The organism is Dactylosporangium sp. NPDC050688, assembly GCF_040654515.1.
Lineage (GTDB): Bacteria > Actinomycetota > Actinomycetes > Mycobacteriales > Micromonosporaceae > Dactylosporangium.
This window is the reverse complement of sequence record NZ_JBFAIC010000065.1, coordinates 1-57,035: the sequence shown is the minus strand read 5'-3', so window position 1 is coordinate 57,035 and position 57,035 is coordinate 1. Positions and strand designations below refer to the sequence as shown.

The following is a 57,035-nucleotide window of genomic DNA, read 5'->3' as shown; positions in this document are numbered from 1 at the left end:
GGTCAACGACCCGGGTCTCCTCGGCGGTGAGCTCGCCGTCGCGGACCGACCAGGTGGCGATCGCGACGGTGCCGCCCAGCTTCAGCACCCGCCGGACCTCGGCGAAGAACGCCTCCCGGTCCGCGATGTGCATGAGACTTTCAACGGCCCAGACCACGTCGAACGACCCGTCCGGGTAGTCGTTGGCCATGAAGTCGCACTGGCGGAAGTTGGTCCGCTCGCCGAGGCCCAGCTCCGCGGCCTTCTCGTTGGCCCGGGCGGCCTGCGCGGCGCTGAGGGTGACGCCCTCGACGGTGCAGCCGAGCGGCCCGGCCAGGTACATCGCCGGCCCGCCGATGCCGCAGCCCACGTCGAGGACCCGCGCACCGGCCGGAAGTCCGGCGAAGGCGACCAGCTCACGCACGAGGCGGTCGGTCGCGGCGTGCCGGTCGTCGTCGTTGCCCGGGCGCTCGCCGGCGTCCCAGAAGCCGTGGTGCACGTGCTGGCCCCACAGGTCCTCGTACAGGTCCAGGGTGGTGTCGTAATACCGCTCGACGGCGGCGTTCAGTCCGGGCCCGGCCGGTGCGGACGGGTATGCGGAACTGGCATTTGCTTTCACAGTCGCAAATCTCCGAATGGGATCACCAGCTATGGGCGCGTCCCGGTTACGGACGCACGGAGCCCGGCCATTGTATGGGCGGCGCGCCGACGCTTGTCAATGCACGTTACATGGCCCGTCAACGGCCCCGGCCTGCAGTGTCGGAGATCGCGCAGGCCGACGCTCATCATGCCGCCATACATGGGGAAACGGTATATCGGCCCGAGCTGGCGTCGACCGGGGTCAATCGTGGCGGTTGCGCACCGTAGAACCATGCAATGGGCGTGAGGAGAGCGTTCTCAGGGTACGCACCGGTTGCGGCCGATGCGTCGGCTACCGCCCTGTATCGTCCCATTTGAGGGTCATCCGATGTCCCCCGAACCGCGCGTGACCTCGGGGTTTCGTAAATCGACCGGGAATGCAGAACGTATCGAAGCAAACGATTCTTAGCGGGCGTAGGGGTGGCAGAACGGACAAACAGCTGCACAGTCGGGTTGTGCACTCTTGTAAAACGGCTTTGATTGCGTAAGGTCTATGGCTAGTCGGGCCGACTATTTCCTGTGCATTGTGTCCGGGCGTGATTCGCACCGGTAGCCGCAGGCCGCCCGACGTTCGCAGTGTGTTCATTCGGGGGTTGCACACGCTGATCGCCGGCCAACGAGGGCCGTCCGGTCGGCGGAGCAGCCGCGCGCGTAGGAAGGGGTTCCGGGTGGCCGACGCCGCGCTCGAGACCCAGCCGACCCAGGCGATCGACCCCTCGTGGGTCGACGAGGTGCTGTTGTCCGGCCCCGCCGACCAGGTCGCCCTGGTCTTCGAGGCCCCTGTCACCCGTGCCGAGCTGCGCCGGATGATCGCCGCCAAGCAGTCCGTGCTCGCCGCCGCGGGCCTCGGCCCCGGCGGGTCCGTCGCCCTCTGCCTCGCCCCGTCGCTCGCGTTCGTGACCAACCTGCTCGCCGCCTGGCGGCTCGGCGCCCGCGCGGCCCTGCTGGACCACCGCCTCACCGCCTATGAGGTCGACAACGCCCTGCAGCGGCTGGCGCCGCAGGTCGTCGTCTCGGCCAAGCACGTCACCGGCGGGCCGCTGCGCGGCTTCGTCGAGATCGAGGAGCGCGTCGCGACCTACCCCGGACGGCCCGCCGACACCGCGCACGCGCTCATCCAGCTCAGCTCCGGCTCGACCGGCCCGTCGAAGGTCATCGCCCGCACTGCGGCGAACCTCGTCGAGGAGATCGAGCGGTACGTGAAGATCGGCGCCGGTGTGCCGCAGGGCGGCGAGCGGATCGTCTCGCTCGCGTCCATGGTGCACGTGCTCGGTCTGGTCGGCGGCCTGCTCTACGGCCTGCACGCCGGCGCTCAGCTCGTGGTGCCGGCGCGGATGACCGCCGACGGCATCCTGTCCACCGTCGCCGCCGGACCCGAGCCGACCACGCTGCTCGGCGTCCCCTTCCACATCGAGCTGCTCTCCTCGGTGCAGACCCCGCCCAAGCTGCCCCAGCTGACCGGCATGACCACCGGCGGCGAGCTCGTCCGCGCCGAGGTCTACGGCGGTTTCGTCGACCGGTACGGCATCCGGCTCGGCAACATGTACGGGATGACCGAGGTCGGGGTCATCGCCACCGACCTGTTCGGCGAACACCGCCCTTCCCTCACCCCCGCACCCGGTCTCACCGTCCGCGAGGAAGCCGGCGAGCTGCTCGTGTCGCTGCCCGCGTCGCCGTACCTCGGCCTCGTCGACCCGGCCCGCTGGGCCGACGGCTGGCTGCACACCAAGGACGCCGGCAGCGTCGATGAGGCCACCGGCCGCGTGCGCATCCACGGCCGGCGCGACTCGCAGGTCTCCGTCGGCGGCCTGAAGGTCGACCTGACCGAGGTCGAGCACACGCTCGCCGCGCTGCCCGGTGTCGCCAGCGCCGTCGTGACCTTCGACAAGGCCATCGAGGCGTACGTGATGCTGCGCGACGGCGCCACCGCGGCGCAGATCCAGGACCGCCTCGCCGAACGGCTCGCCGGGTTCAAGCGGCCCCGCGTGCTGAAGGTCGTGGATCAGCTGCCACGCACCGCCACCGGCAAGCTCGTCCGGGACCGCACCGCGCTGCTCGCCGCGGCGCCGGCGTCCGCGCCCCCGGTGACGACCCAGGTGGCGATCCCGGGCCAGCGTGCGGGACATGACGTGACCGATGGCGCGACCGACCCGGTCGCGCCGGCACCCGTGAAGGAAGGGAACCACTCGCGATGAACGACACGACGAATCAGGAAGTTCGCCAGTTCCTGCTGGACTCGTTGACCGAGATGAACTACAGCGTCGAGGACATCGACGACGACACCGCCCTCGGCCCGGCCGGCGCCGACCTCGAGTCGCTGTCGCTCGCCGAGCTCGCCGTGCGCGTCGAGGACCGCTTCGGCGTCCGCTTCGACGACGACGAGGCCGAGAAGCTGGCGGGCATGACCGTCGGCGAGTTCATCGCCGCGGTCGCCGAGCGCCGCTCCGCCGCGGCCACGGCGGGCAGCTGAACGTGGCCACGGCACCAACCCGCGACGACGTCCTGGCCATGCTCGCCACGTACGGCGACCGCACGCCGGCCGACGTCGCCGAGGGGATCGACTCACTGGAGCTCGCCTGGCTCGTCCATCAGCTCGAGCAGCACTACGGAGTGCCGCTCGACCTCGACGACGAAGCCCTCGCCCGGATGTCGACGGTGAGCGGGACGCTCGAGGTCCTCCAGGAACTGAAGGTCGAGACGGGTTCACGATGACCGCCACCATGGCCGTTCGGCGCGGTCCGGGTGAGGTGGTGCTGACCGGGGCGGCCGTGCTCAGCGCGTTCGGCCGGGGCATGACCGCCCTGGCCGACGGCCTGGACGCGGGCGTGCCGGCCTTCCAGCCGGTGGACCGCTTCGACGTCACGGCACGGCGGGTCGGGGTGGCCGCGGCCATGCCCGGCTCCCCCGCCCTCACCGACGAGCTCGTGCGCGTGGTGGACGAGGCCTGCGACGAGGCCAAGCTCAGCACCGCCGAACGGGCCGGCGCGCCGCTCTTCCTCGCCCTGCACGGCGACCCGGCGCTCGCCCGCGTCGCCGAGGCCGACCGCCGCCGGCACAGCGCCACCGCGTTCACCGCCGCGCTCGCCACGACCACCGGGCTCGCCGGGGACCTGCCGCTGGGAGCGGGGATCCGGGCGTACACCTCGGCGTGCGTCGCGGCGAGCACCGCGGTCGCCGACGCCGCCGCGGCGATCGCCCGCGGCGAGCTCGACCGGGTGGTCGTGGCCGGTGGTTACCTCGTGGACGCTGATCAGTTCTCCCTCTTCGACGCGGGCCGGGCACTGTCCACTGACGGACAGGTCCGCCCGTTCAGCGAGGGGCGGCGCGGGCTGCTGCTCGGCGACGGGATCGGCGCGGTCGTCGTGGAGTCCGCGGCCGCGGCCCGCGACCGGGGCGGGCCGGTGCTCGCCCGGCTGGCCGGCTGGGGCCGCGCCGGCGACGCCTACCACCCGTGCCAGCCGCACCCGGCAGGCGTCGGGCTCACCCGGGCGGTCACCGCCGCCCTGCAGCGGGCGGGGATCGGTCCGGAGGCGCTCGGGTACGTCAACGCGCACGGCTCTGGCACCGCGCAGAGCGACGTCGCGGAGGCCGCGGCGCTGCGTGTCGCGCTCGGCGAGCACGCCGCCACGGTGCCGGTCTCCTCGACGAAGTCGCTGCACGGCCAGGCTCTGGAGGCCTCCGGGGTCCTGGAGCTCATCGTCACCCTGCACGCGCTGCGCACCGGCCGGCTGCCGGTCAACGCCGGGTTCCTCGCCGCGGACGAGCACTGCCCGCTGAACCTGGTGCTGGACGGCTTCGCCGCCGCCACGCCCGCCTACGCGCTGACCCTCAACGCCGCGTTCGGCGGCGCCAACACCGCCCTGCTGGTGGGATCAGCATGAGCGGATTAGTCGTGGAACCGAACGAGCAACAAGGGCTCGGCACCGCGGAGCTGTTCGTCGAGGACATCCCCCCGCTGACCGCGCTCGCCACGCGGGCCGGCCTGGAGGTCCTCGCCGCCGCCGACTGGCCCGAGCCCGGCGACGAGGAGCTGCCGAAGCTCGCCGGGTTCGTACACTCGTCGTTCAACCCGCTCGTCGCCGCCACCGCCGGCCGCTGCCTCCAGCGCCGCGCGGAGAGCGCTCCACCGGCGGTCACCGCGATCGTGCTCGTCACCGCCCTCGGCGACGTGGCCAGCGCGACGCACGTCGCCGAGGCCGTCGACACCGGCGGCCGGGTCGGGCCGCTGTTCTTCTTCCAGTCGGTGCCCAACGCCGTCGCCGGGCACGTCGCGGCCAAATGGCAGCTCACCGGCCCGGTCGTGTGCGTCGACAGCACCGACGCCGGGCTCGGCATCGCCCGGCTGCTGCTCGCCGACGGCGACGCCGGCGAGGTCCTCGTCGTCCTGCTCGAACAGGCCACCGTGCCGGAGGCCATCACCGGAACCAGTCACGACACCGCCGCCGCCGTGCTCGTGACCGAAAGAGGGGCATCATGACCAGGTCCGTCGCCATCACCGGGATCGGGCTCGTCACCCCGGTCGGCAGCACCGGCGCCGAGGTCTTCGACGCCATGTGCGACGGCCGGTCCGGGCTGGTCCGGCCCGGCGCCGACCACCCTCTCGCCGGGTCGGTGGACGTGGCCGCGTTCGCCCCGCCGATCGACCCGACGTCGGTCCTGCCGGCGCCGGAGACACGGGTCGTCGACCGGTACATCGTCATGGCGATGACCGCCGCCGAGCAGGCCCTCGCCGACGCCGGCATCGAGGTCGGCCGCGACGTGGACCCGTACCGCATCGCCATCATCCTGTCCGGCACCGGCGGCCTGGCGACCCTGGACGCGCAGGCGGTGCTGCGCTCGCAGAAGGGCCGCCTCGGCGTCAGCCCCTACCTGCTGCCCGGCATGCTGCCGAACATGGGCGCGGCCCGGGTCGCGATGCGCCACGGGATCCAGGGGTACAGCTCCTCCATCGGCACCGCCTGCGCCGCCGGCTCCCAGTCGATCGGCGAGGCGGTGCGGCTGCTGCGCGCCGGCGAGGCCGACGTGGTCGTGGCCGGGTGCAGCGAGGCCCCGCTGTTCCCGACGCTCGCCGACACGTTCGGCAACGCCCGGGCGCTCGCCCGCGGCTGGGACGACCCGACCGAGGCCAGCCGCCCGTTCGACCGCCGCCGCAACGGGCTCGTCCTCGGCGAGGGCGCCGGGGTGTTCGTCGTCGAGCGCGCCGAGCACGCCGAGGCCCGCCGCGCCCGCCGCTACGCCGACCTCGTCGGCTGGGGCGCGACGAACGACGCCCACCACCCGACCACCCCGCGCCCCGACGGGTCGGCCGCCGCCGCCTGCATGAGCCGGGCCATCACCGACGCCGGGATCGAACCCGGCGACGTCGGTTACGTCAACGCGCACGGGACCAGTACCAAGCTCGGCGACGTGGCCGAGTCGACCGCGATCCGTGCGGTGTTCGGTGCCGGGGCCCCGCCGGTCAGCTCCACCAAGGGCGTGACCGGCCACATGCTCGGCGCCTCGGGCGTGGTGGAGGCCGCGGTGTCGGTCCACGCCATGCTCCGCGGGCTGCTCCCGCCGACACACAACCTGGACGAGCCCGATCCCGCCTGCGACCTGGACCACCTCCGCAAACCCCGTCCCGCGGAGGTGACCCATGTCCTGTCCAACTCCTTCGGCTTCGGCGGCCACAACGTGAGCCTGATCTTCGGCTGGCCGGAGTCCGCGTGGACACGCACGGCGTGACGCCCGCTCGTCGCAGCCACCTGGGAACGACCGATCAGTACCCGAAAGGGAAGCAGGCAATGGAGATCCTCGACACCGACCACATCGAAATGTTCGTCGGCGACGCGCGCCAGGCGGCGCACCAGCTGTGCGCCACGTACGGCTTCCACGTCTACGGGCACGGCGGCCCGGAGACCGGCCTCACGGGTCAGCGCAGCGTGCTGCTGGGGCAGCGCGACATCCGGATCCTGCTCACCTCCGGCCTCAGCGGCGGGCACCGCGCGAGCCGCTACGTCGCCCAGCACGGCGATGGGGTCGCGGTCATCGCGTTCGGCTGCGCCGACGTGCAGGTCGCGTTCGACGAGGCGGTCGCCGCCGGTGCCACCGCGCTCCAGCCGCCGCAGCGCTTCTCGCACGAGGGCGCCACGGTCATCACCGCCGAGGTGTCCGGCTTCGGCGACGTGACCCACCGCCTGGTCCAGCGCACCCCCGGCGACGCGCGGTTCCTGCCCGGGGCGATCGACGAGCCCGCACGGCCGGCGCCGACCGACGCGGACCTGCTGCACACCATCGACCACGCCGCGATCTGCCTGCAGGCCGGCGAGCTCGACCCGACGGTGCAGTACTACGAGCGGGTCTTCGGGTTCGGCATGATCTTCCAGGAGTACATCGAGGTCGGCGAGCAGGGCATGCAGTCGAAGGTGGTGCAGAGCCCGTCGGGCGGCGTCACGTTCACGCTGATCCAGCCGGACCTGAGCCGCCGCGCCGGCCAGATCGACGACTTCCTGTCCTGGCACGAGGGCGCCGGCGTGCAGCACATCGCCTACAGCACCCACGACATCGTGACCGCGGTGCGCGCCTACAGCGCCAAGGGTGTCGAGTTCGCGCAGACCCCGGCCAGCTACTACGACATGCTCGAGCCGCGGCTGGGCGAGGTCGACGTGCCCGTGGACCAGCTGCGGCCGCTGGGCATCCTCGTCGACCGGGACCACTGGGGCCAGATGTACCAGATCTTCGCCAAGTCGACGCACATCCGCCGGACGTATTTCCTCGAGCTCATCGACCGGCACGGCGCCCGCACGTTCGGCACCAGCAACATCCCGGCGCTGTACGCCGCGAAGGAACGCGAGCTCGCCGCGGTGCGCGACACCACCGACGGCCTGCGCAGCTGAACCCTCTCACCACGACTGCTGAAAGGACATGATCCTTGACCATCTCAGTGACCGAGACCTTCTCGTTGACCGACGAAGAGCAGGCCCTGCTGCCGTCTGACGACGATGTCGAGCACTACGCCCGGCACGGCTGGTACCTGACGCAGAAGCTGTTCACCGACGACGAGGTCGACCAGCTCGTCGAGGCCAGCGAACGCTTCTACGCCGGTGAGCGCTCCCGCACGCTGCCGTTGCGCCCGCCTCGGCTGGCGTACTGGGAGCCGGCGCACGGCGCCGTGCAACGCCACAACGACTACGTGCACTACGAGAGCGACCCGATCGCGCGGATCCTGCGCAAGCCGCTCATCGGCGCGGTCGCCGCGCGGCTGGCGAAGGCCGACGAGATCCGGGTGTTCCAGTCCACGCTCATCTACAAGCCGCCGATCGTCGGCGAGCCCAGCAACGTGGTGCCGTGGCACTTCGACCGGCACTACTGGTCGTCCTGCACCTCGGAGAACATGCTCACGGCGTTCATCCCCTTCCACGACTGCGACGAGGAGATGGGCACCATCACGATGGTCGACGGATCCCACCTGTGGGAGGAGATCCTCGCCGACGACACCACGACGAAGCACTTCGCCGAGCGCGACCGCGACGACCTGGAGGTCATGCTCGCGGAGAACGCCGCGTACAACAACGTCGAGGTCGTCAAGATCCCGATGATCATCCCCAAGGGGCACATGAGCTTCCACCACTGCCGCACGTACCACGGCAGCGGGGCCAACCGCAGCGGGAGCCCCCGCCGCGCGGTCTCCTTCCACCTCCAGGACGGTGCGAACGAGTACCGCCGCTTCGAACTCAGCACGGGTGACGTCGTGACGTACAACCACGACGTGCTGGTCCGGCGCACCGACGACGGCCGTCCCGACTACTCAGATCCCGAGTACTGCCCCGTGTTGTGGCGTACGCCCTAACCCGAACCCCTCAGGAGGCTCACATGTCCCGTTACGACTGGGGTCAGCGACACCCGGGCATCGACCGGCTGGAGGCGCTGATCGCCGACGCCCGCAGCGACGTCGTGTCCCACCCCATCTACGCCCGTCTGGACAGCCTGCCGGCGATCCAGACGTTCCTGGAGCACCACGTCTTCGCGGTGTGGGACTTCATGTCGCTGCTGAAGTCGCTGCAGCGCAACCTCACCTGCGTCGAGGTGCCGTGGATCCCGACCGGGCCGACCGGCAGCCGGCGGCTCATCAACGACATCGTGCTGGTCGAGGAGAGCGACGAGCTGCGCGGCGGCTTCATCAGCCACTTCGAGCTCTACCTGCTCGGCATGCAGGAGGCCGGCGCCGACACCACCGTCATCGACACGTTCATCTCGCTGCTGCGCGACAAGACCCCGGTGCCGGCCGCGATGGCCGCCGCGGGCGTGCCCGAGGCGTCCGCCGAGTTCGTCGGGCTCACCTGGCACCTCATCGACACCGCGCCGATCCACTGCCAGGCGGCCGCCTTCGCCTTCGGCCGGGAGGACCTGATCCCGGACATGTTCCAGCAGGTCGTGAAGGTCAACGAGCAGGGCGGGCAGCTCAGCACGTTCGTCGACTACCTGGAGCGGCACATCGAGGTCGACGGCGAGTTCCACACGCCGATGGCTATGCAGATGGTCACCGACCTGTGCGGCGACGACGAGAGCAAGTGGAACGAGTGCGTGGAGACCATCAACCTCGCCCTCACCGCCCGGGCGAAGCTCTGGAGCGGGATCCTCGCCAAGATCGATGAGAAGGTCCTCGCCGCCTGACCGGCTGTTCCTAGCTCCGTGCGCTTCGCCAGCGGTTCCGTGGGGGGTTCCCACCCCACCCCCCCCCATGCTCCGCTGCGCTGCGCACTCAAGCCCTCGTAAGGAGTTGTACGGTGACTGACGCCGCCGGGCTGTACCGGACGGTCCGCCTCATCCGCCGGTTCGAGGAACGCGCGATCGAACTGGTCCGCGACGGCACGATCGTCGGTGGGATCCACCCGTACCTCGGGCAGGAGGCGATCGCGGCCGGGACCTGCGGCGCGCTGCGCCCTGGCGACGTCATCACCAGCACGCACCGCGGCCACGGGCACGTCCTGGCCAAGGGCGCCGACCCGGCCCGGATGCTCGCCGAACTCACGGGCCGGGCGACCGGCCTCAACGCCGGCCGCGGCGGCTCGATGCACGCCGCCGACTTCAGCCTCGGCATCCTCGGCGCCAACGCCATCGTCGGCGCCGCGGTGCCGATCGCCACCGGCGCCGCGTGGGCGGCCCGCCGGGCCGGCAAGGACACGGTCGCCGTCACCTACTTCGGTGACGGCGCCGTCAGCCAGGGCGTGGTGCTGGAGACGATGAACCTCGCGTCGCTGTGGAAGGTGCCGGTCGTCCTCGTCTGCGAGAACAACGGCTTCGCCACCACCACCCGGGTCGAGCAGGCGGTGGCCGGCTCGATCACCGGCCGCGCCGAGGCCTTCGGCATCCCGGCGTCCACTGTGGACGGCAGCGACCCCGAGGCGGTCCTCGCCGCCGCGCAGGAGGCCGTCGCACGGGCCCGCGACGGTGGCGGCCCGTCGTTCATCGAGTGCGTCGCCTACCGGTTCGACGCCCACCACACCTGGGAGCACGCCGCGCGGCCGCGGTACCGCACCGACGAGGAGGTCGCGCTCGGCATGCGGCGCGACCCGGTGGAGCTGCAGGGCTCCCGCATCCCGGCCGCGGACCGCGAGCGCATCGACGCCGAGATCGAGGCGCTGCTCGACGAGGCGGTCCGGTTCGCCGTCGACAGCCCGCTGCCCGACCCGGCCGGCGCGCTGGATCATCTGTACGCGGACGGCCTGCGGGCCAGGGCGGGGGTCTCCTGATGCCGATCCTGTCGTATCTCAAGGCGCTGAACCGGGCCCTGAGCACCGAAATGGACGCCGACCCGAGCGTGTGCGTCTTCGGCGAGGACGTCGGCGTCGCGGTCAGCAACGTCACCACCGGCCTGCTCAAGAAGTTCGGCCCCGAACGGGTCGTCGACATGCCGATCTCGGAGCAGGCGTTCACCAGCTTCGCCACCGGCGCCGCGATGGCCGGGCAGCGCCCTGTCATCGAGTTCCAGATCCCGGCGCTGCTGTTCCTGGCCTTCGAGCAGATCGCCAACCAGGCGCACAAGTTCTCGCTGATGACCGGCGGGCAGGTCAACGTCCCGGTCACCTACCTGCTGCCGAGCTCCGGCTCCCGCGGCGGCTGGGCCGGGCAGCACTCCGACCACCCGTACAGCCTCTTCGCCCACGTCGGCGTGAAGACCGTCGTGCCCGCGACCCCCGCCGACGCCTACGGCCTGCTGCTGACCGCGATCCGCGACGACGACCCCGTCATCGTGTTCGCGCCGGCGGGCGCGATCGGCGTGCGCGACAACGTCGACTTCGCCACCCTCGCCCCGGTGCCGCTCGGCGTCGGCCGGGTGCACCGCCCCGGCGACGACGTGACGGTCGTCGCCGTCGGCCACCTCGTGCACGACGCCCTCGCCGTCGCCGAGGAGCTCGCCGGGACGGTGTCGGTCGAGGTGTTCGACCCGCGCACCCTGTACCCCTTCGACTGGACCGGGCTCGCCGCCTCGCTGGAGCGCACCGGCCGGCTGGTCGTCGTCGACGACTCCAACCGCTCCTGCGGCATCGGCGGGGAGATCCTGGCCACCGCCGCCGAGCAGATGCGGCTGGTCGCGCCGCCGAAGCGGATCACCCGCCCCGACGGCGCGGTGCTGCCGTTCGCCCGCGAGCTGGACCTGGCCCTGCAGCCGACCCGTGCGCAGATCCGCACCGCGATCGAGCAGGTCGCGAAGACCTCATTTTCAACGCAGACCGAGGAGTAGACCCATGGCGTCCACGAGCATCCGGGCGGCGCTCGCCGCCGACCCCGACGTCGGTGCGGGCAACGTCCTGCACAAGCTCATCGAGCACGGCGCGGACCTGTCCGGGCCGGGCATCGCCTTCGACGTCGCCGTCGACGGCTTCCCCGCCTGGCAGGGCCTCACCCTCGGCGAGCTGCGCGAGCGGGCCGCGGCCCGGGCGGCGTGGCTGCACGCGTACGGCATCACCCGCCGCGACCCGGTCGCCATCTACGTGACCAGCTCCGCGGACTGCTTCCTCAACTGGATGGGTCTGGTCTGGCTCGGCGCGATCCCGGCGCTGATGAACCCGAACATCCCCGGCGACATCGCCGCCCAGTACATCGGCAAGCTGCGTGCGACCGCGCTCATCACCGACGCCGCGCACATCGAACGGCTCGCCGGGCAGGACGTCGGCATCCCCGTGCTGGACGCCGCCGACACCGGCACCGGCGACCCGGCGCTGGCCCCGGCGCCGTTCAAGCTGCACGCCGACGACCCGATCGCCATCACCCACTCCTCCGGCACCACCCGCATGCCGACCGCCGTCGTGCACTCGCACGCCAGCCTGTTCCACGCCACCCGCAAGATCCGGCTGAGCGGCCCGCGGGCCCAGGGCACCGAGCGGATCCTCAGTGCCCTGCCGGCCCCGCACGCGGCCGGCATCATGACCATCAACCACGCCCTGAGCAACCGCTCCGAGCTGCTGTTCCTGTCGCGGCAGGACGACGGCGGCGCGGTGCTGGACGCCATCGAGCAGTGGAAGCCGACCGGCGTGTTCGGCTTCGCCGTCACCTGGTCGGAGCTGGCCCGCTTCGACCTGGAGCAGCACGACATGGACTCCGTCGCGCTGTGGTTCAACACCGGCGACTGCGCGCACGAGCCGCACATCCGCAACCTCGTCAACGTCGGCAGCCGCAACGTCGTCACCCGTCAGGCCGGGTCTTCAGCAGGCGCAGCTGTCAAGCGGGTCAAGGGATCCAGCTTCGTCGACGGGCTCGGCTCCACCGAGATGGGCCACTCCGCCTTCCACATCACCCACCGCCCCGACACCGAGCGCTACGGCCGGTGCGTCGGCGTGCCGCACGTCTTCGCCGACGTCGCGCTGCTGGACACCGAGACCGGCGAGGAGGTACCGGTCGGGCAGGTCGGCCACTTCGGCCTCAAGTCGCCCACGCTCGCGCCCGGGTACTGGAACGACCACGTCAACACGTACCGCAACCGCCTCAACGGCTACTACCTCACCGGCGACCTGATGTTCCGCGACGAGGAGGGCTACTACTACCACGTCGACCGGGCCGTCGACTCCGTCGACCTCGGCGGCGGCAACTGGCTCTACACCGCCATGTCGGAGGAGCAGATCCTGCGGGCCGTACCCGACGTGCGCGACTGCACCATCGTGTCGGTGAAGACCGACACCGGCGTGGTGTCCGACGTGCTGCTGTCGCTGCACGAGAGCGCCGACCCGGACGCCGACCACACCGAGGCGGTCCGCGCCGCGCTGACCCCGGCCGCCGCGGCGACCCTGCGCAAGGTCGTCGTGTTCCCCGACGAGAACATCGTCACCGGCCCCACCGGCAAGGTCCGCAAGTTCCTCATGCGGCAGCGGCACCTCGCCGAGATGGCAAATGCCTGACACGTACCTGCCGGCACCCGCCGACACCACCGGGATCCGCGCCACGACGCGGATCCCGGTCCGGTTCTCCGGCGATGGCGCCGGCACCGGCCCGCTGTCCTGGGGGCAGCTGGGAATCTGGCAGACCATGGTCCGCCAGCGTTCCTGGCTGCCGATCGGCGGCTGGGCACCGCTCGCGGCCGGGACCACCCTCCAGGACGTGGTGGCCGACCTGCAGTGGGCGATGCGGCGGTACCCGACGTTCCGCACCCGGCTGCGCTTCGCCGCCGGCGGCGCCCCGCTGCAGGCGGTCGCCGCCTGGGGCACCATCGGCCTGGACGTGTTCGACGTGCCCGAGGGCACCGACCCCGAGGCGTACACCGCCGCCGTCGACGCCCACTACCGGGCCCTGGACTACGACTTCGTCGCCGAATGGCCGATCCGCATGGGCGTCGTGCGGGTCGGCGGCCGACCGGCGTTCCTGTCCACGGTCACCTGCCACCTCGTCACCGACGGCGTCGGCGGCCGGCTCATGCTCCGCGAGGTCGCCGCCCGTGCCGAGGCCGGGCCGACCACCGGGATGCAGCCCCTCGAACAGGTCCGGTGGCAGGCCTCCCCCGCCGGTCAGCAGCAGCGGGAGAAGGCCCTGCGGCACTGGGACAGGATGCTGCGGCAGCTGCCGCCGAAGCGCCCGCTCACCCCGCGCGACGGGCCCCGCCACCACCGCGGCGAGTTCCACTCCGCGGCCCTGTACCACGCCACCCACGCCGTGTCGGTCGTCGCCGACATCGACACGTCGCAGGTGCTGATGACCTTCCTGGCGATCGCCCTCACCCGCCAGGCCGGCGACGGGCGGCCCGCCGTCATCCGGCCCATGGTGGACAACCGGTTCCGCCGCGGCCTCGGCGACGTCGTGGCGATGGTCGCGCAGCACAGCATCTGCGTCGCCGACGTCGCCGGCCTGCCGTTCGACGAGGCGATGCGCCGCACCGGGATCGCGGCGATGCTCGCCTACAAGTGGGCCTACCACGACCCGGCCGCGGTCGGCGAGCGCGCCGCCGCCCTGGCCGGCGAGCTCGACCTCGACCTGGACGCCGGGATCTGGATCAACGACCGGCGCACCGTCAGCCGGCAGATGTTCCCCGGCGACAAGCCGACCGCCGAGCAGGTCCGCGCGGCCGCGCCCGGCGAGTTCCGCTGGACCGCCGCCCAGGACGACCCCTACGACCCGCTGAACGTCGACGTGGACGACGAACCCGGCCGGTTCCTGCTGACCTGGTTCACCGACGCGTGGCGGACCCCACCGGCCCGCGTCGAGGCCCTCGCCCGGCTGGTCGAGACGATCGCCGTCCACGAGGCGCTCACCGCACTGGAAACCGCTTCGGAAACGAGGACTCCGTGACCGCACTCGTCGCCGTCGGCACCCACGTGCCACCGGGCCGTGTCCCGATCGAGTCCCTCGCGGACGAGTTCGACCTGACCCCGATGCAGCTGCGGGTTTTCCGGCGCTACCACAAGCTCGGCTCCGCCGCGCAGGCCCCGGGCACCTCCCTCACCGAGCTGCTCCGCCTCGCCCTCGCCGACCTGCGGCTCACCACCGCGCAGACCGAGCGGGTCCGGTACGTGCTGTACGCGCGCACGTTCCCGGGCGTCGTGCCGTACCCGCACAACCCGCTGCACGAGGTGTGCCGGTCCTTCGGGCTGCAGCACGCGCAGGCGTTCGCCGTCGGGCACCACGCCTGCGCCTCCGGGCTGCTCGCCCTGGACCTCGCCGGCCGGCTGCTGGCCACCGCGCCGCCCGACGCGCTCGCCCTGGTCCTCACCGGGGAGAAGGCGTTCACCGGCGAGGCCCGCTTCGTGCCGGAGACGTCCATGTTCGGCGAGGGCGCCGCCGCCTGCCTCGTCGCCGCGACCGGCCCCAGCGACCGGCAGCTCAGCTACGTGGCCCGGCTGCGCGGTGAGTTCGACGGCGAGCTGGAGGAGGTCGCCGGGGAGTTCCAGCGCGTCTACCACGACGCCCTCGGCGAGGCCGTCACCACCGCCGTCGCGCGGGCCGGGCTGAGCCTGGACGACATCGCCCTGATCCTGCCGCACAATGTGAACGTGGTCGCCTGGCAACGCGTCTGCAAGCGGATCGGCTATCCCCTGGACCGTGTCCTGCTCGACCACGTCGCCGACTACGGCCACGTCTTCTGCGCCGACGCGTTCCTCAACCACCGCACCGCCGTCGAACGCGCCCTGCTGCGGCCCGGAGACCGCTACGTCATCGCCGCCGCGGGCGCCGGCCGCGGCGCGACGTTCTCCGCCATGGTCTTCGAGCACTGAGATGTCCTGAAGGAGCCCCCACATGAGCGACACCACCACCACGATCGACCCGGAGCTGCGCCAGCAGGTCGTCGACACGATCTGCGAGCTGCTGCCGCGCGTGCTGAAGCGGGAGGTCTCCGGCGCCTCGGAGTCCACCACGCTCATGGACGACCTCGGCATGAGCTCCACCACCGGCCTGGAGCTGGTCCTCGAGCTGGAGGACAAGCTGGAGCGCGAGATCAGCGTCGAGGACATGGGCCGCGACAACTTCGAGACGGTCGGCAGCCTCGCCGACTACGTCGCCGGAAACCTGCTGCCGGAAGAGTGAGCATGCCCGTCGAAGACCGCTGGGGACTCCGGCGCGCAGTGTCGCGCCGGTACCCCGACCCGGCCGCCCTCGCCGCCGACACCGGGCACGCCGCCCGCCTGTCGACGTACCTCACGGACCTGCTCACGCCGCACGGGCTCGCCCTGGCCCCCGGCGCGCTCGACCCGGTGCGGGGGCAGTCCTACGGGGAGATGGCCGTGGAGCTCCTGCCGTCCTCACCGGTCGACCTGCTGGTGCTCGCCTACGACGTGCCGGACATCTCCCCCGGGCGGGCGGTCAGCACGTATCTGACCCACGTGTGCCCCGGCGAGCCGATGTCCTTCGCCGTGTCCGACCAGGGCCGCGCCGCCGCGTTCACGGCCCTGTCGCTGATGCGCACGTACGCGGCCACCCACCCGCGGGCGCTGCTCATCGCCGTCGAGCAGGCCGACCTGCCCTACGACCCGGGCGTGCCGGTGACCCTGCCGGCCGCTCACGCGGGCGTCGCGCTGCACCTGGACGCCTCCGCCGCCGCCGCGCTGACCTCGGTCATCGTGACCCCCGACGCGGACGCCACCCTGGATGCCACCCTGGATGCTCTCGACGGGCTCGACGCCGCCACCGTCGTGCTCGGCGGCGGGCTCGCCGCGTTCGCCGACGACGCGAAGGCCGACCGGGTCGTCCTGGCCGACCCCGCGCAGCCGATGACCGGCGTCTGGGCGTCCCTCGCCGGCCTCGACCTGGCCACCGCCGGCCGGATCGCCGTCGCCGACCACGACCCCGCCCTGCGCTACCTCTGCGTGGCCGTCTTCGGCTGACGTCCCAGGTCGTGCTGGGTGACGGTGAACGGCTCCTCGCCGGCCAGCGCGACCGCGGCCCGGAACCCGTCCGGCGCCACGAGGTCGTCGATCCGGAACGGCCCGTCGTGCTGCACCACCACCGGTGCCGGACCGGCCACCGGCGTCGCCAGGCCGCGGGTGAGGCGGGCGCCGGCGGCCTTCACCAGGGACTCCTTGCGGGCCCACAGCGCCGCGAAGCGCTCGTGGCCGCCGTCGCCGGTGACCAGGGCCGCCTCGCCGGGCGGGTAGAAGCGGCGGGCCATCGCCGCGCAGTCCAGGCCCGGCATGACCCGCTGCAGGTCGACGCCGACGGGGCGGCGGGCGGACACGGCCACCATGACCAGGTCGCCGGAGTGCGACAGGTTGACCTCGACGCCGGTGTACGGCCCGGTCAGCGACGGCTTGCCGTTGGCGTTGTGCGCCCACCGCAGCGCGTCCGGCGGGGCGTCCAGGACCGCGCCCACCAGGCCCCGGGTGACCGCGTGCGCCACCACGAACCGGCGCCGGTCGATCGGGTGCACGATGGTGGCGTGCCGGCGCCGCTCGTCGTCGTCGAGCAGGGCGGCCATCGCCGGCAGCGCGTCGTCGGGGACCCGCGCGTCGGCGAGCCACACTTCAACGAGGTCCACGCTCAGGAGGCGGCGTCGATGAGACCCGCGAAGCGGCGCACACCCTCCTCGATCTGCGCCGGCTCCAGGGCGCTGCACGACAGCCGGATCGCGTGGCTGCCGCCGCCGCCGTGGTAGAAGAACCGCATCGGCGTCCACAGCACCCCGTGCTCCCGGGCGGAGACCTCCAGCAGCTCCTCGGAGGCGTCGACCGGCACGTCCACCACCACGAAGAACCCGCCGCTGGGGCTGTTCCACCGCACCGCGGTCCCGGCGAAGTGCCGCTCCAGGGCACCCAGCAGCGTCTGCAGGTTGCGCCGGTAGAAGCGGATCTTCGCCTGGTTGGCGCCGCGGAGGCTGAACCCGCTGTCCAGCAGCATCCCGCCGACGACCGCCTGGGACAGCGCGGAGGTGTTGACGGTGAGCATGCTCTTCACCGTCGACAGCTCCTCGGCCAGCAGCGTGCGCCGGCCCGCGGCGTCCACGACCGGCTGGTCCGCGACCAGGAACCCGACCCGCACCCCCGGGAAGTAGGACTTGGCGAACGACCCGAGGTAGATGACGCGCTGCTGGGTGTCCAGGGACTTCAGCGTCGGGCGCGGCTCGTCGTCGAGGCCGAACAGCCCGTACGGGTCGTCCTCCAGGATCAGCAGGTCCGCCTCCTCCGCCACGTCCAGCAGCGCGCGGCGGGTCGGCACCGGCAGCGACACCCCCGACGGGTTGGCGAAGTTCGGCACCAGGTACAGCGCCTTCGGGGTGCGCCCGCCGGCCCTGACCTCGGCGGCCACCGCGGCGACGGTCTCGGGGCGCAGCCCGTCCGGCGCCTCGGGCACCGGCACCACCTCGATGCCGAGGATCCGGGCCGCGCCGGTGAAACCGACGTAGCACGGCTCGGCGGCGAGCACCACGTCGCCCGGGCCCGCGCACAGGCCGCGCAGGGCGATCACCATCGCCTCCTGGCAGCCGGCGGTCACCATGACCGCCTCGTCCGGGACGCGGATGTCCTCGTCGACGTCGAGCATCCGGGCGATGAGCCCGCCGATGTGGCCGTTGGTCCGCCCGTACTGGGTCAGCAGTGGCCGGCTCTGCGCGTCGCTCAGCCCCCGCTCCCGCAGGTGCGTCAGGTACGCCTGCAGGTGCTTGTCGATGTCGGCGACCGTGTGGAACTCGTCGAACGGCCGCCCCGCGGCGAGCGAGATCGCGTCGGGGAACCGGCCGGCGACCTCGTTGAGGAAGTTCATCGACGCGGACACCGGGTCGATGACCGACACGTGCAACGCTTCCCTGTGCAGCTCCACCATCACCGCTCGTCTCCTGGTCGGGCCCGCACCACCGACCGGTCCAGGCCGGCCAGGCTCGGGCGGCCGGCGAGCGCCATCGCGTGCGCCAGCTCCTCGGTCGTCGTGCGCAGCAGGCCCTCGACCCCGTCGGCGCCGCCGGCGGCGAGCCCCCACAGCGGCGGGCGGCCCAGCAGCACCATCCGCGCGCCGAGGGCGAGCGCGGTGAGGGCGTCCGTGCCGCGGCGGACCCCGCCGTCGAACAGCACCGGCAGCGCGGCGCCGGCGGCGTCGACGACCTCCGGCAGCGCGTCGAGGCTGGCGACGGCCCCGTCGAGCTGGCGGCCGCCGTGGTTGGACACGATGATCCCGTCGACGCCGTGCTCCACGGCTAGGGCCGCGTCCTCGGCGGTCAGGATGCCCTTGAGCACGATCGGCAGGCTGGTGCGCTCCCGCAGCCAGGCCAGGTCCGCCCAGGTGACGGCGGCGTCGAAGGACTGGGCGGCGTGCTCGGCGATCGCCGAGCGGCCCTCGTCGCTGTGGTGGGTCAGCGCCATGACCGCCGCGTCGATGTTGACCGCGGCGACGTCACCGCCGATCGCGAACCCGTTGCGCATGTCCCGCCAGCGCCGGCCGATGACGGGCGCGTCGACGGTGAGCACCAGCGCGCCGAACCCCGCGGCGGCGGCCCGGTCGACCAGCCCCGCCATCACCTCGCGGCGGCGGAACCAGTACAGGTGCAGCCACAGCCCGCTGCCGGCCGCCCCGGCGATGTCCTCGAGGGTGCGGCTGGCGAACACGCTCACCACGAACAGCGCGCCGGCCGCGCCCGCCCCCCGCGCCGTGGCGACCTCACCCTCGTCGTCCACCAGGCGGTGGTACGCGGTGGGCGAGACGCCGATCGGTGTGCGGTACCGCGTGCCGAACACCGACACGGCGGTGTCGACGGCGGACACGTCGGTCAGCACCCGCGGCCGCAGCCGGAACCGGTCGAACGCGGCAAGGTTGGCCCGCAGGGTGCGCTCGGTCTCGGCACCGCCCTCGATGAAGTCCCACACGTCCGGATCGACGAGCTCGCGGGCGAGCCGTTGATAGTCGGAGGCGGTCAGGACCGGCCCGGTCTGAGATCGTGTCACCGGCGCTCCATAGGCGGTAGCCTATCGGGACCACGCAACGACATGACATGAGCCGAAAGGCTTATATGCCCATCGATAGCATGCTGACCGCCGAGATGTCCGACCCGTTCTGTCTCGGCGACGGCGAGGCCGAGCGCCTCCTGCGGGACCACCCCTGGCACCGCTTCGCGATCCTCGGCGACAGCGTCGCCGAGGGCCTCACCGATCCGGTCGACGGCTACCACCCCCTGGCGTTCCCCGACCGGGTGCGGGTGGAGCTGGCACGGCACCGGCCCGCGCTCACGCACCGCAACCTCGGCCGGCGCAACCTGCGTGCCGCCGAGGTCCTCGCCACCCAGCTCGGCCCGGCGCTGGACTTCCGGCCCGACCTCGCGCTGGTCGTCTGCGGCGCCAACGACGCGATGCGCCCCGGCTACGAGGCCCGCGCCGACGCCGTCGACGCGACGCTCACCGCGCTGATCCGCCCGCTGCAGGACGCCGGCGCCACCGTGGTCACCGTGTCGCTGTTCGTCATGCCGCGGTACCCGCAGATGCCGGACTGGCTCGGCCCGGCGTTCTCCCGCCGGATGACCCTGCTCGGCCGCCGCACCACCGCCCTCGCCGAGGCCCTCGGCACCGTCCACGTCGACCTCGCCACGCACCCCGCCATCGCCACCGGTGACGTCCTCACCGGCGCCGACGGGCTGCACGGCAACGGTCGCAGCCACGCCATCGCCGCGGCGGAGCTGATCCGCCGCCTGTCCCGAGAGATCCAGGGAGCCTGACGATGCCACTCGACCCGCAGCTGCAGGCGATGCGCGACCAGCGCGAGCGCGACGGGGCCACCCCGCTGTACTCGATGACCCTCGAGGCGGCCCGCGAGGCCGACCTGGCCGCCATCAAGGCCGGCGGCGGCACCCCGGAGCCGGTCCACGAGGTCACCGACCACTGGATCGACGGGCCCGGCGGCGAGCTGCAGGTGCGCGTCTACCGGCCGTCCGGTGACCGGCCGCTGCCGGTGCTGGTCTACTTCTTCGGCGGCGGCTGGGTGCTGGGTACCATCGACACCGCCGACGGCATCTGCCGCACCCTCGCCAACAGCGCCGGCTGCCTCGTCGTCGTGCCCGGCTACCGGCTGGCGCCCGAGCACCCGTTCCCCGCCTCGATCGAGGACTGCTACGCCGCGGTGCGCTGGGTCGCCGACCACGCCGCCGAGCTCGGCGCCGACCCGGACCGCATCGCGGTCGGTGGCGACAGCGCCGGCGGCAACCTGGCCGCCGCGACCACCCTCATCGCCCAGGAGGCCGGCGACCTCACGCTCGTCGGGCAGCTCCTCGTGTACCCGAACACCGACCAGCTCGCCGACGACGATTCGATGCGCACCAACGACGACCCGTACCTGTTCAACCACCACTCCGTCGCGTGGTACCGCAAGCACTACCTGATCGACCCCGACGACGCCGAGAACCCCCTCGCCTCGCCGCTGCGCGCCGAGTCGCTCAAGGGTCTGCCCCCGGCGCTGGTCATCACCGCCGAGTACGACCCGCTGCGCGACCAGGGCGAGCGTTACGCCAAGCGCCTCGCCGACGACGCCGTCCCCGTCACCCTCGCCCGCTACGACGGCATGTCCCACGGCTTCTTCGCCATGGCCGGCATCGTCGACGAGAGCCGCGTTGCCCTTGCCCAGGCCGCCGCGCAGCTGCGGGCGTGGTTCGCATCCTGACCACCCTGCGGCGCAACGTGGCCGGCACGTGGGGCGCCGCCGGCGAGCGCTGGCTCGCGGACCTGCCCGGCCTGCTCGCCGGCCTGGCCGCCGACTGGGACCTCACGCTCGGCGAGCCGTACGACCTGACGTACCACTACGTCGCCGCGGTCCGCCGCGCCGACGGCACCCCGGCGGTGCTCAAGGCCGGCTTCGAGCTGTCGGCCGAGGCGGCCGCCCTCGCCGCGTTCGACGGCCACGGCGCCGCCCGGCTGCTGCGCGCCGACCCGGCCCGCGGCGCCCTGCTGCTGGAGCAGGTCTCCCCCGGCGACCGGCTGCGCGACCTCGTCCTCACCGGCGACGCGGCCGGCGACGCCGCGGCCACGGCGGTCCTCGCCGGCCTGATGCGCCGGCTGCACGTGCCGCCGGTGCCGGGCCTGCCCACCGTCCTGTCCCAGGTCGGGGCTCTGGACCGGCACCGCGGCGCGGTCCCGGCCGACCTGGTCGCCGCGGCCGCCGCGGTCATGCGCCACCTGTGCGCGTCCGCGCACCGCGAGGCGGTCCTGCACGGCGACCTGCACCACGACAACGTGCTGCGCGGCACCCGCGAGCCGTGGCTGGCCATCGACCCGCACGGCCTGGTCGGCGACCCCGGCTACGAGGCCAGCTCCATCTTGTTCAACCCCGACCCGGGCAACCGCGACCCGGCGCTGACCGCCCTCGTCCCGGCCCGCCTGCGGCAGCTGTCCGCGGCGCTCGGCGAGCCGGTCGACCGCCTCGCCGCCTGGGGCTTCGTCAAGGCGGTCCTGTCCTCGGTCTGGACCGCCGACGCCGGCGGCGACCCGGACCGCGCCCTGGACGTCGCCCACCTCCTGCGCCCGTGACGTCGCACGGCCGGACCGCGGCGCGCTCCGTGGCCTTCGTCGAGCGCTCGGCCCGCAGGATCCCGGCGGTCGCCGCGCTGACCGCCGACGACCTGATCCGCCTCGCCGGGTCCGTGCCGCTCGCCCGGGGTTGGTGACGCGGCGCAGGATCGGCGAAGATCGCTGCATGTGGAGTCGGTCGGGGATACTGCTGGCGGTCGTGTCCGGCCTGTTCTCCGTCCTGCTGGCGGTGGCCGTCAATGTCGCCACCGGCGGCACGCTGCCGGCCCCGCTGGACGAGGTGTCGTGGCTGGCCTGGCCCGCGGTCGGGATCCTCGGCCTGGCCGGTGCCGGGCTGGCGTTCTGGCAGCAGTCGGCGCCGCCGCCGGTGCGCGGGCCCGAGCCCGGCCCGCCGCCGCCCGGGCCGGCCCCCGCCCCCGCGCCCGCGGAGCTGCCCGCGGCGACCCCGCTGTTCGGCCGGGAGGCCGAGGTCGCCGAGATCGTCCGGGTGCTCAGCGGCGAGTCCCCGGTGGTGACCCTGGCCGCCGCCCCCGGCACGGGCAAGACGTCGCTGGCGCTCGGCGCCGCCCACGCGCTGCGGCCGCGGTTCCCCGACGGGCAGCTGTTCGCGACGCTGCGCGGCGCGTCCGCGGAGCCGGTCGCGCCCGAGGCGGTGCTGGGCCGGTTCCTGACCGCGCTCGGCGTGCCCGAGGACGAGCGGCGCGGCGGCACCGAGGAGCTCGCCGCACGGTTCCGCTCCGCCGTGGCCGACCGGGCCGTGCTGGTCCTGCTCGACGACGCCCGCGACGCCGCGCACGTGGCCGCGCTGCTGCCGGGCGGGGCCCGGTGCGCCACGATCGTCACCAGCCGGCGGCAGCTGACCGGGGTCGCCAACGCGCACGCGGTACCCCTCGCGGCGCTGCCCGAGGACGCCGCCGTCGAACTGCTCGAACGCGTCGCCGGGGCCGGCACGGTGCGCCGCGACCCCGACGGCGCGCGGGCGCTCGTCGCCGCCTGCGCGGGGCTGCCGCTCGCCGTGCTCATCGTCGCCGGCCGGCTGCGGGCCCGTCCGCAGTGGACGCCGTCGGCGCTGGCGGAGCGGCTCGCCGGCGAGCATCGGCGCCTCGACGAGCTGCGCCAGGGGGATCTGGCGGTGCGCTCGACGTTCCAGGCCGCGTACGCCGAACTGTCCGAAGTGGACCGGATGGTGTTCCGCCGGGCCGGGTCGCACCCGGGGCAGGTCTTCACGCTCGCCGCCGCGGCCGCCCGCGCGGGCGTCGACGAGGCGGCGGCGCAGCAGTCGATGGACCGGCTCGTCGACGCGTTCCTGGTCGAGTCGCCCGGCCCGGACCGCTTCCACCCGCACGACCTGCTGCGGCTGTTCGCCACCGAGACGCTGACCGCGCACGAGCATGCGGACACCTCGCAGCGCCTGCTCGCCTGGCTGCTGGGCCGGCCCGCCGCGATCGACGCCGCCGGGTTGCCCGCGGTGCTGGCCGAGGGCGTCGCCACGGGCCGCCACGGTGCCGTGCTGGCGCTCGTCGACGCCGTACACCAGGACGTCACCGACCCGTTCGACCGCGTCGCGATGTGGACGGCCGCCGCGGACGCCGCCGGCGCCGACCGGGTCGAGCGGGCCAGGGCGCTGCGCTGGGTGTCGCACTCGCTGACCATCGCCGGGGAGGTCCAGCGGGCCCTGCCGCCGGCGGACGAGGCCCTCGCCCTCGCCGAGGCGGCCGGCGACCGGTGGGAGACCGCCCAGACCCTGCGCCGGCGCGGCGAGGCGCTGCGGGACCTGCACCGCTTCACCGGGTCCGAGGCGGCGCTGCTGCGGGCGCTGGACCTGTTCGTCGAGCTGGGCCGCGCCGACGAGGAGGTGGAGGTACGCACCGCGCTGGGCACCCTGTACAACAACTTCCGCCGCCACGAGTTCAGCGTGCCGATGATGGAACGCGCCCGCGAGCTGCTGCCGGACGGGGCGCAGTCGCCGCAGGCCGGCTGGGTGCGCCTGGTGCTGGGCCTGGCGTACCGGTTCGCCGGCCGCCGGGCCGAGTCCGACGCGGTCGTCGCCGAGGTCCCCGCCATCGCCACCCGCGCCGGCGACGACCACCTGCTGGCGTACTACCACCAGGAGCTCGCCTGGACCGCCGAGAGCGACGGCCGCTGGGACGACGCCGAGCGCGGCTTCACGCAGATGCGCACCCTCGCCGAACGCGCCGGCAACGGCGCCGCCGCCGGCGGTGCGCTGCTCGGCCTCGGCCTCGTCGCCGAACGCCGCGCCGACCTCGGTACGGCCCTGCAGCGGTACCGCGAGGCCGCCGACCGCTACGCCCGCCTCGGCGACCGCGTCCGCGAGGGCGAGGCCCGGCTGCGCGTCGCCGCCGTCCTCAACACCCAGGGCGACGGCACCGCCGCCGTGGCCGAACGCGCCACCGCGGACGCGCTCATCGGCGACACCGAGTACCCGTGGGGCGAGGCCCTGCTGTCCCGCCTCCCCGACGCCCCAGGCACGTGAGCGCGGCGTCGTGCGCCTGGCCTGGCAACCGCGCGGTCGGTGCCGGCGACGGTCAGCGGCGGCGGTGCCCACGACAGCGGGCCCCGGCTTCGTGAGCCAGGGCCCGCCGACTGTGGCGCCGCTTGCCTCCGCAGTCGATAGGGCGGTACGGGGGCGAAGGGCTTCTCCTCACTGGGTGCCTCGCCCGGCGGCCGTTCAAACATCCACGGCCCGACTTATTTTGTCCACTGTGGACACCGATCCCAGGCGGGCGGGGGTCAGGCCTCCTCGGCGGCGGCCAGCAGCTCCCGCAAAAGGGCGGCGAGCTGGCGGCGGCGCGGCTCGGGGATCCGCTCGAGGACCTCCCGCTGCGCGGCCAGGCCCACGGTGACGGCCTCGTCGATGAGGGTGCGGCCGGCGTCGGTGAGCGTGACGACCAGGCCGCGCCGGTCGACGGGGTCGGGCGAGCGGGCCACGAGCCCGGCCCGCTCGAGGCGGTCGAGGCGGCCGGTCATCCCGCCGGAGGTGAGCATCAGCGACGCGGCGAGCGCCTTGGGCGACAGCTGGAACGGCGCACCCGCCCGGCGCAGCGTCGCGAGCACGTCGAACTCGCCCCGGTTGATGCCCAGCGCGCCGTAGACCCGCTCCTGCCGGTCGCCGACGATGCGGGCCAGCCGGTACACCCGGCCGAACACGGCCATCGCGTCGGTCTCCAGGTCGGGCCGCTCACGCCCCCACTGCTCGACGATCCTGTCGACGTCGTCCGCCATGAGCGCATCCTCTCACATCTTGCATCTAAGTAGCTTACTGCTAAGCTACTTAGTCATGAGGAACCTTGCGCTGGCCACCGCCGCGGCACCGGCCCTGTGGGGCACCACGTACCTCGTCACCACCGAGCTGCTGCCCGACGGCCGCCCGCTGCTGGCCGGGACGCTGCGCGCCCTGCCCGCCGGCCTGCTGCTGGTCGGGGTCGTCGCCGCGCTCGCCGGCCGCCGCGCCCTGCCCTCGGGCGTCTGGTGGTGGCGCGCGGCCGTGCTCGGCTTCCTCAACATCGGCCTGTTCTTCGCGCTGCTGTTCGTCGCGGCGTTCCGGCTGCCCGGCGGCATCGCGGCCGTGCTCGGCGCGCTCGGCCCGTTCGTGGTGGCGGCGCTGGCGTTCGCGCTGCTCGGCCAGCGCCCCGGCGCCCGCGTCCTGGCGGCCGGCACGGCCGGCCTGGCCGGGGTCGCCCTGCTGGTGCTGCGCTCCGGCGCCGCCCTCGACCCGCTCGGCCTCGCCGCCGCGGCCGCCGGCATGGTGTCGATGTCGCTCGGCACCGTCCTGGGCCGCCGCTGGGGCACGCCGCCCGGCCTGCCCGACCGCCGCACCGCCCTGCTGGCGCTGACCGGCTGGCAGCTGACCGTCGGCGGCCTGCTCCTCGCCCCGGTGATGCTCGCCGTCGAGGGCCTGCCGCCGGTGCTGACCTGGACGAACGCCGCCGGGTTCGGGTACCTGTCGCTGGTCGGCACCGCCGGGGCGTACTTCCTGTGGTTCCGCGGGGTGACGGCGCTCGCCCCGGCCAGGGTCAGCCTGCTCAGCCTGCTCAGCCCGGTCGTGGCCGCCGCGCTCGGCTGGCTCGCCCTGGGCCAGTCCCTGTCGCCCGGCCAGCTCCTCGGCGCCGCCGCGATCCTCGCCGCCGTCGCCGTCGGCACCCGCACCCCGGCGGTCCCGGCCGCGCCGCCGAAACCCGCCGCGCCGCCGGAGCCCGCCGCGCCGGTGCTGCCGGTGCCGGCCGGGCGGTAGCGCCCCGGCCGACCGCGCGGGACGGGTGCGACGGCGCGGTCCTGGACCGAGCCTCAGAACGATGCCCGGACACCCATCGTCGACGGGATGCCGTACGCGGCGTCGAGGACCTGCATGGCGGCGCCCGCGGCGATCACGTCGGCGCCGAGCTCGGCGAGCGTGACCGACACGTCCTGCCAGTGCGAGCGGGGGATCGCGGCGCGGGTGGCGTGCTCGTACACCTCGGGATGGCGCAGCAGGTCGGCGCCGGCGAGCACGACGTGGTTGACGTCGGTGGTCCGCAGGAGGTTGACGATGCCGGTGGCGAGCACCTCCGCGGCGGTGCCGAGGCGACCGGCCGCCACGGCGGTGTCGTGCAGGATCTCCAGGCACCCCGACCGCCCGCAGACGCAGCGCGGGCCGTCGAGCTGCACGACCGTGTGGCCGAACTCGCCCGCGTTGGTGTGGGCGCCACGGTACGCCGCGCCGCCGAGCCACAGCCCCGCGCCGATCCCCGACTCGACCATGATCAGGGCGCCGTCACGGAACGTGGGCCCGCGCCGCCACGCCTCCGCCGTCACGCCGGCCGTGACGTCCTTGTCCAGGTGTACGGGCACCGCCAGCGCCTCCTGGGCGAGCTGCCGCAGCGGCACGTCGTGCCAGTGCCGCAGCCGGTGCGCGTCGTGGACGATGCCGGCGGCGTGGTCGAGCGGCCCGACCATGCCGATGCCGACGCCGACGGGGTCGCCGCCGGTGCGGTCCGTGTCCCGCCGGATCGCGTCGAGCAGCTGGCCGGGGGTGAAGTCCGGCGGCAACGGTGTGACGGTCGAGGCGAGCACCGTGCCGGCCAGGTCGGTCAGGACGGTGCGCAGCGTCCGGCGGGCGGCGTGGATCCCGACCGCGTGCCGGCTGCCGGGCACGAGCCGGTAGATGCTGGCCGGCTTGCCGACGCCCTGCCGGCGCACCCCGCAGATCTCGACGAGGCCCTGCCCGGTGAGGCGGCCGAGCACCTTCGACACGGCCTGCGGCGTGAGGCCGGTCGCCTCGGCGACCCCGGCCCGGTCGAACTCGGCCCTGGTCCGGGCGAGCGCGACGACGAGGGACTCGTTGTAGTCCCGCAGGTGCTCCAGGTGGGCGCCGGGCGTGTCCATGCCCAAATTCTATTACGCAACAGCGTTGCTAAACTGCTCGGCATGGACCACCTCACCGCGTCCCGGCGCTGGACGGCGCTGCTCGCCCTGTCGCTGGGCGGCTTCGCCATCGGGCTCACGGAGTTCGTCGCGATGGGGCTGCTCCCCGACATCGCCCGCAACCTGCTGCCGTCGCTCTACGAGCAGTCCAGCGCCAGGGCCGTCGCCCGCGGCGGCTGGATGATCACGGTGTACGCCCTCGGCGTCGTCGCCGGCGCCCCCACGATCGCCGCGCTCACCGCCCGGGTGCCCCGCAAGCGGCTGGTCGTGGGCCTGCTCGCCCTCTTCGCCGCCGGCACTGTCGCCTCCGCGCTCGCGCCCACGTTCGAGCTGGTCCTCGTCGCCCGGTTCGTCGCGGCCCTGCCCCACGGCGCCTACTTCGGCGCCGCCGGCCTGCTCGCCGCCGCGATCATGGGCCCCGGCAACCACGCCAAGGGCTTCGCGGTCGTCCTCGGCGGCCTCACCGCGGCCAACCTCGTCGGCGTCCCGGCCATCACCAGGCTCGGCCAGGCCGCGGGCTGGCGCAGCGCGTACCTGGTGATCGCCCTCATGTTCGGGCTCACCCTCCTGGCCGTCGCGGCCACCGTCCCGGCGGTCGCCGCGGCCGTCGACGGCTCGCCGCGCGCCGAGCTGGCCGCCTTCCGCGCGCCGCAGGTCTGGCTGGTCGCGGCCGTCGCGGCGCTCGGCTTCGCCGGGTTCTTCGCCATCGACAGCTACATCGCCCCGGTCACCACCCACGTCGCCGGCCTGTCCACCGGCGCCGTGCCGTGGGTCCTCGTCGCCGTCGGCCTCGGCATGACCGTCGGCAACGCCGCCGGCGGCTACTTCTCCGACCGCAACCTGCGCCGCAGCATCCTCGGCGGCTTCGGCGGGTTCATCCTGGCCATGGTGGTCTTCGCGCTGGTGTCCGGCACCCCGGTCGGCCTGTTCGCCGGCGCGTTCCTCATCGGCGCCAGCGGCCTGTTCCTCGCCCCCGCCATGCAGTCCCGCCTGATCGGCGTCGCCCCCACCGCCCAGCTCATGGGCGCCGCGGTCAACCAGTCGGCGATGAACCTCGCCAACGGCCTCGGCGCCGCCCTCGGCGGCCTGGTCATCGCGAGCGGCTGGGGGTACGTGGCGCCCACCTGGGTCGGGGTCGCGCTCGGCGTGGTCGGGCTGGCCCTGGCCGCGGTGAGCTTCGGCCTGGAGGACCGGACCGCCCGGCGCGCGGCGGGCCGCGAACCCGCCCTCACCGCCCGCTGACCCGCCGCGGGCAGCCGGGCCCCGGGCATCGCGGCGCGGCGAGCGCCCCGGCGGCGCCGGGTCCGGCAGGCGCCCGATCGCCGTGCCCGGCCGGTTGTACGCTGCCACGGCTGGAGGTGGACGTGTCGGAGTCGGTGTCCGTGACCGCGGCGGTCTCGGTGACGCTGCCGCGCCTGCGGGCGTACCTGCACGCGCCGGCGGCGCGGGCGGCGGGCTGGACCCCGGGGCAGTGGGCCGGTCTGCCCGGCGCGGACCCCGGCGAGCTGCCCGCCGCCGTCGCGGAGGCCGACCGGTGGCTCGACGGCGACGCCGCGACGGTGCTGCGGGAGCTGGCCCGCAACGACGAGCTGACGCTGCGGTACGACGAGGCCACCGGCTCCCTCGCCGCCGGCGTCGCCGCCCGCGCGGACTTCCGGCTGCCGGCGCTGGTCTGGGCGGTCACGGTGTTCCGCGGGCTCGCCGCGTTCATGGCGGGCGACGACCAGGGTCTGGTGACCGTGAGCGCCGACTGGAGCGACGACAGCGTCCTGCTGCACCTCACGCCGGGCCACGCGGCGCTGCTGGACCGGGGCCGGGACGCCCGGGCGATCGCCGAGGCGCGCAGCCGGGCGATCGGCATCGAGGCCACGGCGCAGGACGCCGGCGACGACCCGGCCGGCGACGTCATCGACCGGCTGCTGGACCGCTGACGCCGGGGCCGGCCTGCTCGCGGCGTCCGCTGAGCGCCGCCCCGGGCGTCACGGCGTCAGCTGCTCAGCGACCGCCGCGAGCAGGTCGGCCCCGGTGAAGGGCTTCTCGACCAGGTGGACGCCCGGGTCGAGGATGCCGTTGCTGGTCAGGACCGGCTGGGCGTAGCCGGACATGAACAGGACCCTGGTGTCCGGCCGGGCCTGCCGGAGCCGTTCGGCCAGCACCCGGCCGAGCATCCCGGGCATGACAACGTCGCTGAGCAGCAGGTCGATCGGGCCCTCGTGGGCGGCCGCGACCTCCAGCGCGTCGGCGCCGTCGGAGGCAGCGAGCACGGTGTACCCGCCGCGGCCGAGGATGCGGGTGGTCACCTCGCGCAGCGCCTCCTCGTCCTCGGCGACGAGCACCGTCTGGCCGCGGCCGGCCGCCGGCTCCGGGCCGGTGCTGCCGGCCACGGCCTGCGGCTCGGCGTCGGAGGCGGGCAGCAGGATCGTGATGGTGGTGCCGAGGCCGGGCTCGGAGTACAGCTTCACGGTGCCGCCCGCCTGCACGACGATGCCGTAGACGGTGGCCAGGCCCAGGCCGGTGCCCGCGCCGCTGGGCTTGGTCGTGAAGAACGGCTCGAACGCCTTGTCCTGCACGTCGCGGGGCATGCCGGTGCCGGTGTCGGAGACGCGCAGCCGCACGTACAGGCCGGGCTTGAACCCGTCACGGGTCAGCGGATGGTCCTCGTCGACGGTGACGGTGCCGGTGTCGACGGTGAGCCGGCCGCCCTCCGGCATCGCGTCGCGGGCGTTGACGGCGAGGTTGACCAGGACCTGCTCGAGCTGGCCCGGGTCGGCGACCACCGACGGCAGCCGCTCGGCGAGGGCCGTGTTCAGCTCGATGTGCTCGCCGATGGACCGGGTCAGCATCTGCTCGACCTCGGCGATGACCCGGTTGACGTCCAGCGGCACCGGCCGGATCACCTCCCGCCGGGCGAAGGCCAGCAGCTGGTGGGTGAGGTCGCTGCCGCGCTGCCCGGCCCGCAGGATCTGCCTGGCGTCCTCCTCGAACGGGGTGCCGGCGCCGTCCTCCACGATGAACTCGGCGTAGTTGAGGATGACGGCGAGCAGGTTGTTGAAGTCGTGCGCGACCCCGCCGGCGAGCTGGCCGAGGCTCTCCAGGCGCTGGGTGCGCTGCAGGCGGACCTCGTCCATCTGCCGCTGCGCCTCGGCGCGCAGCCGCTCCTGCTCGGCGCGGGCCGCGATGCGTTCGGTGACGTCGCGGATGCCGGCCAGCTCGATGACGCCCTCGTCGGTGCGCAGGACGCTGTGGGTGATGTCGACCGGGACAAGGGTGCCGTCACGGTGCCGGGCCGCCGGGCCGGACCAGCCCTCGGCCTGCGCGCCGTCCGGCAGCAGCCGCCGCACCGGCATGTCCAGCAGGTCGTAGCGGGGGTAGCCGAACAGCCGCTCCGCCTGGGTGTTGACCAGCGCGACCCGGCCGGTCTCGTCGATCCCGATGAGCGCGTCGGGCGCGGCGTCGATGACCGCCTGCATCTGCGCCTCGGCGCGCTCCCGCTCGCTGATGTCGCGGGTGGTGGTGGTGACCCCGATCGTGCTGCCATCGGGCGCGGCGAGGGGCGACACCAGGATCGACACGGTGAAGACGGTGCCGTCGGCGCGCAGCCGGACCGTCCGGTACGGGTCCACCCGGCCACCGGCCGCGACGATCGCCCGGATCTCCGCCTCGTCGGAGCGGCGCGACGGCGGGATGATGAGGTCCTTCGACCGGCCGAGCATCTCCCCCGCGGTGTAGCCGTAGAGGCGCTCGGCGCCCGGGTTCCAGGACAGCACCATCCCGTCGAGGTCGGTGGAGATGATCGCGTCGTGCGAGGACTGCACGATCGAGGCGAGCAGCGACCGGGCCCGGTCCACCCCGCTCTGCGCGCTCAGGTCGTGCAGGACGGCGACGAGGTGCCCCTCGACGACCGACAGCGTGATCTCGACCGAGAACAGGGTCCCGTCGCGGCGGATCGCACGCAGCGGCTGCCCCTGCCGCCGGTCGGGGTGGCTGGCGCTCAGGTACGCGCGGACCCGCTCCACCATCGGCGGGTTCACCGGCGGCACGAGCACGTCGACGGAGGCGCCGACGAGCTCGTCGTCGCCGAACATCGCCCGCGCCGCGGCGTTGGCGAACACGATCACCCCGTCGCCGTCGCTCACCACGATCGCGTCCGGCGCCACCTCGAGCAGCCCGATCGCGAGCGTCTCCGTCCACCGCACCTGACCGCCCCCGCACGTCTGCGCCTATACTTAGAGTAATGTGACAAAAACGGACAGTTGCCAAGTTTCGGAAAGCGGTGTGATGAGCGTCGACCCGAACCGCCCGAGCGCCGCCCGGATCTACGACTACTTCCTCGGCGGCACGCACAACTTCGCCGTGGACCGGGAGGTCGCCGAGCGGGCGTTCACGCTGGTGCCGGACCTGCCGCAGGTGGCCCGCGACAACCGCGCGTTCCTGCGCCGCGCCGTGCGGCTGGCCGCGTCCCGCGGGGTGCGCCAGTTCATCGACATCGGCTCCGGGATCCCGACCGAGGGCAACGTCCACGACGCAGCCCTCGCCGCCGACCCCGACGCCCGCGTCGTGTACGTGGACGTCGACCCGACCGCGGTCATCCACTCCCGGCAGATCCTCGGCGACGACCCGAAGACCCTGGTCATGCAGGCCGACCTGCACCAGGCCGACCGGATCCTGCAGGACCCGTCGGTGCGCGCCCTGGTCGACTTCAACCAGCCGGTCTGCCTATTGTTGGTCGCGATGCTGCACTTCATCCCGGAGTCGACGGACCTGCACGCCGCCCTGCGCCGGTACCGTGACGCGGCCGCCCCGGGCAGCCTGCTGGCGATCTCGCACGGCACCGCCGGGTCCCGCACCGGGCAGCTGGAGGACCTCGCCACCCTGTACGTGCGCACCGGCACGCCGCTGGTGCTGCGCGACCGGGCCGCGATCCTCGCCCTGTTCGACGGCTGGGAGCTGCTCGATCCAGGGCTGGTCCAGCTGCCGCTGTGGCGCCCCGACCCCGGGGACCCGCCGGTCGAGGACCCCGACACCTATGCCGGCCTGGCCGCGGTCGGCGTCCGGACGTGATCTCCGGGCCGGAGCTCGACGCGCACCGGGTGGAGCTCACCGGGTACTGCTACCGCATGCTGGGCTCCGCCGCCGACGCCGAGGACGCGGTGCAGGAGACCATGCTGCGGGCGTGGCGCGCCGCCGGCCGGTACGACGAACGCCGCGCGAGCCTGCGCACCTGGCTGTTCTCGATCGCCACCAACGTGTGCCTGGACGCGCTGCGCGCCGCCGGCCGCCGCGCCCTCGCCGTCGACCTCGCGCCCGCCGGCACGGTCGGCGGCGGCTTCGGCCCGCCGCTGCCGGAGTCCGCGTTCGTCGGGCCGGTCCCCGACGCGCTGGTCCTGCCCGCCGGCGGCGACCCGGCGGAGCTGGCGGTGCGGCGCGAGACGATCCGGCTGGCGTTCGTCGCGGCGCTGCAGGTGCTGCCGGCGCGGCAGCGCGCGGTGCTGATCCTGCGCGACGTCCTGGCATGGTCCGCGGCGGAGGTCGCCACGTTGCTGGAGACGACGGTCGCGTCGGTGAACAGCGCCCTGCAGCGCGCCCGCGCCGCCCTGCCGTCCGGCGCCCGGGTCCCGCGACCCCGGGGCGCCGCGGAGCTGGACCAGGCGCTGCTGGACCGGTACGTCCAGGCGTTCACCAGCCACGACGTCGACACGCTGGTGTCGCTGCTGCACCAGGACGCGACGATGTCGATGCCGCCGTTCTCGTGGTGGCTGTCCGGCCGGGACGCGATCGCCGCGACCATGCGCGCCTCCGACGCCTGCCGCGGCGACGTGCTGCTGCAGGTTCGGGCCAACGGCGGTCCGGCGTTCGGCCAGTACCGCGACGGCCGGCCCTTCGCGCTGCTGCTGCTCACCGGCGGACCCCTGATCACGTCGTCGGTGGTGTTCCTGGGCCGCGACGACCTGTTCCCGCTGTTCGACCTGCCGGCGAGCCTGGTCCCCTCGGCCTAGCGGCCGGTTGCCGGCGCTTCGGGCGGGTCGGCGTCGAGACCCTCGGAGCGGCGCGGGCCTGAGCAACGCAACGGCCCGCGCTGTGGCGAGCGCGGGCCGTTGCGGCGAAAGGGAAAACCGCTGTCAGGGAGACTCACCCAGCGTCACGGTGACCTGCTGCTCGGCCCCGTTGCGCTGGATGGTCATCGTGAGCCGGTCGCCGACCTTCGCGGCCTGGACCGCGTTGATGAGGTCGGTCGCGCCGTTGATCGGCGTGTTGCCGATCTTCGTCACCAGGTCGCCGGTCTTGATGCCCGCCTTGTCGGCCGGCCCGGCGGCCACCACCCCGCCGATCAGGGCGCCGTTCTGCCCGTCGCCCAGCTGCACGCCCAGGTACGGGTGGCTGACCTTCCCGCCCTTCGCCAGCTGGTCGGCGGCGGACCGGGCCCGGTTCGCGGAGATGGCGAACCCGACGCCGATGTTGCCGTTGCTGTCCTGCCCGGCGGTGAGGATCGCGGTGTTGATGCCGACGACCTCGCCGGCCAGGTTCACCAGCGCGCCGCCGGAGTTGCCGGGGTTGATCGCCGCGTCGGTCTGGATCGCGTCGGCGATCGACTTCCCGCCCTGCTCCCCCGAGCTGATCGTGCGGTGCAGCGCGCTGACGATGCCGGCCGTCACCGAGCCCTGCAGGCCCAGCGGGCTGCCGACGGCCAGCACGGTGTCGCCGACCCGCAGCGCGTCGCTGTCGCCGAACTTCGCCGCGGTCAGCCCCGACACGTTCTGCGCCTTGATGACCGCGATGTCGCCGGCGGGGTCGGCGCCGACGAGCGTGGCGCTGGCCGTCTTGCCGTTGCTGAACGTCACGGTCAGCTTCGTCGCGCCCGCCACCACGTGGTTGTTGGTGATGATGGTGCCGTCGGCGGTCATGATGACGCCGGAGCCCTCACCCTCCCCGGTCGTGATGTCCACGACGCTGGGCAGGACCGCCTCGGCGACCGCACCGACCGACGACCGCTCGAGGTTCGGCGCGGCGTTGCGGGTGATGACCGTCGTCGGGCCGTCCCCGGACTTGGCGAAGTTGGTCGCGACCAGCCCGCCGCCGAACGCCGAAACGACCGCGATGGCGACCGCCGCCACGATGAGCCCCGCGACCCTGCCGCCACGCACCGGCTGCGCCTGGCCGTAGCCGGGCTGTGGCGTCGGCCCGTAGCCGGGCTGTGGCGTCGGCCCGTAGCCGGGCTGGGCGGGCGCGTTGCCGTATGCGCCGTGGTAGGCGTGGTGTCCGGTGTACGGGTGGCCGTTGGTGCTGTGCTGGCCGGTGTACCCGGGCTGCCCGCTCACCGGCCCGGGCGCGGTGACCGCCGGGAAGGCCGCCGTGGTCGACCCCGACCCCGACCCCGGCGCGCCGGTGGCCGGGCCGTGCGCTCCCGTGACCGGGCCGTGCGCGCCGGTGCCGGGGATGCCGGTGGTCGGGCCGGCCGCGGGCGCTCCCGAGGCCGGGAAGCCGCCGGTCCGCTGCGTGGCGGGCCAGGTCGGTGTCCCCGGCGCGGGCGGGAACGGCCCGGCCGGCACCTGCGCGGTCGAGCCCGCACCCGGCCGCGGCTCCCCCGCCGGACGCGCCCAGGCAGGACTCTCCGATGGCTCGGCCGGCGCGCCGGCGGGCGACGGAACTGGAAGCTCGGAAGTCCCCGGCGAGCCGTGCGCCCCCGGCGAACCCTGCTCACCCGGCGGCTGGCCAGGCGTCGCGGGTCGTGCGGCGGTGGGCGGTGCGCTCCACTGGCGATCCTCGTCACTCATGATGTCCACCTTGCACAGCGCACCTCCGCCCAAACTGGACTTATCCTGGGAACTCCCCGTGAGCCGCGGACCACACCCGATCCGCGTCCCATCACACAGTGTGCCCCGCCGTAGGCTGTGCCGGTGCCGATCGACTGGCCGCAGGTCCGGGCCCGCGTGGTGCGGCTCACCCCGCCGTGCACGTCGGACGGGCGCCCCGCCGGGGGTGGCCGGCGGGGCGGTCGCGCGTGTCCACCCGGGTGGTTACGCGGTCCAGTCCGGGCGCAGGGGGAACGAGGACTCGCCGAGGCGGGTGGTCTTCGTGGCGAGGATCTGGTGCAGCTGGATCTGGTTGCGTTCGAAGGCGTACCGGGAGCCCGCCATGTACAGCCCCCACACGCGGGCGGTGCCGACGCCGACCTCGTCGACGCACGCGTCCCAGTGCTCGACGAGGTTGCGGTTCCACCCGGCCAGGGTGTGCGTGTAGTGCATCCGCAGGTTCTCCTCGTGCTGCACCTCGAACGCCGCGTCGTGCACCGCGCTGACGAGCTTGCCGGGGCTGGCCAGTTCGCCGTCGGGGAAGACGTACCGGTCGATGAACGCACCGGTGCGGTGGGACGTGCGGTTGTCGGCGCGGGTGATGCAGTGGTTGAGCAGCCGGCCGCCGGGCTTGAGCCGGTCGCGGAGCGTCTTGAAGTACCGCGGGTAGTTGCGCAGCCCGATGTGCTCGGTCAGGCCGATGGAGCTGACCGCGTCGAAGTGCTCCAGCGGCGCATCGCGGTAGTCCAGGTGGCGGACCTCGGCGAGGTGGGACAGGCCCTCCCGCTCGATCGCCGCCCGCGCCCACGCGGCCTGCTCGCGGGACAGGGTCACGCCGAGGGCCTTGACGCCGTACTCGCGGGCCGCGTGCCGGACCATACCGCCCCAGCCGCAGCCGACGTCCAGCAGCCGCATGCCGGGCTTGAGGGCGAGCTTGCCGGCGACCAGGTCGTACTTGTTGGCCTGGGCCTGCTCAAGGGTGTCGCTCGGGGAGCGGAACACCGCGCAGGTGTAGGTCATCGACGGGCCGAGGACCTTCTCGTAGAAGGCGTTGGAGACGTCGTAGTGGTGGTGGATCGCCTCGGCGTCCCGGCCGCGGCCGTGCCGCAGGCCCTGCAGGGTCCGCTTCCAGTTGGGCAGGTGCTCCTGGGGCGGTGGCGGCGGCGGGCGCAGCCGCTCCCAGCCTAGGCCGCGGACCAGCCGCAGCGCGTCGGCCGGCGACGGCAGCCGCAGTTGCAGGCCGCCGTCGCCGAGGACCTGGAGCGCCTCGTACGGGTCTCCCGGGTGCACGCCGCGCAGCTCGAGGTCGCCGGTCACGTACGCGCGCGCCATGCCGAGGTCACCGGGGGCGGTGAGCAGGTAGGACAGCCCGCGCTCAGAGGCGACGTGCAGGCCGATCGCCGCCGTCTCGGGGCCGATCGCGCTGCCGTCGTACGCGGTGATGCGCACGGCCGGCTCGCCGTTGGTGACGGCACGGACGATGTCCGTGACGGTGGGCACCGGCGGCCGCTGCCGCGGCGCCGAGGAACGTTTGTTGGTGATGGTCATCGTCGCCCCACAACCTTGTCGTAGAGGTCGGTCAGTCGGTGCTCCGGGTCGTAGCGGTCCTTCACGGCGCGGTACGCGGCGGCACCGTAGAGCCGGTCGAAGGTCTCCCGGTCGTAGTACGCGTCGGAGTACAGCGACTTGTGGCCGCCGAGCTCGGACACCTTGGCTTCGATCGCCCGGTTGACGTCACCGTCGGCGGCGCCGGGCACGATCGGGACGGTGCCCCAGAAGCCGACGTTGACGTACGGCTCACCCGCGTGCATCGGGTACAGGGGCCAGGTCGTGCCGGAGCGCAGCCGCAGCGGGCAGAGCCAGATCGGCGCCATCGGCACGTGCTCGGCGAACCAGTGCAGGAACTTGCCGGTCAGCGCGAGGGGCAGCTCGACGTCCTGCACCACCCGCTCCCGGTCGGGGTTGCCCCGCCAGCGGTCGATCCGCGCGGCGACACCGTACCGGTTCTCCAGCCGCACGATGCGGTGGTAGACGTCGCTGCGGCGCAACCGGGACGGCCACAGCCGCCGCACGAGCAGCTGCTGCGCGCCGAACGCGGCCGAGCACCAGAACCAGTCGGTGTCCCACCGCCACAGGTAGTCGTAGGCGGTGAGGTGGTCGGTCGCCTTGGACCGCAGCGACTGGTAGTAGATCGACTGGCCGGTGTAGTCGCTGGCCGGGCCGGTGCCGCCGAAGCGGCCCAGGACCAGATAGGACTCCTGCGGCCGGAACATCACGCCGTCCATGACGTCGACGTCCACGCCGTCCCACTGCCCGGTGCGCATCACCTCGCCGACGGCCTCCAGGAGGTCCTCGACGTCGTCGAAACGGATGTTGCGCAGCGTGACCTGAGGGGCGATCGGCTGCAGCTCGATGCGCAGGCGGGTGGCGTACCCCAGGCTGCCCAGCGAGTTGGGGAACGCGGCGAACAGCTCGGCGTGCTCGTTGTCCGGGCGGGCGGTCACGATCTCCCCGGCGCCGGTGAGGATGTCGAGCTCGATCACCGACTCGTGCGGCAGCCCGTGCCGCCACGAGGTGGCCTCGATGCCGAGGCCGGTGACCGCACCGCCGAGGGTGATGGTGCGCAGCTGCGGCACCACCAGTGGCATCAGTCCGTGCGGCAGGGTCGCGTCGACCAGGTCCTCGTAGGTGCACATGCCCTGCACGTCGGCGGTGCGGGCCAGCGGGTCGACCTCGATGACGCCGTCGAGGCCGCTCACGTCCAGGCCGGAGGATCCGGCCGCGGATCTCGGGCGGAACAGGTTGGATGTCTTCTTCGCCAAGCGGACCGGGCTGCCGTCCGGCACCGCCTCGTACGAGGCCCGCAGCACCGCCACCGCCCGGTCGTGCTCCGGTCTCCCCTTAGGGTTGATCCGTCTCACTCGATCACCTCCTTTCCTGTGAAGGTCCCCGTGACCTTGCACATTCCAGGTGCTCAAGAGTTGAAACTTGCACATTCGGCAAGATCAACCAACAGCGGGTGATCAACCTCACGGCACGCGCCGGTAACTTGACTTAGCGTCCGGCTCGTGGGCCGTCACACGGCGACCGGAGCCGGCGCGCCGGCCGTGGTGGCGGCCTCCACCACCAGCGCCTCGATGCCGCGCAGGTGCGCCTCGACCGCGGCGGCGGGCAGCACCGACGAATCGGCGAACAGCGTCAGGTCCAAACTACCGGGCACCGCGTTGACGTGCAGGAAGTAGCGGGCGCCGTAGTGCTCGACGCGCTCGCGGCGCAGCCGCGTGGCGGGCAGCAGCGCCTCGATCGCGGCGGCCGTCACGGCCTCCCCCGCCACGACCGGGGTCTGCGCGTCGAAGCGGCGGTCGTTGAACGACGCGGACAGGTCCACCTCGCCGCCGCGGGCCGCGCCGACCGCCGCCACGAGGTCGTCGAGGGCGGCCGGGTCGTACTGGGCGTGCAGGTACGCCTGCAGCGACGCCCGCATCGCCCGCTGGATGACCACCGGCAGGTCGTCCGGCCGGTCCGGGTCACCCACGTCCACGACGCACAGCCCGTCCTGCGACGCCGGCCCGACCGACCCGGCGAGCCCGGGCCGGAACCGGTTGCTGACGATCACCTGGAGCACCGCCTCCCGGGCGCCGGTCTGCCGGGCCAGTTGGACGGCCGCCGCGGCGAGGATCACCGCCGAGGTGCTGACCTGCTCCCGACCGGCGAGCCGGGTGACGGCGAGGTCCCCGGCGGGCGAGCTGAGGGTGACGGACCAGAAGGGCGGCTCGCCCTCCGGCCGCACCCCGCCCTCCGGGAACCGGCCCAGCGGCACGGCGTGCAGGTGCCGGGACCAGTACCGCAGCGCCTTGCCGCTCTGTTTGCGGCCCGCCTCGGACTGCTGGTGCAGGGCCTGGTCGTACGGCTGCCGGTCGGCCGTCCCGGCGAGCGGCTCGCCGCGCAGGCACAGCACGACGTCGCGCACGAGCGCGGTCAGCCCGCCGCGGTCGGTGACCAGGTGGCAGATGCCGAACACCGCGTGGGTGACGACGTCGCCGACCCGCACCGCGCCGGCCCGCAGCGGCCACTCGTGGGGATAGTCGTACGCCGGATCCGTCAGGCGCGCCTGCAACGCCCTCGCCTCCGCGGCGGCGGTCCCCGCGGTCGCCTCGACGACGTGGACCTCGATCGCGCCGGTGGCGGCGAGCACCTGCCGCGGCTCGCCGCCGGCGTCGGCGCGGACCCTGGTGCGCAGCGACTCGTGCCGCTCCACGACGGTGCGCACGGTGTCGGTGATCCGCGACAGCGGCGTGCCGAACGAGATCCCCTCGCCCTCCAGGTCGGTCACCCAGCTCATGTTGAGCGCCGCGTCGTCGGGCACCATCCGCTGGATGGCCCGCCAGATCGCGACCTGTCCCCAGCTCAGCGCGCAGGTGCCGCCCCGGCTGCCGCTGAACTCGACCAGCGTCCGCTCCGTCATCTTGGAATCCAAGCGCCACAATCAACTGCAGTCAATATATGGCCATTCTGACCATCGGCCCGGCACCGGCGGCCCATCCACAGTGGACACGGCGGCACCGGGCCGGGGCTTCCGCGCGTGGGGCGCCGCGAAGCTACCGGTAGCTGTTGAATGACCCGGTGGACACCGACTGGGTCGAATGGCACCGCGGCTACGACTCGCCCACCTCGCCGCTGTCGCGCCGCCTGGAGGTCGTGCGGCGCGACCTGCGCCGGGCGCTGGGCACCTCCCCCAGCGAGCCCGGGGGGACGCGGCGGCTGGTCAGCATCTGCGCCGGCGACGGCCGCGACGCGCTGCCGGTCATCGCCGAGCACGACCGCCGGGTCCGGGCGCTGCTCGTGGAGCTCGACCCGGTCCTGGCCCGCCGGGCCCGGGAGACCGCCGACGACCTCGGCCTGCCCGCCGTCGAGGTCCGGGTCGCCGACGCCGGCGACGCCGCCACCTATGTCGGCGTGCGGCCCGCGCACGTGCTGCTGGCCTGCGGCGTCTTCGGCAACATCGACGCCGGCGACGTCCGGCGCACGGTGGCCGCGCTGCCGGCGCTGCTCGCCCCCGGCGGCATCGTCATCTGGACCCGCGCCCGCGGCGACGGCGACACCGACCTGAGCCTGCGGGTGCGGGCGCTGTTCGCCGAGCACGGCTTCACGGAGCTGTCGTTCACCAGCCCGGACGACGCCCGCTTCCGCGTCGGCATGCACCGCCTCGCCGGCCCGGTCCGGCACTCGCTCACCGGCCGCCTGTTCACCTTCCGCTGAGCCGGCCGGCGGTCCACCTTCCACTGAGCCGGCCGCCCGGTCCACCTTCCGCCTCCGCCTCCAACTCCGCCGATCCGGTCCACGGGTCGGGCTTTCACCTGCGGTGGGCGAGCACGCCGGCGGGATGCGGGGCGACCGTGGGCGCATGACGGTGAAGGACCTGGCCACCCTCACGCCGAGCGGCTACCCGGCGGTCTCCCTGCTGATGCCGACCCACCGCACGCCGCCCGCCAACCAGCAGGACCCGATCCGGCTGCGGAACCTCCTCACCGAGACCCGCCGCCGCCTCGAGGCCGACGAGTCGGTCCCCGCCGACGTCGCCGCCGCCGTGTACGACGAGATCGCCGAGGCCGCCGCGCACGTCGACCTGCGGCAGGTCGGCGAGGGGCTGGCGCTGTTCGCGTCGCCGGGGCAGGTGCACGTCCGCCTCCTGGACTCCCCCGTCAACGAGCGCGTCGTCGTCGCCGACACGTACGAGATCCGCGACGTCGTCGCCGACGCGGCCCGCCGGCACCGGTACTGGGCGCTGGTCCTCTCCGAGCAGCCGACCCGTCTCTGGAGCGGCGACGGCGCCCATCTGGTCGAGGTGACCACGCACGGCTTCCCGTTCACGCACGAGGGCCCCGGCGGCGCGCAGGGCCTGCCCCGCGACTACGGCCAGAACCCCAGCGCCCACCGCGACGAGCGGCACCGCCAGTTCTTCCGCGACATCGCCAACGCCCTGCGCCGGGTCGACGCCCTGGACACCCGGCCCGTGTTCGTGCTGGGCGTCGAGCGGTACCTGGCCTTCTTCGCCGCCGAGTGGACCGCGCCCATCGCCGGCACCATCTCCGGCAACTACGACCGGTCCGGCCCGCACGACCTGTACCGCGTCCTGGCCCCGCACCTCGCCGCGCACCAGTCGTCCGAGCAGATCGCCGCCCTGGAGCAGCTCGACGTGGCCCGCGGCGCCAACCGCTTCGCCGCAGGCCTGCCCGAGGTGTGGCAGCTGGCACACCAGGGCCGCGGCGCCCACCTGCTGGTCGAGGAGAACTACCACACCCCCGCCTGGACCCACGAGGACCACCTGCACCCCGCCGAGCAGCCGCCGACCGGCGAGCCCGCCGGCACCCTCGTGGACGACGCCGTGGACGACGTGGTGGAGCTGGTGGCCCGCCAGGGCGGCGAGGTCACCTTCGTCGGCGACGGCAGCCTCGCCACGGACGGCAGGATCGCCCTGATCGTCCGCTACTGAGCCTCGGGCGGCGCTCAGAGGCGCAGCTGCGCCACGAAGGCGGTGGCGGACTCCAGGTCGCCGCGGCGGTCGGTGAAGTGGCCGATGAACGCGAGCTGGAAGCAGGCGCCCAGCAGCAGCCCGGCGACGGCCTGCAGGTCGGCGTCCGGGGAGACGCGGCCGAGGCGCTGCTCGGCGCGCAGGTAGTCCACCAGGCCGTCGTTGGCCCGGTGCGGGCCGAGGTTCTGGGCGCGCAGCTGGTCGCGGTGGGCGTTGAGGATCGCCGGGTCGGCGAAGATGGAGGCGAACATCGGGAAGTTGTCGCGGTAGAAGCCGATGGCGACGGTGGCCAGCTCGGTGAGGACGCCGCGGACAGTGCCGGTGCCGGCGCGCTCGGGCAGCGTCTGCATCATCGGGATGAACTGCGGGCCGCGCTCGTGCAGCACCGCCACCAGCAGCTCGATCTTGTCGCGGAAGTGCTTGTAGAGCGTCGCCTCCGAGTAGCCGGCGGCGCGGGCGATCTCCTTGGTCGTGGCGTTGGCCAGGCCCCGGCTCCGCAGCACCGAGGCAGCCGCGTCCAGGATCACGTCGCGCGTGGCCAAACCGGGCTCCCTTGACAAGTTAGTGAACACTCACCCACCATCATAGAGGTTAGTAAGTGCTCACTCACCGACAACTTGGGGGCGGCCGTGAAGGTGACCGTGCTGGGGGCGACCGGCGGGATCGGGCGGCAACTGATCGAGCAGGGACTGCGGCTGGGGTACGAGATGACGGCCGTCGCCCGCAGGGACTTCGACGTGCCGGGCGTGACGGTGGTGCGCGCGACGCTGGACGACGCGGCCGCGCTGGAGGGCGCGGTCGCCGGGCGCGACGCGGTGCTGTCCGCGCTCGGGCACCGCCGGGGCGGCCCCACCACCGTGCAGGCCGACGGCGCCCGGGCCGCGGTCGCGGCGATGCGGGCCACCGGCGTGCGGCGCATCCTCGCCGTCGACGCCGCCGGCCGGTTCCGCGACCGCGGCGACAGCCTGCTCATGCGCGCGGTGGCGAAGCCCGTCGTGCAGCGGGTGCTGAAGACCAACTTCGAGGACCTGGCCGAGGCCGAGCGGGTGCTGCGCGCCAGCGGCCTGGACTGGACGCTCATCTGCCCGCCCCGCCTCACCGGCGGCGGGCACCGTCCATACCGGACGGTCCTCGACCTGAGCGTCCACGGTGGACGGACCCTGTCCCGCGCCGACGTCGCCCACGCGATGCTCAGGTCGATCACCGATGCCGGCCACATCCACCGCCGGGTCAGCATCGCCTACTGAAGCCCGGCCGAGCCGGCGGAAGCCCCGGGGACGCCCGGCGCAGGCGCAGGCCGAGGCCCGGATCCGGCGTACACCGGATCCGGGCCGGACAGCCGAGGCCGCCCCAAGGAGGCAAGGCGGCCGCGGCGGTCACCCGCACACCCGGGAAGTCCCTCGTCGACCCGGGCACTCGCGCCGTCGTCCCGGCTCAGCTGACGCCGAGGCTGCCGAAGTCGACCATGCCGTAGTACTGGCTGACGAAGACGTTGGTGAGTCGCGGGTTGCGGTAGTTGAGCGCCTTGTCGTACGTGAACGGCACCATCACGGCCTCGTCCATGACGATCTTGTTGATCTGACCCCAGATGGCCGCGGCCTTCTTCGGGTCCGACTCGGCCTTCGCCTGGTCGATGAGGCTGTTGACCTCGGCGTTGTTCAGCTCGGAGTAGTTGTTGTTGCCGCTGGGCAGGATCTGCCGGCCGTCGACGAGCACCGCCAGGAAGCCCGACGCGGTCGGGAAGTCCGCGCCCCAGCCGGCCATCATGATGCCGTAGCCCTTGGACAGGGTGTTGGACGGTGCACCGATGGTGGAGCGGAAGTACAGCGACGCGTCACTCGGGTCGAGCCGGGCGTTGATGCCGACGTTCTTCAGCGCGGCCTGCAGCGCCTCGGCGGTCTTCGGCTCCTTGCCCGAGTTGCGGGTCGCGATGACGGTGTCGAAGCCGTTGGGCTTGCCGCACGCGGCGAGCTCCTCACGGGCCTTGTCGACCTGCGGCTTGCCCGACTTCGTGTTGTACGGGTCGAGGTTCGGGTCGTGGCCGGCGATGTTCGGCGGCAGCATGTTGGTGGCGATGTCACCGCCGGCGTCCGGGCCACCGCGGGCCGTCTGCATCGCGATCTTGTCGGTCGCGTACTGCACGGCCTTGCGGCAGTGGATGTTGTCGAACGGCGCGACCTTGGTGTTCATCGCGAAGTAGCGGATGAAGCCGGTGGTCGGCGCGTCCGCGTTCTTCTTCACGTCCGGGTTGAGCAGCACCTTGGCCTGCGAGCCCTGCTGGACGCCGGTCTGTGCCAGGTCCAGGTCGACCTCGCCGGAGATGAGCTGGTTGTCGATCTCCTCGACGGCCGTGCCGAAGGTGACCTCGATGCGGTCCGGCAGCGCCTTACGCACCGTGTCGGTCTTCGGGTCCCACTGGTCGTTGCGGACCAGCACGGCCTTCTTGCCCTCGTCGTACGACTCGAACTTGTACGGGCCGGAGGAGACCGGGTGGTTGGAGTACCGCTCGCCGGTGTCCTTCGCCTTCGGCACGGGGCCGGCGCCCGGCATCGCGAGCAGGTACGGGAAGTCGCTCAGCGGCTCCTTGAGCGTGAACACGATCGTGCTGTCGTCGGGCGTCTGCACCGACTTCAGGCCCAGCTTGTCGGGGTCGGTGTCCTTGTACGGGCCCGGGTACTTCTGGCCCTGGTCGAGCACGTCGATGAGGTAGCTCGGGCCGCCGGACAGCACGTCGGAGGCGAAGACGCGCTCGATGCCGTACTTGACGTCCTTCGAGGTGATCGGCGTGCCGTCCTCGAACTTCAGCCCGGTCCGCAGCGTGAAGGTGTACTTCTTGCCGCCGTCCTCGACCTTCGGCAGGTCCGTGGCCAGGTCGGCGGTGAGCGCCAGGCCGTCCTCGCCGGGCTTGGCCTGGTTGGTCACCAGGGTCCGGACGTAGTAGCCCTTCATGAAGTTCCAGATGTTCGCGTAGTACGCGCGCACCGGGTCGTAGGAGTCGGGGTTGTCGTGGTTGGTGAGCTTGAGCGTGCCGCCCTTCTTGTCGGACGGGTTGACCACGCCGGTCAATGCCGCATTGAACCCGCCGGCACCTTTCTGACCGCTGTCCTTGCTGGTATTGTCGCTGCTTGAGCTGCCGCCACAGGCGGACAGCACAAGCGTCGCGGTGACCGCTCCAGCCACCAGCGCACTCGTTCTGATATTCACGTGTAGAGCACCTTCCCGGATGCCACGACTGTGTGGTCGTGGACGGTGTTTCGGCACACGGGCAGCACACATCGCCAGGCGTCCACGATGGACCCTCTACTGTGGACAGGCACGGGCATGCACCGCGCCCACCGTGTGGGTCGTCGAAGTCGTCTGTCGGTGTCGGTCGGCAGAGCCGCTCGCGTCACGGCGATGTGCGTCGCCGTTCAATGAGCAAAGACCTCGGGCACCGCGAAGCGGTTGCGATCGTTCAGGTCACGCTTTGGTCAAGCACGGTGACCGTCATCTCATCCGAGGGACTCGATGTTCGGGGCCTCCGACGGGTCCGGGCCGTCGACGGCCAGGAACGCGGCGAGCACCTCGACGGCCACATCGGGCGCGAGGCGCTTGAGGCTCATCGCCAGCACGTTGGCGTCGTTCCACAGCCGGGCGCCGCGGGCGATCCACGGGTCCCACGCGAGGGCGGCCCGCACGCCGGGCACCTTGTTGGCGGCGATCGCCGTGCCGGTGCCGGTCCAGCACATCACCACGCCGAGGTCGGCGCGGCCCTCGACGACCGCCCGGCCGACCAGCGTGCCGAGATCCGGCCACGGGGTGCCGGGCACGGCGACGTCCAGCACCTCGTGCTGCTCGGCGAGGTGCTGGACGACGGCCGCGGTGGTCTCGTTGGAGTCGTCTGCCGCGAACGCGATACGCACGCGTCCAAACGTACCCGTTCAGTCGTCCGAGTCGCCGCCGGACGAGGAGTCCTCCAGCGACGTCATGATCGACTTGCCGATGACGAGGAAGTCGGCGTGCACCTTGTCGGGGGTGAGCGTGGTGCCGGCCGGGGTGGTCAGGTTGAGGCTGAGGTAGAGGTTGCCGTCGTAGAAGTCCAGCTCGTACATGAGGGCGCCGCCGGCGGTGGTGTACATGGCGAACGCCTTCGTGCCGATGCCGTCGACGTCGGTGACGGTGGCGCCGGCCGCGGTGCTCGCCTCGGCGATCTTCTTCACCGCGTCGTAGTGGGTGCGCACGTCGGAGGCCGAGGACGGCACGTCGATGGCGACGGTGAGGGTGCCGGTCTCCTCGTACGTGAGCACGCAGCCGCCGTAGGTGCGGCCGAACGCGGTGGTGTCCTTGTTCTGCGTGTCCTTGACCGTGCCGAAGGCGGAGGAGCCCTCGGCCGCGGTGACGGTGGTACAGGCGTCGGCGGGCTTGGTGTAGGTGGTGGTGTCAGCAAGGAAGTACAGGGCCACGCCGCCGCCGCAACACAGCAGCAGCAGCGCACCCGCGATGATTCCGAGGATGAGGAAGACTTTCTTCACGCGCTGATGCTGGTGCCGGGCTCAGCGAAAATCAGTCGCGTAGCGGGCAATGTCGTCAATCGGGCGCTGCGCGCGCAGCCGCTGGGTGAGCGCGACGCAGCCGAGCACGGCGACCGCGGCCACGACGGCGCCGGGCGGCACCGCCTCGCCCAGCAGCAGCGCCGACCACGCCAGGGTCAGCACCGGCTGGGACAACTGCAGCTGCCCGATCTTCGCCACACCGCCGCGCGCGAGCCCTCCGTACCAGGCGAAGAACCCCAGGAACATCGAGACCACGGTGAGATACGCGAAGCCGGCCCAGGCCTGCGCCGAGGCGTGGGGCGGCTGCCGCACCGCCGCGACCGCGGTCACGGCCGCCGAGACCGGCAGCGACAGCACCAGGGCCCAGCAGATCGTGCGGGCACCGCCGAGGTCACGGGCGAGGGCGCCGCCCTCGGCGTAGCCCAGACCGCACAGCGTGACGGCGGCGAGCAGGAACAGGTCGGCCGGGCCGACGGAGCCGCTGACCGCCCCGCTGGCCACCAGGAACACCAGGACGGCGGCGAGCCCGGCGCCTCCGGCGACCCAGAACGCTGGTGGGGGCCGCTCCCCGCTGCGCAGCACCGCGAAGCCGGCGGTGATGGCGGGCAGCAGCGCAATGACGACGGCGCCGTGCGACGCGGTGCTGGTGACGAGGGCGAGCGAGGTGAAGAGCGGGAAGCCGACGACCACGCCGAGCGCGACGACCGCGAGGCGCCGCCACTGCGCGGCGGTCGGGCGCGGCGCGCGGGTCACGGCGAGATACGCCAGGGCGAGCAGCCCGGCACCGACGGCCCGGCCGAACGCGACGAACCAGGCGTCGAGGTCGCCCACGGCGGCCCTGGTGGCCGGCAGCGACATGCTAAACGACAGGACGCCCAGCAGGCCCAGCACCACGCCCGTTACCGTGTCCGACCGGGTAACGCTATTCTCTGCTCTCATGAATGACGATAACGCAGCGACCCGCGTTATCCAAGATCTCCGGGCCGCGGCGAGCGCGGCGGCGCCGGGGACGCGGCTGCCGACGGTGCGCGAGCTCAGCGCCCGCCACCAGGCGTCGCCGGTGACCGTGACCCGGGCGATCCGCGCGCTGACCGCGGAGGGTGTCCTGGACGCGCAGCCCGGCCGCGGCACATTCGTGCTGCGCCGCGCCCGCCCCGCCGAGGCGCAGGACCTCAGCTGGCAGTCGATCGCGCTCGGCGCCCGCCCGCCGGGCGAGGACGCGATGCAGGCGCTGCTGGCCATGCCGCGGCCCGGCATGATCCCGCTGTCCAGCGGCTATCTCGACGCCGATCTGCAGCCGGCCGCGGCGCTCGGCGCGGCGCTGTCGCGGGCGGCCCGGCAGCCCGCGGCGTGGCAGCGCGGGCCGGTCGAGGGCCGCGAGGACCTGCGGGCCTGGTTCGCCCGCGCCTCCGGCGGCGCGCTGCGGGCCGAGGACATGAACATCTGCCCGGGCGGGCAGTCGGCGCTGTCGACGGCGTTCCGGGCGCTGTGCGCGCCCGGCGACGCGGTGCTGGTGGAGGCGCCGACCTACCTCGGCGCGCTCGCCGCCGCCCGGGCCGCCGGCCTGCGGGTGGTGCCGGTGCCCACCGACGCCGAGGGCGTGCGCCCCGACCTGCTGCGCGCCGCGTTCCTGCGCACCGGCGCCAGACTGTTCTACTGCCAGCCGCTGTATGCCAACCCGCACGGCGCGACGCTGTCCGCGGCGCGCCGGCCGGACGTGATGGCCGCGGTGCGCGCGGCGGGGGCGTTCCTGCTCGAGGACGACTACGCCCGGGACCTCGCGATCGACGACGACCCACCCCGGCCGCTCGTCGCCGACGACCCGCACGGGCACGTGGTCTACCTGCGGTCGCTGACGAAGTCCGCCGCGCCCGGGCTGCGGGTGGCGGCGATCGGGGCCCGCGGCGCGGCCGGCGCCCGGCTGCGCGCCGCCCGGGTCCTGGACGACTTCTTCGTCTCCGGGCCGCTGCAGCAGGCGGCGCTGGACCTGGTGACGTCGCCGGCGTGGCCCCGGCACCTGAAGGCGCTGCGGGCGGAGTTGCGGGTCCGCCGCGAAGCGCTCACCGGGGCGCTGGCGGTGCACGTACCGGCGCTGCGGCTGGCACTTGTCCCTGCGGGAGGGCTGCACGTGTGGGCGCGGCTGCCCGAGGGCGCCGACGACGTCGCCGTGACCAACGCCGCCGCGGCCCGGCAGGTGGTGGTGTTCCCCGGCCGGCCGTGGTTCGCGGCCGAGCCCGACGGGGCGTATCTGCGGCTGACGTTCGCCGCCGCCGCGCCGGACCAGCTGGCCGAGGGCGCCCGCCGGCTGGCCGCCGCACTGTAGGGCCCGACGCGGAACAGGGCCGCCGGCGAACCGGCGGCCCCGTCCTGCGTGCGGGTGCTACGGGTTGATGATGATCTGGAACGTGCTGGTCGTGTTGCGGATGTTCTCGGCGTTGTTCGACAACGTCAGGTGGTTGAAGGTCACGGATCCGACCGCCGGGCCCTGACCGGTCTCGGGCATCTCGTTGGCCCAGATGCCGATGCCGGACTTGGCGTTGTAGACGTCACCGCTGCGCTGCGCACCACTGATGTTGATGTTCGTGAAGATGGTGTCGGTGATCGGGAACTCCGGGCCACCGTTGTACTTCGTCTGGAACATGATGCCCGAGTAGGTCGGGTCGACGATGTCCACATCGGACACCCGGATGCCGCGGAACTCCTTCGAGGCCGAGAAGACCCAGATGGCGCCGAAGACCTGGTTGCCCCAGAAGTGTCCGCCGGCACGCACCAGCGAGATGTTCTGGAACACCGTGGGCTGGGTGCCGAAGCCGACGAACGGGTACCCGAAGTCCAGCGAGCTGATCGTGACGCCGGAGTACGTCAGCATGTCCGCGATGTACAGGTTGCGGAAGGTGTTGTTGTAGCCGCCGTACACCGCGAGGCCCGCCGCGCGCCAGGTCAGCGTGGCCGACAGGTTCTCCCACACGTTGTCGTGGTTGCCCACCGAGCCGCCGCCGTCGGTGGCGGAGAACAGCGCGAACGAGTCGTCACCGGTGGAGCGGGCGTCGATGTTGTTCAGGTGGGTGTTGGTGGTGTCGTTGGTGAAGTTGATGCCGTCCGCCCACAGGTCGCGGATCCGGCTGTTGGTGATGCTGATGTTGTTGTTCTTCACGCCCCAGTACATGCAGACCGTGTGCTCGACCCAGACGTTGTCGATGCTCAGGTTCTGGTTGTCCTTGAGCTCGCCCCACACCTTGCCGGGACCGTTGATGCGCGAGGTGTAGTTGCCGAAGAACGCCAGCCCCGAGAAGGTCGAGCCGTTCGCGGAGGTCTCCAGCCGGAAGCCGGCGTCGGTGTTCTCCTGGCTCTGCGGCGTCTGGAACCTCGTGTACCAGGGGCCGGCGCCGACGACCTTCACGGTCTTGCCGTAGATCTGGAACTTCTGCGCCGTGTCGTACGTGCCGGCGGGCAGGTACACGCCGAGCGCGGTGCTGCTCTGGCGGGCCTGGTCCAGCGCGTTCTGCACGTCCTGGTGGGTGAAGCCGGCCGGGACGAGGTACTTCGTCGGGTCCGGGTTCGCGATCGGCGAGACCTGCTCGAGGTTGATGAAGTCGACCGCGAACGTGCCGCTGTTGGCGGCGTCCTTCTGCAGCCTGATCGTGCTGCCGGCGGGCACCGTGCTGTTGAGCATCACGTTGGCCTCGTCGTAGATGTGACGGGGCCCGGCGCCGGGCGAGTTCGTCGGCTCGGACTCGTTGCCGTAGAGCCACGAGTACCGCGACGTCAGGTTGATCGCCTTGTGGAAGGTGCCGTTGACGTAGATGTTCAGCGACGAGGTGGTGCCGTCCGGGATGGACGCCCGCACCACGAGCGTGTTGGTGCTGGCCCGGGTGGTCCACTGCACGTACTGGCCGTTGGCGTTGAGCGTGACCGCGCGGCGGCCCGACGCCTCACCGGCGAGGTCGCCGATGGTGCGGTTCGGCCCGACGACCGACGCGCCGCCGCCGACGCTGCCGTCCTCCGCCTCGTACATGTCGTACGGCATGTTCGCGCCGCGACCGACGAACAGCTGCGCGCTGGAGGTGTTGTTGGCCTGCTTCACCGACAGCTCGTTGGTGTCCGCGGCGAGCACCGTGGTCACCGTGTACTTGCCGTTGGCCGCGGTCCACGTGCCCAGGTTCACCGGGGCGGTGGTCGCGCCGGCGTTGATGACGCCGGTGTAGGAGCCGGTCAGCGTCCTGACGGTGGTGCCGTTGGCGTCCTTGACGGTGACGGTGATGCCGTGGGCGCCGCCGGCGGAGGCCTGCGTGCCCTGGTTCTTGATCGCCACGGAGAACGTGACCGTGTTGCCCGCCGACGGGTTGCTCGGCGACCAGGCCGACGGCGAGGCCACCAGGTCGGACGTCTGCACCGGCGCGACGGTGAACGCGGAGCCGGTGAAGGTGTTGTTCGACTCGTCCTGCTCGACGACGGCGTTGCCCTCGTCGACCTTCGCGATCGGCGTGTACGAGCCGGCGTCCCGCGCGCCGATGCTCGCGGTCACGTTGGCGGTCGCGTTGGCCGCGAGCGCACCCACGTTGGCGGTGCCGGCGAGCGTGGTGCCGAAGTAGAACCTGACGGTGGTGGCGCCCGACGCCGCGCTGCCCTGGTTCTTCACCGTGGCGGTGAGGCTGACCGCGTCGGTCTCGACCGGGTTCGCCGGCGAGCTGGAGATGCCGGTGACGACGAGGTCCGGGTTCGGCGCCGCGACGCCGTAGACCTGGAACTCGGCGATCTGCCCGGACGGCGCGCCGGTGTTGGAGTTGATTTTCAGCTGTACGTCGGCGACGCGCGCGGTGAGCGTGATGTCGACGGTGTTGCCGGTGGCCGGGTCGAAGCGGTAGTCGCGGGCCGGCACCAGGCTGGTGTACCCGGTCGCGCTCTGCTCACGGCCGAGGACCTCGATGTTCTGGGTCCGGGCGCCCCACGCGCTGCTCGGGTCGAGCTTCAGCGTGAGCTTGCTGACGTCGGCGTTGGCGCCCAGCGTCGAGGTGAGGGTCGCCGGGAAGCCGGCCGCGCCCTCCCAGTAGGTGTTGACGCTGTTGTCGTTGGCGTTGGCCGGTACGAACGTGAACACCGAGCCGTTGGCGGTGATCGGCTTGCCCAGCGCCAGGTTGGTGCCGGACGGGTTGCCGGTGCCGGTGCGGGTCACGGTGTTGCTGGCCGCGGAGTTGTTGCCGGCCGCGTCGACCGCCCTCACCTGGTAGGACACCGTGGCCGTGTCGGGCTGGTTGTCGGTGTAGGTCAGCACGTTGCCGGCCACGTTGGCCCGGTACGAGCCGTTGGCGTAGATGTCGTAGCGGGCGATGCTGCCGCTGTTGTCGGTGGAGGCCCCCCACGTCAGGCGGATCTGGCCGCTGGCCGGCTGGGTGTAGGCGAGGTTCGACGGGGCCGTCGGCGGAGACGTGTCGGCCACGGTGCCGGTGCGGGTCACCGTGTTGCTGCTCGGCGACTGGTTGCCGGCCGCGTCGCGGGCCTTCACGAAGTACTGCACGGTCGCCGTGTCGGGCTGCGTGTCGGTGTAGGTGAGCACGTTGCCCGCCACGCTGGTGCGCAGCGTGCCGTTGGCGTACACGTCGTAGCCCGCGATCGAGCCGCTGTTGTCGGTGGAGGCGTTCCACGTCAGGCGGATCTGGCCGCTGGCCGGCTGGGTGTACGCGAGGTTGCCCGGCGCGGTCGGCGCCTGCGTGTCACCGCTGGCCGGGCCGTACACCTCGAGCTCGGAGACCTGCGCCGCGGGCCAGCCTGTGTTCGCCGAGATGCTCACCCGGATGTAGCGGGTGGTCAGAGAAGTGAACGGGATGGTCACCGTGTTGCCGGTGCTCTGGTTGAACTCGTACTCGGCGGAGCCGACGAAGTTGGTGAACGAGCTGCCCGTGGTGCTGCTCTGCAGGGTCAGCGTCTGGCGGCGGGTGCCCCAGTTGGTGGGCAGCTTCAGCACGACCGAGCTGACCGGCACGGCCGAGCCCAGGTCGACCTGCACCCACTGCGGGAAGGCCCCGTTGCTCTCCCAGTAGGAGGCCTGGTTGCCGTCACCGGCGTTGGCGGCGGTGTACTGGGCGTTGGTGCTGCTGGAGGAGAACGTCTTGCCGGCGGCGAGGTTGGTCGTCGAGGACGCCACGCCGTAGATCTCGAACTCGGAGACCTGCGCGGCGGGCCAGCCGGTGTTGGCGGTGAAGTTCAGCCGCACGTAGCGGGTGTTCACGGCCGTGAAGTCGATGGTCACGATGTTCTGCTGGGCCGGGTTGAAGCTGTACCCGGCGGAGCCGACGATCGTGCTGAACGAGCCACCGTCCGTGCTGCCGGTCACCGACAGCGTCTGCGTCCGCGTGGCCCAGGTGGTGTCGTTGGGCAGCTTCAGCTTGATCTGGTCGATGTTCTTCGCGCTGCCCAGGTCGATCTGCGCCCATTGCGGGAAGGCGTTGTTGGCGCTCTCCCAGTAGCTGGCCTGGTTGCCGTCGTTGATGTTGCCGATGCCGTTGGCGCCGTTGGTGCTGCTCGACGTGGCGGGCCGGCCGCTGGCGAGGTTGGGTCCGCCGGCGGCGTTCGCCGGCAGGGTCTGAGCCGTAACCGCGACCAGGGCTGCCACGGCGAACGCCGAGAGCACCCTTCGCGTCACGTGCCTCTTACTCATCGCGATCCTTCGTTCGGGGGTGTGATGCGGTGCGGGGAGTTGGCGGCTCCGCGAGGGACCGCGCGCTGGCGGGCAGGTCCCTCGTGCAGTGGCGGTGCGATCTGCGGTCAACGGCGGCTGACCCGGTCTGCCGACCGGGTGCGGGTGGGGCGCGAACGGGCACGACGGTGCCTCTCCGTGGACGAGGGCGGTGCGCTGCGAACCTGCTGGCGGACCGGCCGCAGCGCGAGTTGCGGAGAGTAGCGTGAGTCTGACGTCTGCTTGTTGGAATCTTGCATGCGTTGGCCCAAATGTTGCAGACATGCTACGGAGAAGTCAACGGGTGTCATTGGAAACGGCAGCGCGCGGTTCTGTGGCATCCCGTGGGGTTCTTGCGTTGGATCGTGGGCACCTCGACACAGATCTTGAAAAGAGTTTCGAAACGTTCTGGATTCGTTGTCCGCAGGTCTGGTGTTGCCGGGATGTTTCGTGGTTGATTCGTCGCACCGACCGGCGAATGAGCTGCGTCGATGCAGACGCGGGGTGCCCGGCGGTGAGGCTCGACGTGCGATGGGAGTGCGGTCGATGGTGAGCGGTCGATGGCGAGCGGTCGATGGTGAGCAAGGAGCGGGCCGGCGCCGGCTCCGTCGATGAGCCCACGGACCAGCTCGCTCTGCGCCGGGCCAACCTGAGCCGGACCCTGCGGCACATCCGCACCAACGGACCACCTGGGCTTCACCGCGGCCGCCCGCGGCGGTGCCGGCGTCGTGGTCGAGCGGATGATCGAGGACCCGACCGCGGTGTCCCTCGCGCCCGCCCGCACCCTGGCGGCCGCCCGCTGACGGTGCGGTCGCGCGGCTCGTCTCGTCACTGCAAGCCCGGCGCGTTGCTCGTACGTACGTTCGAAAGCGGGTGTAGACTCGGTCGCATGATGGACCTCGCGTACCAGCCCTCGATGCTGGACACGGTCACGCCCTCGGTGGGGCCGCTCACCGGCGGGATGGTGCGCCACGAGCTCAGCCGCGGCGCCTGGATCGACCACCTCCCCGGCTGGGTCCTCGGCTCCGACGCGGTCCTGCAGACCCTGCTGCACGACGTCGACTGGCGCGCCGAGCGCCGCAAGATGTATGACGGCGTCGTCGACGTGCCCCGCCTCCTGCGGTGGTATGGCGAGCGCGACGAGCTGCCGCATCCGCTGCTCACCGAGGCCCGCCGCCAGCTGACCCGGCACTACATCGAGGAGCTCGGCGAGCCCTTCGTCACCGCCGGCATGTGCCTGTATCGCGACGGCCGCGACAGCGTCGCCTGGCACGGCGACACGATCGGCCGCGGCGCCCGCTTCGACACGATGGTCGCGATCGTCTCGTTCGGCTCCCCGCGCTCGCTGCTGCTGCGCCCCCGCGGCGGCGGCGACAGCATCCGCTTCCCCCTCGGCCACGGCGACCTCGTCGTCATGGGCGGCTCCTGCCAGCGCACCTGGGAGCACGCCATCCCCAAGACCGCCCGTCCCGTCGGCCCCCGCGTCAGCGTGCAGTTCCGGCCCACCGGAGTCGCCTGATCGGGTTCGATCCCTCGATGGATGCGGGACCGCCGCGCAACCCGTATCGTGAGAGCGGCTCGAATTGTGAGAAGGTGAGCCAGATGCATCAGGGCGATCGTTTCGCGGTGTTCCCGGAGTTGCACATCACGGTCGACCCCTTGCCCAACCAGGCGATCCGCGTCAGGGTCGCCGGCGAGGTCACCCTGGACAACGTCGCCCAACTGCGCGCTGTGCTGCACCGCGCCATCGACGACGTGCACGCCACCGCCGTCGAGGTCGACCTCAGCCTGGTGTCGTTCATCGATTCGACCGGCATCGGCAAGCTCGTCGGCGCCCGGGCACATGCCCGCGGCAACAACAGCGACCTGTGGATCGTCAATCCGAGCCCGGGGGTCCGCCGGGTGCTCAGCCTGCTCGGGCTGCTCGAGATCCTGAGCGCCCCGGACACGACGGGCACCGCCGCCTGACGCGTCCTCCGGTTCCGCACTCCGCGCCCGCGACCTCATTGACCACCGGCGTGGGCACGGGCGGTGTCTGGCCGGCTCGCCGCCAACCACCGGCGGGACACGGGCGGCCGCGGGCCGGCTCCTGGCCAACCACCGGCGGGGCCACAGGCGATCGCAGGCCGACTCGAACGGTCGGCGGCGGGGTTCCCGGCCCGGAGCCCTCGTTACCCCCATGCTCGCTGCGCTCGCACCGCCTGCGCGCGCGTGGCAGCCTGATGCGCGTGCGCGCGGCATCCCGGTGGCCGGCCGCCGCCCCAATTGATCGACGGTTGGGTCGGTGCCAACCCGGTGGATTCCTCCAACGTGGTGGATCCCTGTCGCTGGAACAGCAGGGATCCACCGGGTAGCCGCGATCCACCGAGCAGACGCGGCGAAATCGGCGAGATCGACGAGCGGCAAGGTCGGCCGGGCGAGGTCGGGCAGGATCGGCCGGGGTCGGGCGGGCTCCGGTGGAGGCGGCAGCCTCACGCGCGTACGCGCCGCACGCCCTGGCTGACCGCCTCCGCATTGATCGGCGCTTGGGTCGACGCCTACCCGGTGGATTCCTGCAACGCGGTGGATCCCTGTCGCTGGAACACCAGGGATCCACCGGGTAGCCGCGATCCACCGAGCAGACGCGGCGAAATCGGCGAGCAGGCGGGCGGCAGGCGAGGTCGACCGGGGTCGGGCAGGATCGGCCGGGGTCGGGCGGGCTCCGGTGGAGGCGGCAGCCTCACGCGCGTACACGCCGCACGCCCTGGCCGGCCGCCTCCGCATTGATCGGCGCTTGGGTCGACGCCTACCCGGTGGATCCCTGTCGCCGGGGCAGCAGGGATCCGCCGGGTAGCGCAGCGTGAGATCCGCGAGCGAGCCGATCCAGCCCCTGCCCGGCGGGTCGGCCTGCCCCAGAGATTCCACGGAGACACGTCGGCCGGCGAGGTGTCGAGGGCGGGGTCATATCCAGCGGGAGCCCAGCCACATCCTGGAGAGCCACTCAGCGTTCGTGATCACGGTGGCGCTGTAGATGGGGTAGAAGTACGCGAAGCAGACAGCGACCAGGGAAACGTAAGCGCCGGCGATGATGGAGCCGATGAGGCGGCGGTCGCTGTCGGGGGCGACGTGGCGGGGTGGGCCGATGATGGCGCCCAGGACGTACACCACGGCGAGGATGAGGAACGGCTCGGCGGGCAGGGCGTAGAAGGCGAACATCGTCCGGTGCCCCGGCATGGACTGGAACCAGGGCAGGATGCCGGCGAGGGCGCAGGCCATGATGAGCCAGGCGCGGCCGTCGCGGCGGGCGATCGCCAGCCAGCCGAGGGCGATCAGGGCGGGCAGGAACGACCACCACAGCACCGGGGTGCCGAGCATCAGGATCTGCGACACGCAGCTGGTCGCGTCGCAGGGGCCGTCGGTGTTGACGTACATGCTGACGGGGCGGCCCAGCAGCAGCCACATCCACGGCCAGGACTGGTACGGGTGCTTCGTGCTCAGTCCGGTATGGAAGTTGTACGCCTCCTTGTGGTAGTGCCACAGGTTGACCAGCGGGTCGAGGAGGCGGTCGTTCGCCAGGCCGTTGGTCTGGGCGTACCAGTGGCGGAAGTAGCCGTCGTCGGAGGCGAACCAGCCCGTCCAGGTGGCCAGGTAGGTGGCCACGATCAGGGCGCCGAAGGCGAGCACCCAGCGGCCGTCCCCGACGAGGGCGTCGCGCAGGGGGTGGGTGGCGCCGGCCGAGCGGCGGGCGCTGGCCTCGAACACGACGGTGAGGGCGGCGAAGAGCAGCACGTACCACAGGGCGCTCCACTTGACGCCGCAGGCGAGGCCGAGCGAGACGGCGCAGGCAAGGCGGTACCACGGGATGCCGAGCCTGGGGCGGTCCGGGTCGCCGCCGGTCTCCAGCAGCGCGAGCCACCGGGCGCGGCGCTGCTCGCGGTCCAGAACCAGGAAGTAGAACGCGACCACGATCCAGAACATCAGGAAGATGTCCAGCAGCGCCGCACGCGACAGCACGAAATGCATACCGTCCAGCGACATCAGCAACCCCGCCGTCGCGGCCAGGATCGTCGAGCGGAACAACCGCCGCGCCGCCAGCAC

50 protein-coding genes (1 of these 50 running past the window's edge) are annotated in these 57,035 nt (G+C 72.9%); 32 read left to right on the top strand and 18 right to left on the bottom strand.

All coding sequences use genetic code 11. From position 1 onward, the window contains the following. Positions 1 to 598, bottom strand: the 5' portion of a protein-coding gene (locus AB0H83_RS41060) for a methyltransferase domain-containing protein (protein ID WP_360105538.1). 311 nt of this gene lie to the left of the window's left edge; the window shows 598 of its 909 coding nt (coding positions 1-598); it begins with the start codon at positions 596 to 598; its stop codon lies beyond the left edge, outside the window. A gap of 751 nt (positions 599 to 1,349) precedes the next feature. On the opposite strand from AB0H83_RS41060, the gene AB0H83_RS41055 reads away from it, so the two are divergent. The 16 genes from AB0H83_RS41055 to AB0H83_RS40980 all read left to right on the top strand — a co-directional run bounded on the left by AB0H83_RS41055 (position 1,350) and on the right by AB0H83_RS40980 (position 16,403). Beyond that, positions 1,350 to 2,813, top strand: a complete 1,464-nt coding sequence (locus tag AB0H83_RS41055) for a class I adenylate-forming enzyme family protein (RefSeq protein WP_360105572.1) — start codon at positions 1,350 to 1,352, stop codon at positions 2,811 to 2,813. Continuing rightward, the gene (locus AB0H83_RS41050) at positions 2,810 to 3,088 is read left to right on the top strand and encodes an acyl carrier protein (RefSeq protein ID WP_360105535.1); all 279 of its coding nucleotides are present in this window, start codon (positions 2,810 to 2,812) and stop codon (positions 3,086 to 3,088) included. The genes AB0H83_RS41055 and AB0H83_RS41050 overlap by 4 nt, the downstream gene beginning before the upstream one ends. Positions 3,089 to 3,126: 38 nt before the next feature. After that, positions 3,127 to 3,330: a phosphopantetheine-binding protein gene (locus AB0H83_RS41045; RefSeq protein WP_052387290.1), complete on the top strand. Its 204-nt coding sequence runs from the start codon at positions 3,127 to 3,129 to the stop codon at positions 3,328 to 3,330. 8 nt (positions 3,331 to 3,338) lie between these two features. Next, positions 3,339 to 4,499 carry a beta-ketoacyl synthase N-terminal-like domain-containing protein gene (locus AB0H83_RS41040; protein WP_360105532.1) on the top strand — a complete coding sequence of 387 codons (1,161 nt, stop codon included), beginning with the start codon at positions 3,339 to 3,341 and terminating at the stop codon, positions 4,497 to 4,499. Between the two features lie 101 nt (positions 4,500 to 4,600). Next, the gene (locus AB0H83_RS41035; RefSeq protein WP_360105569.1) at positions 4,601 to 5,095 is read left to right on the top strand and encodes a beta-ketoacyl synthase chain length factor; all 495 of its coding nucleotides are present in this window, start codon (positions 4,601 to 4,603) and stop codon (positions 5,093 to 5,095) included. Next, entirely contained in the window at positions 5,092 to 6,342 is a 1,251-nt protein-coding gene (locus AB0H83_RS41030; protein ID WP_360105529.1) for a beta-ketoacyl-[acyl-carrier-protein] synthase family protein, read from the top strand. The genes AB0H83_RS41035 and AB0H83_RS41030 overlap by 4 nt, the downstream gene beginning before the upstream one ends. Before the next feature lie 59 nt (positions 6,343 to 6,401). After that, positions 6,402 to 7,493: a 4-hydroxyphenylpyruvate dioxygenase gene (hppD, locus tag AB0H83_RS41025; protein ID WP_360105526.1), complete on the top strand. Its 1,092-nt coding sequence runs from the start codon at positions 6,402 to 6,404 to the stop codon at positions 7,491 to 7,493. 35 nt (positions 7,494 to 7,528) lie between these two features. Continuing rightward, on the top strand, positions 7,529 to 8,446 hold the full coding sequence (locus tag AB0H83_RS41020) for a phytanoyl-CoA dioxygenase family protein (protein WP_360105523.1): 918 nt from the start codon (positions 7,529 to 7,531) through the stop codon (positions 8,444 to 8,446). 23 nt (positions 8,447 to 8,469) lie between these two features. Further along, positions 8,470 to 9,270 carry a DUF3050 domain-containing protein gene (locus AB0H83_RS41015; protein ID WP_360105521.1) on the top strand — a complete coding sequence of 267 codons (801 nt, stop codon included), beginning with the start codon at positions 8,470 to 8,472 and terminating at the stop codon, positions 9,268 to 9,270. Positions 9,271 to 9,383: 113 nt separating this feature from the next. Continuing rightward, a complete protein-coding gene (locus tag AB0H83_RS41010; protein ID WP_360105518.1) occupies positions 9,384 to 10,349 on the top strand; it encodes a thiamine pyrophosphate-dependent dehydrogenase E1 component subunit alpha in 966 nt (321 codons plus the stop codon). Further along, positions 10,349 to 11,341 (top strand): transketolase C-terminal domain-containing protein, encoded by a 993-nt coding sequence (locus AB0H83_RS41005; RefSeq protein ID WP_360105515.1) that lies wholly within the window; start codon positions 10,349 to 10,351, stop codon positions 11,339 to 11,341. Before AB0H83_RS41010 ends, AB0H83_RS41005 begins: the two co-directional genes overlap by 1 nt. 4 nt (positions 11,342 to 11,345) lie before the next feature. Further along, on the top strand, positions 11,346 to 12,992 hold the full coding sequence (locus AB0H83_RS41000; protein WP_360105512.1) for a class I adenylate-forming enzyme family protein: 1,647 nt from the start codon (positions 11,346 to 11,348) through the stop codon (positions 12,990 to 12,992). Then, entirely contained in the window at positions 12,985 to 14,373 is a 1,389-nt protein-coding gene (locus tag AB0H83_RS40995; RefSeq protein ID WP_360105509.1) for a condensation domain-containing protein, read from the top strand. Before AB0H83_RS41000 ends, AB0H83_RS40995 begins: the two co-directional genes overlap by 8 nt. Next, positions 14,370 to 15,296, top strand: a complete 927-nt coding sequence (locus AB0H83_RS40990; protein ID WP_360105506.1) for a 3-oxoacyl-[acyl-carrier-protein] synthase III C-terminal domain-containing protein — start codon at positions 14,370 to 14,372, stop codon at positions 15,294 to 15,296. The genes AB0H83_RS40995 and AB0H83_RS40990 overlap by 4 nt, the downstream gene beginning before the upstream one ends. A gap of 22 nt (positions 15,297 to 15,318) precedes the next feature. Beyond that, on the top strand, positions 15,319 to 15,606 hold the full coding sequence (locus AB0H83_RS40985) for an acyl carrier protein (RefSeq protein ID WP_360105503.1): 288 nt from the start codon (positions 15,319 to 15,321) through the stop codon (positions 15,604 to 15,606). A 2-nt stretch (positions 15,607 to 15,608) separates the two neighbouring features. Further along, positions 15,609 to 16,403 carry a 2-hydroxy-acid oxidase gene (locus tag AB0H83_RS40980; protein WP_360105500.1) on the top strand — a complete coding sequence of 265 codons (795 nt, stop codon included), beginning with the start codon at positions 15,609 to 15,611 and terminating at the stop codon, positions 16,401 to 16,403. Here AB0H83_RS40980 and AB0H83_RS40975 read toward each other — a convergent pair. From AB0H83_RS40975 to AB0H83_RS40965, 3 genes are read right to left on the bottom strand one after another with little or no spacing between them, the layout of a single operon-like run. After that, complete coding sequence (locus AB0H83_RS40975) at positions 16,376 to 17,053, bottom strand: 4'-phosphopantetheinyl transferase superfamily protein (protein ID WP_360105497.1); 678 nt, start codon at positions 17,051 to 17,053, stop codon at positions 16,376 to 16,378. The two genes, AB0H83_RS40980 and AB0H83_RS40975, sit on opposite strands and share 28 nt — an antisense overlap. Positions 17,054 to 17,055: 2 nt before the next feature. Further along, the gene (locus tag AB0H83_RS40970) at positions 17,056 to 18,333 is read right to left on the bottom strand and encodes a PLP-dependent aminotransferase family protein (protein WP_360105494.1); all 1,278 of its coding nucleotides are present in this window, start codon (positions 18,331 to 18,333) and stop codon (positions 17,056 to 17,058) included. Continuing rightward, positions 18,333 to 19,445: an alpha-hydroxy acid oxidase gene (locus AB0H83_RS40965; RefSeq protein ID WP_360105491.1), complete on the bottom strand. Its 1,113-nt coding sequence runs from the start codon at positions 19,443 to 19,445 to the stop codon at positions 18,333 to 18,335. The genes AB0H83_RS40970 and AB0H83_RS40965 overlap by 1 nt, the downstream gene beginning before the upstream one ends. A gap of 80 nt (positions 19,446 to 19,525) precedes the next feature. Between AB0H83_RS40965 and AB0H83_RS40960 the strand changes: the two genes are divergently transcribed. From AB0H83_RS40960 to AB0H83_RS40940, 5 genes are read left to right on the top strand one after another with little or no spacing between them, the layout of a single operon-like run. Beyond that, positions 19,526 to 20,209 carry an SGNH/GDSL hydrolase family protein gene (locus tag AB0H83_RS40960; protein WP_360105488.1) on the top strand — a complete coding sequence of 228 codons (684 nt, stop codon included), beginning with the start codon at positions 19,526 to 19,528 and terminating at the stop codon, positions 20,207 to 20,209. A gap of 2 nt (positions 20,210 to 20,211) precedes the next feature. Beyond that, positions 20,212 to 21,147, top strand: a complete 936-nt coding sequence (locus AB0H83_RS40955; protein ID WP_360105485.1) for an alpha/beta hydrolase — start codon at positions 20,212 to 20,214, stop codon at positions 21,145 to 21,147. Next, positions 21,132 to 22,010, top strand: a complete 879-nt coding sequence (locus tag AB0H83_RS40950) for an aminoglycoside phosphotransferase family protein (RefSeq protein WP_360105482.1) — start codon at positions 21,132 to 21,134, stop codon at positions 22,008 to 22,010. The genes AB0H83_RS40955 and AB0H83_RS40950 overlap by 16 nt, the downstream gene beginning before the upstream one ends. Continuing rightward, on the top strand, positions 22,007 to 22,147 hold the full coding sequence (locus AB0H83_RS40945; protein WP_360105479.1) for a hypothetical protein: 141 nt from the start codon (positions 22,007 to 22,009) through the stop codon (positions 22,145 to 22,147). The genes AB0H83_RS40950 and AB0H83_RS40945 overlap by 4 nt, the downstream gene beginning before the upstream one ends. Before the next feature lie 29 nt (positions 22,148 to 22,176). Beyond that, complete coding sequence (locus tag AB0H83_RS40940) at positions 22,177 to 24,504, top strand: NB-ARC domain-containing protein (protein WP_360105476.1); 2,328 nt, start codon at positions 22,177 to 22,179, stop codon at positions 24,502 to 24,504. Between the two features lie 257 nt (positions 24,505 to 24,761). Here AB0H83_RS40940 and AB0H83_RS40935 read toward each other — a convergent pair whose 3' ends face one another. Beyond that, positions 24,762 to 25,253, bottom strand: coding sequence for a MarR family transcriptional regulator (locus tag AB0H83_RS40935; protein WP_360105473.1), 492 nt, complete (start codon positions 25,251 to 25,253; stop codon positions 24,762 to 24,764). Positions 25,254 to 25,308: 55 nt separating this feature from the next. Between AB0H83_RS40935 and AB0H83_RS40930 the strand changes: the two genes are divergently transcribed. Beyond that, the gene (locus AB0H83_RS40930; RefSeq protein WP_360105470.1) at positions 25,309 to 26,262 is read left to right on the top strand and encodes an EamA family transporter; all 954 of its coding nucleotides are present in this window, start codon (positions 25,309 to 25,311) and stop codon (positions 26,260 to 26,262) included. A gap of 53 nt (positions 26,263 to 26,315) precedes the next feature. On the opposite strand, the gene AB0H83_RS40925 is transcribed toward AB0H83_RS40930, so the two are convergent. Next, positions 26,316 to 27,392 (bottom strand): ROK family transcriptional regulator, encoded by a 1,077-nt coding sequence (locus tag AB0H83_RS40925; RefSeq protein ID WP_360105467.1) that lies wholly within the window; start codon positions 27,390 to 27,392, stop codon positions 26,316 to 26,318. 42 nt (positions 27,393 to 27,434) lie between these two features. Here AB0H83_RS40925 and AB0H83_RS40920 point away from each other — a divergent pair, with 42 nt between their 5' ends. Both AB0H83_RS40920 and AB0H83_RS40915 read left to right on the top strand, forming a co-directional pair. Continuing rightward, positions 27,435 to 28,673, top strand: coding sequence for an MFS transporter (locus AB0H83_RS40920; protein ID WP_360105464.1), 1,239 nt, complete (start codon positions 27,435 to 27,437; stop codon positions 28,671 to 28,673). A gap of 116 nt (positions 28,674 to 28,789) precedes the next feature. Next, a complete protein-coding gene (locus AB0H83_RS40915) occupies positions 28,790 to 29,362 on the top strand; it encodes a hypothetical protein (RefSeq protein ID WP_360105461.1) in 573 nt (190 codons plus the stop codon). A 48-nt stretch (positions 29,363 to 29,410) separates the two neighbouring features. Here the strand turns inward: AB0H83_RS40915 and AB0H83_RS40910 are convergent, their stop codons facing one another. Further along, positions 29,411 to 31,627: a PAS domain S-box protein gene (locus tag AB0H83_RS40910; RefSeq protein ID WP_360105458.1), complete on the bottom strand. Its 2,217-nt coding sequence runs from the start codon at positions 31,625 to 31,627 to the stop codon at positions 29,411 to 29,413. An 82-nt stretch (positions 31,628 to 31,709) separates the two neighbouring features. Between AB0H83_RS40910 and AB0H83_RS40905 the strand changes: the two genes are divergently transcribed. Continuing rightward, the gene (locus AB0H83_RS40905; protein ID WP_360105455.1) at positions 31,710 to 32,492 is read left to right on the top strand and encodes an SAM-dependent methyltransferase; all 783 of its coding nucleotides are present in this window, start codon (positions 31,710 to 31,712) and stop codon (positions 32,490 to 32,492) included. Then, positions 32,489 to 33,427, top strand: a complete 939-nt coding sequence (locus AB0H83_RS40900) for an RNA polymerase subunit sigma-70 (protein ID WP_360105452.1) — start codon at positions 32,489 to 32,491, stop codon at positions 33,425 to 33,427. The genes AB0H83_RS40905 and AB0H83_RS40900 overlap by 4 nt, the downstream gene beginning before the upstream one ends. A gap of 123 nt (positions 33,428 to 33,550) precedes the next feature. Here AB0H83_RS40900 and AB0H83_RS40895 read toward each other — a convergent pair whose 3' ends face one another. From AB0H83_RS40895 to AB0H83_RS40880, 4 genes are all read right to left on the bottom strand, one after another. Then, positions 33,551 to 35,203 carry a trypsin-like peptidase domain-containing protein gene (locus AB0H83_RS40895; protein ID WP_360105449.1) on the bottom strand — a complete coding sequence of 551 codons (1,653 nt, stop codon included), beginning with the start codon at positions 35,201 to 35,203 and terminating at the stop codon, positions 33,551 to 33,553. A gap of 243 nt (positions 35,204 to 35,446) precedes the next feature. Next, positions 35,447 to 36,769: a class I SAM-dependent methyltransferase gene (locus tag AB0H83_RS40890; protein ID WP_360105446.1), complete on the bottom strand. Its 1,323-nt coding sequence runs from the start codon at positions 36,767 to 36,769 to the stop codon at positions 35,447 to 35,449. Further along, entirely contained in the window at positions 36,766 to 38,133 is a 1,368-nt protein-coding gene (locus AB0H83_RS40885; RefSeq protein WP_360105566.1) for an FAD-binding oxidoreductase, read from the bottom strand. The genes AB0H83_RS40890 and AB0H83_RS40885 overlap by 4 nt, the downstream gene beginning before the upstream one ends. Before the next feature lie 164 nt (positions 38,134 to 38,297). After that, positions 38,298 to 39,686, bottom strand: coding sequence for a condensation domain-containing protein (locus tag AB0H83_RS40880; protein WP_360105443.1), 1,389 nt, complete (start codon positions 39,684 to 39,686; stop codon positions 38,298 to 38,300). A gap of 158 nt (positions 39,687 to 39,844) precedes the next feature. On the opposite strand from AB0H83_RS40880, the gene AB0H83_RS40875 reads away from it, so the two are divergent. Next, on the top strand, positions 39,845 to 40,480 hold the full coding sequence (locus tag AB0H83_RS40875) for a class I SAM-dependent methyltransferase (RefSeq protein WP_360105440.1): 636 nt from the start codon (positions 39,845 to 39,847) through the stop codon (positions 40,478 to 40,480). Positions 40,481 to 40,625: 145 nt separating this feature from the next. Further along, positions 40,626 to 41,714 (top strand): hypothetical protein, encoded by a 1,089-nt coding sequence (locus AB0H83_RS40870; protein ID WP_360105437.1) that lies wholly within the window; start codon positions 40,626 to 40,628, stop codon positions 41,712 to 41,714. Positions 41,715 to 41,728: 14 nt separating this feature from the next. Here AB0H83_RS40870 and AB0H83_RS40865 read toward each other — a convergent pair whose 3' ends face one another. After that, entirely contained in the window at positions 41,729 to 42,295 is a 567-nt protein-coding gene (locus AB0H83_RS40865) for a helix-turn-helix domain-containing protein (protein ID WP_360105434.1), read from the bottom strand. Positions 42,296 to 42,382: 87 nt separating this feature from the next. Here AB0H83_RS40865 and AB0H83_RS40860 point away from each other — a divergent pair, with 87 nt between their 5' ends. Continuing rightward, positions 42,383 to 43,000, top strand: coding sequence for an NAD(P)H-binding protein (locus AB0H83_RS40860; RefSeq protein WP_360105431.1), 618 nt, complete (start codon positions 42,383 to 42,385; stop codon positions 42,998 to 43,000). 187 nt (positions 43,001 to 43,187) lie between these two features. Here AB0H83_RS40860 and AB0H83_RS40855 read toward each other — a convergent pair whose 3' ends face one another. From AB0H83_RS40855 to AB0H83_RS40840, 4 genes are all read right to left on the bottom strand, one after another. Next, on the bottom strand, positions 43,188 to 44,810 hold the full coding sequence (locus AB0H83_RS40855; RefSeq protein ID WP_360105564.1) for an ABC transporter substrate-binding protein: 1,623 nt from the start codon (positions 44,808 to 44,810) through the stop codon (positions 43,188 to 43,190). Positions 44,811 to 45,244: 434 nt separating this feature from the next. Continuing rightward, positions 45,245 to 45,655, bottom strand: coding sequence for an RpiB/LacA/LacB family sugar-phosphate isomerase (locus tag AB0H83_RS40850; protein ID WP_360105428.1), 411 nt, complete (start codon positions 45,653 to 45,655; stop codon positions 45,245 to 45,247). Between the two features lie 18 nt (positions 45,656 to 45,673). Next, a complete protein-coding gene (locus AB0H83_RS40845) occupies positions 45,674 to 46,264 on the bottom strand; it encodes a hypothetical protein (protein WP_360105425.1) in 591 nt (196 codons plus the stop codon). 21 nt (positions 46,265 to 46,285) lie between these two features. Further along, positions 46,286 to 47,179 (bottom strand): DMT family transporter, encoded by an 894-nt coding sequence (locus tag AB0H83_RS40840; RefSeq protein WP_360105422.1) that lies wholly within the window; start codon positions 47,177 to 47,179, stop codon positions 46,286 to 46,288. 43 nt (positions 47,180 to 47,222) lie between these two features. Between AB0H83_RS40840 and AB0H83_RS40835 the strand changes: the two genes are divergently transcribed. After that, the gene (locus AB0H83_RS40835) at positions 47,223 to 48,608 is read left to right on the top strand and encodes a PLP-dependent aminotransferase family protein (RefSeq protein ID WP_360105419.1); all 1,386 of its coding nucleotides are present in this window, start codon (positions 47,223 to 47,225) and stop codon (positions 48,606 to 48,608) included. A gap of 57 nt (positions 48,609 to 48,665) precedes the next feature. Here AB0H83_RS40835 and AB0H83_RS40830 read toward each other — a convergent pair whose 3' ends face one another. Then, the gene (locus tag AB0H83_RS40830; protein WP_360105416.1) at positions 48,666 to 52,940 is read right to left on the bottom strand and encodes a discoidin domain-containing protein; all 4,275 of its coding nucleotides are present in this window, start codon (positions 52,938 to 52,940) and stop codon (positions 48,666 to 48,668) included. A gap of 910 nt (positions 52,941 to 53,850) precedes the next feature. On the opposite strand from AB0H83_RS40830, the gene AB0H83_RS40825 reads away from it, so the two are divergent. Next, positions 53,851 to 54,477, top strand: a complete 627-nt coding sequence (locus AB0H83_RS40825) for an alpha-ketoglutarate-dependent dioxygenase AlkB (RefSeq protein WP_360105561.1) — start codon at positions 53,851 to 53,853, stop codon at positions 54,475 to 54,477. A gap of 83 nt (positions 54,478 to 54,560) precedes the next feature. Further along, complete coding sequence (locus AB0H83_RS40820; protein ID WP_360105413.1) at positions 54,561 to 54,926, top strand: STAS domain-containing protein; 366 nt, start codon at positions 54,561 to 54,563, stop codon at positions 54,924 to 54,926. A 972-nt stretch (positions 54,927 to 55,898) separates the two neighbouring features. Here the strand turns inward: AB0H83_RS40820 and AB0H83_RS40815 are convergent. Beyond that, positions 55,899 to 57,035: phospholipid carrier-dependent glycosyltransferase (locus AB0H83_RS40815; protein ID WP_360105410.1), on the bottom strand; the 1,137-nt coding region annotated here is incomplete at its 5' end.

Bases quoted from the DNA above. Each gene is read 5' to 3' on its own strand.
- AB0H83_RS41050 (WP_360105535.1), top strand. From the start codon at position 2,810: ATGAACGACACGACGAATCAGGAAGTTCGCCAGTTCCTGCTGGACTCG.
- AB0H83_RS41045 (WP_052387290.1), top strand. From the start codon at position 3,127: ATGCTCGCCACGTACGGCGACCGCACGCCGGCCGACGTCGCCGAGGGG.
- AB0H83_RS41040 (WP_360105532.1), top strand. From the start codon at position 3,339: ATGGCCGTTCGGCGCGGTCCGGGTGAGGTGGTGCTGACCGGGGCGGCC.
- AB0H83_RS41030 (WP_360105529.1), top strand. From the start codon at position 5,092: ATGACCAGGTCCGTCGCCATCACCGGGATCGGGCTCGTCACCCCGGTC.
- hppD (WP_360105526.1), top strand. From the start codon at position 6,402: ATGGAGATCCTCGACACCGACCACATCGAAATGTTCGTCGGCGACGCG.
- AB0H83_RS41015 (WP_360105521.1), top strand. From the start codon at position 8,470: ATGTCCCGTTACGACTGGGGTCAGCGACACCCGGGCATCGACCGGCTG.
- AB0H83_RS41005 (WP_360105515.1), top strand. From the start codon at position 10,349: ATGCCGATCCTGTCGTATCTCAAGGCGCTGAACCGGGCCCTGAGCACC.
- AB0H83_RS41000 (WP_360105512.1), top strand. From the start codon at position 11,346: ATGGCGTCCACGAGCATCCGGGCGGCGCTCGCCGCCGACCCCGACGTC.
- AB0H83_RS40995 (WP_360105509.1), top strand. From the start codon at position 12,985: ATGCCTGACACGTACCTGCCGGCACCCGCCGACACCACCGGGATCCGC.
- AB0H83_RS40985 (WP_360105503.1), top strand. From the start codon at position 15,319: ATGAGCGACACCACCACCACGATCGACCCGGAGCTGCGCCAGCAGGTC.
- AB0H83_RS40980 (WP_360105500.1), top strand. From the start codon at position 15,609: ATGCCCGTCGAAGACCGCTGGGGACTCCGGCGCGCAGTGTCGCGCCGG.
- AB0H83_RS40970 (WP_360105494.1), bottom strand. From the start codon at position 18,333: ATGGTGGAGCTGCACAGGGAAGCGTTGCACGTGTCGGTCATCGACCCG.
- AB0H83_RS40960 (WP_360105488.1), top strand. From the start codon at position 19,526: ATGCTGACCGCCGAGATGTCCGACCCGTTCTGTCTCGGCGACGGCGAG.
- AB0H83_RS40955 (WP_360105485.1), top strand. From the start codon at position 20,212: ATGCCACTCGACCCGCAGCTGCAGGCGATGCGCGACCAGCGCGAGCGC.
- AB0H83_RS40940 (WP_360105476.1), top strand. From the start codon at position 22,177: ATGTGGAGTCGGTCGGGGATACTGCTGGCGGTCGTGTCCGGCCTGTTC.
- AB0H83_RS40935 (WP_360105473.1), bottom strand. From the start codon at position 25,253: ATGGCGGACGACGTCGACAGGATCGTCGAGCAGTGGGGGCGTGAGCGG.
- AB0H83_RS40930 (WP_360105470.1), top strand. From the start codon at position 25,309: ATGAGGAACCTTGCGCTGGCCACCGCCGCGGCACCGGCCCTGTGGGGC.
- AB0H83_RS40925 (WP_360105467.1), bottom strand. From the start codon at position 27,392: ATGGACACGCCCGGCGCCCACCTGGAGCACCTGCGGGACTACAACGAG.
- AB0H83_RS40920 (WP_360105464.1), top strand. From the start codon at position 27,435: ATGGACCACCTCACCGCGTCCCGGCGCTGGACGGCGCTGCTCGCCCTG.
- AB0H83_RS40905 (WP_360105455.1), top strand. From the start codon at position 31,710: ATGAGCGTCGACCCGAACCGCCCGAGCGCCGCCCGGATCTACGACTAC.
- AB0H83_RS40895 (WP_360105449.1), bottom strand. From the start codon at position 35,203: ATGAGTGACGAGGATCGCCAGTGGAGCGCACCGCCCACCGCCGCACGA.
- AB0H83_RS40890 (WP_360105446.1), bottom strand. From the start codon at position 36,769: ATGACCATCACCAACAAACGTTCCTCGGCGCCGCGGCAGCGGCCGCCG.
- AB0H83_RS40880 (WP_360105443.1), bottom strand. From the start codon at position 39,686: ATGACGGAGCGGACGCTGGTCGAGTTCAGCGGCAGCCGGGGCGGCACC.
- AB0H83_RS40870 (WP_360105437.1), top strand. From the start codon at position 40,626: ATGACGGTGAAGGACCTGGCCACCCTCACGCCGAGCGGCTACCCGGCG.
- AB0H83_RS40835 (WP_360105419.1), top strand. From the start codon at position 47,223: ATGAATGACGATAACGCAGCGACCCGCGTTATCCAAGATCTCCGGGCC.
- AB0H83_RS40830 (WP_360105416.1), bottom strand. From the start codon at position 52,940: ATGAGTAAGAGGCACGTGACGCGAAGGGTGCTCTCGGCGTTCGCCGTG.
- AB0H83_RS40825 (WP_360105561.1), top strand. From the start codon at position 53,851: ATGGACCTCGCGTACCAGCCCTCGATGCTGGACACGGTCACGCCCTCG.
- AB0H83_RS40820 (WP_360105413.1), top strand. From the start codon at position 54,561: ATGCATCAGGGCGATCGTTTCGCGGTGTTCCCGGAGTTGCACATCACG.